The following is a 56,577-nucleotide window of genomic DNA, read 5'->3' as shown; positions in this document are numbered from 1 at the left end:
GATCATTGGCCTTCACGAACATGCGGCCGCGGTCGTCGAGCTTGCCCAGGGCATAGGTGAAAATTTCACCGGCATCCATGGAAATCAGTACGCCGTTCTTGCGGCCACCAATCTCGCCCCGGTGCGGCTCGTAGCAGTCGAAAATGTTGGCGATCAGGCCGGATCCACGTGTCAGATTCAGGAATTCGTTGGTGAAACCAATCAGGCCACGCGCCGGGATGCGGTACTCAAGGCGGACACGGCCACGGCCGTCCGACTCCATGTTGACCAAGTCGCCCTTGCGCTCACCCAAGGCCTGCATCACGCCGCCCTGATGGGTTTCCTCGATGTCGGCGGTGACCAGCTCGATAGGCTCGTGCTTTTCACCGTTCACCTCTTTCATCACCACGCGTGGCTTGGACACCGCCAGCTCGAAGCCCTCGCGGCGCATGTTTTCCAGCAGGATGGTCAGGTGCAACTCGCCCCGGCCCATGACTTCAAAAATGCCTTCTTCGCCGGTTTCCTTCACGCGCAGGGCCACGTTGTGCTGCAGCTCTTTCTGCAGTCGGTCCCAGATCTGGCGGCTGGTGACGAACTTGCCTTCGCGGCCGGCCAGCGGGCTGGTGTTGACGCAGAAGTTCATGGTCAAGGTCGGCTCATCGACCTTGAGCATGGGCAGCGGTGCTGGTGTGACCGGGTCGGTGATGGTCACGCCAATGCCGATGTCGGTGAGGCCGTTGATCAGCACGATCTCGCCGGGGCCGGCTTCGTCCGTCTGCACGCGCTCGAGGCCCTGGAAAGTCAGCACCTGATTGATGCGGCCTTTGACAGCCTTGCCGTCCGGGCCTTCCATGACCACCACATCCATCATGGGCCGGACGGTGCCCTGGCTGATGCGGCCCACGCCGATGCGGCCCACGAAGGTTGAAAAGTCGAGCGCGGAAATCTGCAGTTGCAGCGGTGCTGCCGGATCACCTTCCTGGTGAGGCACATGCTTGAGAATGGTGTTGAACAGGGCCGACATGTCGGGACCCCACTGCTCGTTCGGTGGGCCCTCTTCCAGCGAGGACCAACCGTTGATGCCCGAAGCGTAAACCACCGGGAAGTCGAGCTGTTCGTCGGTCGCGCCGAGTTTGTCAAACAGATCGAAGGCTGCATTGACCACGTAATCAGGGCGCGCACCGGGCTTGTCCACCTTGTTGACCACCAGAATGGGTTTGAGACCCAGGGCCAGCGCCTTCTTGGTCACAAAACGCGTCTGCGGCATCGGGCCTTCCTGCGCGTCGATCAGCAGCACCACGCCGTCGACCATGGACAGGGCGCGCTCCACCTCGCCGCCGGAGTCGGCGTGGCCGGGGGTGTCGACGATGTTGATGTGTGTGCCTTCCCAGGTCACGGCGCAGTTCTTGGCCAGGATGGTGATGCCACGCTCTTTTTCAATGGCGTTGTTGTCCATCACGGTGTCGACGACTTTTTCGTGTTCGGCAAAGGTGCCCGACTGGCGCAGCAACTGGTCGACCATGGTGGTCTTGCCATGATCAACGTGGGCGATGATGGCGATGTTGCGGATTTGCTTGTGACTCATGGTTGGCTTTCTAAAAACTTCAAATCGGTGGGTATCGGGTCAAGCCATCGCGGCGATGGCCGCAGGGCTGGAGGAAAGAGGTGAAACGGATGAACGGGCAGCCAGCATGTCCTGGACTTCAATCGGGCTGAGCAGGCGCCCGGGGATCAATTCGTCGGCCGTGACGTGGGCCGAGCCGAGAAAGGCTGCGGGGTCGGACCCATACACCTGCACCAGCGCGGCATCGGGGCCCCACTGGCCCGGCGAGCCGCGGCGGCGCAAGCCACTCAGGAATCGTCCTGCATCATCGGCGCCCAATGTGACAGCCGGATAGGCAGCCACCAAAGACTGCACCGGCAGCAGGCAAGCTTCGCGTCCCGCTTCGCTCATGGCTTCGAGCGCCGGCAGGCTCACGCACTGGCTGTCGGTGTAGCCGCCGGTTTCCAGCCTGCGCAGCGCGCCGAGGTGGGCACCGCAACCGATGGCCTCGCCGATGTCTTCACCGAGCGTGCGGATGTAGGTTCCCTTGCTGCAGGACACTATGATATTGATAGCTGTTGGCGCCCGTGGATCATGGGCTAGCGCCATATCCAGCTTATAAATCGTGACGTGGCGGGCTTCACGCTCGACTGCTTCGCCCTTGCGTGCGTATTCGTACAGCGCCTTGCCATCCTTCTTGAGTGCCGAGTACATGGGCGGCACCTGGGTCTGCGGGCCGGTGAAGCGGCGCGTCAGCTCGTGCAGCAGTTCTTGCGTGATGACCGGCACGGGGCGGGTTTCAATCACGTCGCCTTCAGCATCGGCGGTACTGGTTTTCTGGCCCAGCAGCAGCACGGCCTCATAAGTCTTGTCGGCGTCGAGCTGGAGCTGGCTGAATTTTGTGGCGGCGCCAAAACACAGGGGTAACACGCCGGTGGCCAGCGGGTCCAGCGTGCCGGTGTGGCCGGCCTTGTCCGCGCGCAGCAACCACTTCGCCTTTTGCAGCGCCTGGTTGCTCGACAGGCCCAGCGGCTTGTCGAGCAGCAGCACGCCGTGGACGGGACGTCGCTGGATCTTTGTGCGGTTGGGAGAAGTTTGCGTCATAAATTCCGACAGGCTCAGCGCACGGGCTGGCCCGAACGCTCCGTTGGCGCCGTTGTCCCTGAACCTGTCATCAAGGGGAACGGCGCGAACTCAGTCGTCTTGGGCGCGGGAAGAAACCGCCTTGGCAATCAAGGCGTTCATGTCGGCCGCACGTTCGGTCGTGCGGTCGAACTGGAAATGCAGCGTGGGAACCGTGTGGATCATCAACTTCTTGAACAGGCCATTGCGCAGGAAACCTGCCGCCTGGTTCAGCGCTGTCTCGCATTCGGTCGGATCGCCGACCAACACGCTGAAAAAAACCTTGGCATGCGCGTAATCAGCTGTCACCTCGACGGCCTGGATGGTCACCATGCCGACCCGCGGGTCTTTGAGCTCGCGCGCGATCAGCTCCGTCAGATCACGCTGGATCTGATCGGCGACGCGAAAACCGCGGTTCGGGGTAGAAGATTTTTTACGCATAACTCAGTGAGCCTGTCGGTCGGCTGGCCACCACGAAGGGCGGCCGGCCTTGCGACGATCAGGCCTCCAGCGTCCTGGCCACTTCCCTGATTTCGAAGAACTCAAGAATGTCGCCAACCTGGATGTCGTTGTAGCCCTTGACGTTCAAGCCGCACTCGAAGCCTTCCTTGACTTCCTTGGCATCGTCCTTGAAACGCTTGAGCGAGTCGAGTTCACCCGTGAAGATGACCACGTTTTCGCGCAGCAGGCGCAGTCGCGCGCCGCGGCGAACCACACCGGCGGTAACCATGCAGCCCGCAATCGAGCCGATCTTGCTGACCTTGAACACCTGGCGTATCTCGGCATTGCCGATGACTTCTTCTTTTTTGTCCGGTGTCAGCATGCCCGACATCGCGGAGCGCAGCTCGTCCACAGCGTCATAAATGATGTTGTAGTAGCGAAGATCCACGCCGTTGTTCTCGGCTTGCTTGCGGGCTTGAGCGTCGGCGCGGGTATTGAAGCCGATCACCACCGCCTTGGAAGCGATCGCCAGATTGACGTCGGACTCGGAAATACCACCCACGCCAGAGTACACCAGCTGCACCTTGACCTCGTCGGTCGAGAGCTTGAGCAGCGATTGCGCCAGCGCTTCCTGCGAACCCTGCACGTCGGCCTTGATGATGATGGGAAGCATCTTGACCTCGCCGGCACTGATGTCGGAGAACATGTTCTCCAGCTTGGACGCCTGCTGCTTGGCCAGCTTGGTGTTGCGGAACTTGCCCGCACGGTAAGTCGCGATTTCGCGGGCACGGCGCTCGTCGAGCATGACCATGAACTCGTCACCGGCCTGCGGGACTTCCGTCAGGCCCTGGATTTCCACCGGGATGGACGGGCCCGCCGTCTTGATTGACTTGCCGTTTTCGTCCAGCATGGCGCGCACGCGGCCAAAGGTCGAACCCGCCAGCACCACGTCGCCAGCCTTGAGCGTGCCGGACTGAATCAGCACCGTGGCCACCGGGCCGCGGCCCTTGTCCAGCCGGGCTTCAATCACCAGGCCTTTGGCCAGGGCGTCAACCGGCGCGCGCAGCTCCAGCACTTCGGCTTGCAGCAATACCTGCTCCAGCAAGGCGTCAATGCCTGCACCGGTATGCGCCGAGACGCCGACAAATGGCACGTCGCCGCCAAACTCTTCGGGAATCACTTCTTCGGTGACCAGCTCGCCCTTGACGCGTTCCATGTTGATGCCGGGCTTGTCGATCTTGTTGATCGCAACCACGATGGGGACGCCGGCCGCTTTCGCATGCTTGATGGCTTCCCGGGTCTGCGGCATGACGCCGTCGTCTGCGGCCACCACCAGGATCACGATGTCGGTTGCCTGGGCGCCGCGGGCGCGCATGGCGGTGAACGCCTCGTGACCCGGCGTGTCCAGGAAGGACACCATGCCGCGCGGGGTTTCCACGTGGTAGGCGCCGATGTGCTGGGTGATGCCGCCAGCCTCGCCAGAGGCCACTTTCGCCGTGCGGATGTAGTCGAGCAGCGAGGTTTTGCCGTGGTCAACGTGGCCCATGACGGTCACGACCGGCGCGCGTGGCAACAACTCGGCCTGCTGGCCCTGCACGTCCTCGTCGGCGAATGCCTCCGGATCGTCCAGGGAAGCGGTGACTGCCTTGTGGCCCATCTCTTCCACGACGATCATCGCGGTGTCCTGGTCCAATGGCTGGTTGATGGTGACCATCTGACCCAGCTTCATCAGGTGCTTGATGACCTCGGACGACTTGACGCTCATCTTGTGGGCGAGTTCGGCCACGGTGATGGTCTCGGGCACATGCACCTCAATGACCTTGAATTCGGTCGGCGCCAAAAAGCTGGACTCGGAACGCGAATCGCGGTCGGGCGTGCGGCGCCCGCGCGGGCCGCCGCGGAAGTTGCCACGGCCGGGCACGACAGGTGCGCCACGGGTCTTGATTTCGCCTTTTTTCTTGGCAGCGTCGTCTTTCCAGGTCGAAGACAGGTTCTCCGACTTGATTTCTTTTTTGCCAGCGACGCCAGCAGCACCGGCTGCGGCCGGCTTGGCAGCTCCGGGCACCACGGCGGGTTTGTGCAAAGTGCCCTTGATGGGGGCTTTGGGGTCGACGTGAGGAACCAGCACCCGCTTGGGCGCATTCATCATGGCGCGAATGCCGGCGGCTTCTGCCTCGGCCTTTTTGCGGCGATCCTGCAGATCCTGCGCCTTGACGGCGTCGGCCTGGAATTCAGCGGTCGCCTTGGCTTTGGCAGCGACCTGTGCCGCGCTGGTTTCTGCAGCTTTGGCTGCGGCTTTTTCAGTGGAGGCGGCATCGTCGGCCGTGGGCGTCTGTGCAGGGGCTGCTTTGGCTGCAGCTGCCTTGCCTGCAGGTTTGGCCGACTTGCTGGCAGCCTCAGGCGCTTTGGCTGCGGCTTGCGTCTGCTCCGCGGCTTCACGCTCCTGCTTCTCGCGCACCTGGTCCTTGGCCTCCTGCTCTTCGCGCAGGCGGCGTTTTTCTGTCAGCTCTTCTTCCTGGCGGCGCAGCAATTCGGCATGGCGGCTGGCTTCTTCCTCGCGGCGTACCAGCTCGGCATCGTCGATCACCGGTGCCTGGGGGGCAACCTCGGCTGGACGTGCATCCTCTGCAGGCTGGTCGGAGCCTTCATCACGCTTGACGAAAGTGCGTTTTTTGCGAACCTCGACCTGGATGGTGCGGGCACGGCCCGTGGCATCGGCCTGCTTGATTTCGCTGGTGGATTTTTTCACCAGCGTGATTTTCTTGCGCTCGGCACTGGCCGTGCCGTGGCTGGCCTGCAAATAGCTCAGCAGTTTCTGTTTGTCGGCCTCTGACAGGCGGTCATCGGCTTGCGCCTTGGCAACGCCGGCACTGGTCAATTGCTCGATCAGGGTGGCGGTGGGTTTATTCAATTCAGCTGCGAATTCAGCGACGGTGGTGGTACTGGACATATATGTTTTTCCTGCTGGCCTCCATGATCATTGCTCTTTGGCCGCTGCGGGTGCAGGGGCTGGGGCGGGGGCCGCGTCATCGGTAAACCAATGCGCGCGCGCCGTCATGATCAGGGCCTTGGCTTCGTCCTCGGACTGGCCGGTGATATCGGTGAGTTCGTCCACGGCCAGGTCGGCCAGGTCGTCGCGGGTGCTGACACCCGCCGCTGTCAATTTGGCGATCAGCTCAGGCGTAAGGCCTTCGACATCCCGCAGGTTCTGCGAGACGCCTTCGGCGTTTTCTTCCTTTGCGATTTCCATGGTAAGCAGGGCATCCTTGGCGCGCGTGCGCAGCTCATTGACGGTGTCTTCGTCGAAGGAGTCGATCTCCAGCATTTCCTGCAGCGGCACATAGGCCACTTCTTCCAGGCTGGTAAAGCCTTCGGAGATCAGGATGTCGGCGATTTCCTCGTCCACGTCGAGCTTTTCCATGAACAGCTTGCGGCTGGTGTCGGTTTCAAGCGACTGCTTTTCAGCGGACTCGTCAGCCGTCATGATGTTGATCTTCCAGCCGGTCAGCTCGGCGGCAAGGCGCACGTTCTGGCCGCCGCGGCCGATGGAGATCGCGAGGTTTTCCTCGTCCACCACCACGTCCATGGCATGGCGCTCTTCATCGACCACGATGGACGAGACGTTGGCCGGCGCAAGCGCGCCAATCACGAACTGGGCAGGGTCTTCGCTCCACAGCACGATGTCCACGCGCTCACCGGCGAGTTCGTTGGTCACGCCGTTGACGCGGGTGCCACGCACGCCGACACAGGTGCCGATCGGATCGACACGTTTGTCGTGCGACAACACGGCAATCTTGGCGCGCGAACCAGGGTCACGGGCGCAGGATTTGATCTCCAGCAGGCCTTGTTCGATCTCGGGGACTTCCTGGCGGAACAGCTCGATCATGTACTCGGGCGAGGTGCGCGACAGGATGATGGGGGCGCCACGCAAGGTGGTGTCGACTTCCATGATCATGGCCCGGATGCGGTCGCCAGAGCGCAGGTTTTCTTTCGGAATCATGTCGCTGCGGCGCAGGCGCCCTTCGACCCGGCCGGACTCGACAATGATGTCGCCCTTGTCCATGCGCTTGACGGTGCCGACAAAAATCTTGTCGCCGCGCGACATGAAGTCGTTGAGCAGCATCTCGCGCTCGGCGTCGCGGATCTTCTGCAGGATGACCTGCTTGGCCGCTTGCGCGCCAATGCGGCCAATCGGCAGGCTCTCGACCGGCTTTTCAATGAAGTCGCCCTCTTCGATGTCGGCGATTTCATCGCGCGCATCGGTGACCAGCTCTTCGGCTTCAGGATTTTGCAGGCCGGCTTCGTCAGCCACCACCAGCCAGCGGCGGAAGGTTTCGTAGTTGCCACTGTCACGGTCCACGACGACACGGATATCCGTGCCTTCGGCGTACACCTTTTTGGTCGCGGACGCGAGCGCAAGCTCGACCGCGCCAAAGACGACGTCCCGTTCAACATTTTTCTCACGCGAGATGGCATCAACCAACATCAACAGTTCGCGATTCATTTCACAAGCCTGCCTTTCTTTATATCTCTGTTGCGGGCGGGCTTTTCGGCCGGCGCCCCTTGAAGTCAACCACAGGCGCAAGCCGCGCTTGTGCAATCTCATTGAGTGTGAAACCCAGCGCCTGCAGCGGCGCCGGAATCTTGTTTTTGCTGACCTTGGCACCGGGCTTGGCCTCGGGCTCGTCGCGCCACACAATCTGCCACCCGGTAGCAGCACGCTCCAGCGTGCCGCGAAATTTCTTGCGGCTGGCAGCCACACCCGATCCGGCCGCAGCGGCCGAGCCGATGGCGGCTTTCAGAGTGATGTCCACCAGCTCGCCGGCAAAACGCTCAAAATCCTTCTCGCTGCGCAGCGGGCGGTCAATGCCCGGCGAGCTCACCTCGAGCCGGGAATACGCCGCGCCTTCGACTTCCAGCACAAACTGCAGCTGGCGCGTGACCTTTTCGCAGTCTTCCGCATTGATGAACTGCTCGGGCGAGCCTTCGACCTGGGGTTGATCGATCGTCACACGCAGTAAACCACCCGTGGTACGTTCAATGTCCACCAGTTCGTACCCCAGTCCCGTGACGGTCTGCTCAATCGTGTCGTGTAAAGCCATTCAGTGCTAAATATCGCTTCGCCAGCTTCTCAAAAATCAGTTTGCAAAAAACAAACGCCCAAAAAAAATGGGCGGTGAAAACCCGCCCAGGTGGTCGTGAAGCGCATATTCTACCCCGATGCGCCTGTATATGCAAGCAGTTTGCGTGCCCGCCATCGCTGATCAGTGGGGGCGACCGCCACTGGCGAAAACCCGGCGCAAAAACTGATTAATTTGTTTTTTGCCGTTCAAATCAAAAAATCCAACAAAACTGATTTTTATCTCAGCCTTGCGCTGCGACCAGGATGCGGGTGTAGGGATGCTCAGGCTGGTCCAGCACCTGCGCCACCGGGCCGGTTTCCAGCACCTCGCCGTCCTTCATCACCATCACCTGGTGCGCCATGGCACGGATCACGTCCACGTCGTGGGTGATCAGCAGGTAACTCAGCCCACGCTCGCGCTGCAGCTTTTGCAGCAACTGCAATACCTGCTTCTGGATGGTCACATCGAGCGCGCTGGTCGGCTCGTCCAGCACCAGCAGTTGGGGCTGAACAATCAGCGCCCTGGCAATCGCAAGACGCTGGCGTTGCCCACCTGAAAACTCATGCGGATAACGCTGCAGCAAGCCGGGGAAATACTGCCCCCGCGCACCCTCACTGCGTGTAGCTTGCTGCCCCCCAGGGGGGTGCATTTTGTCTTGGGGCGGCCCGGCGACGAAATCTTGTTCCTCGACCATGCCAACATCGGCCAGCGCGGCAATGACCTGCTCCCGGCGCTCGGCGGCGGACAGGCCAGGTTCGTGCACACGCAGGCCTTCGCCAACGATTTCCTCCACCGTCATGCGCGGCGACAGCGAGGAAAACGGGTCCTGGAACACCACCTGCACCGCCCGGCGAATGCGCTTGTTGGCGGCCGCGTCGCCACTCCATTGCTGGCCCGCCGCCCATAGCTCTCCCCGGTGCGGATGCAGGCCCAGCGCGGCCAGCGCCAGGGTGGATTTGCCGGAACCGGACTCGCCCACCACCCCCAGGGTCTGACCTGCGGGAATCCGGAAGCTGGCGCCCTTGACCGCCACAAACTCGTCCGACTTGAACCAGCCTGCCACACCGGGAAGCCGCACCGGGTATGACACCCGCATGGCGCTGGCCTGCATCACCGGCACTGCAGCCGGATCGGGCAGGCTCTCGGCGACGTCACGCGCCGGCCGGCTGTCGATCAGCTTGCGGGTGTAGGCATGTTGCGGGCTGGCAAAAACGTCCGCCACCGCGCCCTCCTCCACCAGCAAGCCGTTTTCCATCACCGCAACCCGGTCGGCGAATTTGCGCACCAGGTTCAGGTCGTGCGTGATCAGCAGCACCGCCATGCCAGTCTGACGCTGCAAGTCGGACAGCAAATCGAGTATCTGGCCGCGCAAGGTCACGTCCAGCGCGGTGGTCGGTTCGTCCGCCAGCAGCAGTCGCGGCCGGCAAGCCAGCGCCATGGCGATCATGGCGCGCTGGCGCTGCCCGCCCGACAACTGGTGCGGAAAGGACCGCGCCCGGCGCGCCGGCTCGGGGATGCCAGTGACAGCCAGCGCCTCAATGGCGGCGTCCCAGGCCTGACGTTTGCTCAGGGCCTGTTTGAGCTGCAGCACCTCGGCGATCTGGTCACCCACGGTGAACAGCGGATTGAGCGCAGTCATCGGCTCCTGGAAAATCATGGCGATCTCGCTGCCCCGGATACCGAGCAGCTCACGCTCCTGAATTAATAGCATCTCACGCACAGTGGACGTGGGCTGGGGGCCAAAAAGTCTTGCAGATCCGGACAGTTCGGCGTTTTGCACGAGACGCAGCAAGGCCAGCGCCGTCACAGTCTTGCCCGAACCCGACTCGCCGACCAGCGCCAGCTTTTCACCGGCCGCGATGGAAAAACTCACGCCATGCACCACCTCTTTGCCGCCAAAAGAGACGCGCAGGCCTTTGACATCGAGCAGCGGCGCAGGTCCCGCCGCCGGGCCGTCCCAAGGCGGGGCAACCCCCTCGGGGGGCAGCGAAGCACGCGCAGCGGGGATTGTGGGGCCGTGATTTTCCGCCGGACCGCTCCTAGGAAAATCAGCCCCCTCGGGGGGCAGCGAGGACACGTCAGTGCCGAGCGTGGGGGCCATCACTTGTCCACCTTTCGCGGATCGAGCGCATCACGCAGCGCGTCGCCCATGAAGGTCAGCAGCAGCAAGGTCAGCACCAGCACGGCAAAGGTGGACAGCGAGATCCACCAGGCGTCGATGTTGGCCTTGCCCTGGGACAGCAACTCGCCCAGCGAAGGTGTGCCGGGCGGCACGCCCAGCCCGAGAAAGTCCAGCGAGGTCAGCGCCAGGATGGCCGCGCTCATGCGGAAAGGCAGAAAGGTCACGACTGGCGTCATGCTGTTGGGCAGGATATGGCGCGACATGATCTGCAGGTTGCCGACGCCCAGCGCCCGTGCGGCGCGCACGTAATCCATTTGCCGGTTGCGCAAAAATTCGGCACGCACGTAGTCCGACAAGCCCATCCAGCCGAACAGGCTCAGCAAAATCAGCAGCAGCGCCACGCTGGGCGAGAAAATCGCACTGAAGATGATCAGCAGGTAGAGCTCAGGCATGGACCCCCAGATTTCGATGAAACGCTGAAAGGCCAGATCGGTCTTGCCGCCGAAAAAGCCCTGGATCGCCCCGGTTGTTATGCCCAGTACCACGCCCAGCGCGGTCAGCGCCAGTGCAAACAGAACGCTGACGCGGAAACCGTAAATCAGCTGCGCGAGCAGATCACGCCCGCGGTCATCGGTGCCAAAAAAGTTGTCGCGCGAGGGCGCGGAAGGGTTGGGCAGTTTCGCGAAGTAGTTGAGCGTCTTCGGGCCATAGGGATTGGGGGCGTAGACCGCCCAATTGCCGTTCTGGGTGATGCGCTCGCGAATGAAGGGGTCAAGGTAGTCGGCCGGTGTCTCGAAGTCGCCGCCAAAGGTCTTCTCCGCGTAGTCGCGCAGCACCGGGAAGTAGGTCTGGCCCTCGTAACGCACCACCAGCGGCTTGTCGGTGGACAGCACTTCGGCAAACAGGCTCAGCACCACCAGCACGGTGAAGATCACGAAACTCCAGAAGCCCAGCGGGTTGCGCCGGAACCGCCGCCACGCTCGCCGCGATGGAGAAGCCGACACGGGGCCTTCCTTTTCAGGACCGCCGTGGATAGCGCTTTGCCCGGCCACAGGCAGCGCCCCCTCGCGGGGAGAGCGGCCAACAGCCGCTTCGGGGAGGGGCGATAAATCAGTCAAACTTGACCCTTGGATCAACCCATACATAGCAGAGGTCGCTGACCAGCTTGGTCGCCAGTCCGATCAGCGTGAACAGATACAGCGTGCCCAGCACCACCGGGTAGTCGCGGCGGATCACGCTTTCGTAACTGAGCAGGCCGAGGCCGTCGAGAGAAAACAGGGTTTCGATCAGCAGCGAGCCGGTGAAAAAGGCACCGATAAAGGCGGCAGGAAAGCCAGTGATGATGGGAATCAGCGCATTGCGGAACACATGTTTCCAGAGCACCTGGCGCTCGCTCAGGCCCTTGGCGCGCGCCGTCAAAACGTACTGCTTGCGGATTTCCTCCAGAAAGGAGTTTTTTGTCAGCATGGCGGTCACGGCAAAACTGCCGAGCACCATCGCGGTCACCGGCAGCGCGATATGCCAGAGGTAGTCGGTGACCTTGGCGCCCCAACTCAGCGTCTCCCAGTTGGACGACGTCAGGCCGCGCAGCGGAAACCACTGCAACTGTCCGCCAAAAATCACCAGCAGCGCTACGCCCAGCACAAAGCCGGGAATCGCATAACCGACCAGCACAAACAGCGTGGTGATGAAGTCAAAACGGGAGCCCGCCCGCACCGCCTTGGCCACACCCAGAGGCACCGCGATCAGGTAGCTGATGAAAAAGGTCCACAGGCCCAGGCTGATGGAGACAGGCAGCTTTTCCTTGACCAGTTCCCACACTGCCTTTCGCTGGTAAAAGCTCTGACCGAGATCAAGCTTGGCAAACGATTTGAGCATCATCCAGAAGCGCTCGTGCGCCGGCTTGTCAAAGCCGTAGAGCACCTTGATTTCCTCGATGCGCTGCGGGTCCAGCCCCTGACGGCCGCGGTAGCCTGCGCCGCTGACGGCAGCGCCCTCACCGCCGGAGTCACGGCCCTGCAGCTGCGACACCATCTGTTCGACCGGTCCGCCCGGAACGAACTGGATCACCACAAACGTCAGCAGCAGCACGCCAAACAGCGTCGGCAGCATCAGCAGCAGGCGTTTGAAAATGTATGCAGCCATCGGGTGTGCCTCTACTTGTTGGTGGGGGATGCCCACCAGGTGCTCATGGCCCAGGTGTCGGCCTGGTAATACGGTGGAATGGTGTCAGGCAGCACAAACGGGCCAGGCCGGTAGCCGATCAGGAAAGCGTTGCCGTAATACTGCGGGATCGAATAATGGCCGTGCGACAACACCCGGTCCAACGCGCGCATGGCGGTGGCCAACTCAGGGCGCGTTTTGGCGCTGACCACTTTGCCAACCAGCGCATCCACCGCCGGGTCGGCGATGCCCCAGATGTTGGCTGAACCCGATGTCTCCGCCGCCATTGAACCGAACAGGTCGAACAGTTCGCCGCCTGGCGCCGTGCTGCCCGGCAGGCGCCGCGTGGTCATCTCGAAATCAAAATTATCCATGCGCTGCTGCGACAGCGAAAAATCAACCGTGCGAAAACGCATTTCTATACCCAGCTTCTGCAGAGCGCCCTGGAAAGGCGTGGCCACCCGGATCAGCGAGGGCTGGTCGTTGAGAAACTCGATGGTGAAGGCCTCGTTGGCGGCGTTGCGCAGGGCGCCGTCGCGGTAGGTCCAGCCAGCGTCGGCGAGCAGATCTCTGGCCTTGCGCAGGTTCTCGCGCAGGCTGGACGGCGGCGCGGTGCTTGGCGAGATCAGCGCCGGGCCAAACACCTCAGGGCGCAGCTTCGCGCGCAGCGGCTCCAGCAGTGCCAGCTCGTCGGGTCGGGGCAGGCCTTCGGCATGGAACTCGCTATTCGGAAAGTAGCCCTGGACGCGGGTGTAAATCCCATAAAACAGCTGCCGGTTCAGCCACTCGAAATCCATGGCCAGACCTATCGCCTGGCGCACCCGCACATCCTTGAACTTGTCCTTGCGGGTGTTGAACACATAGCCCTGAAAGTCACCAGGGTTGCGGTTCGCGAAGGCGCGTTTTTTCAGATCGCCGCTGTCGAACTGCTTTCCCGTGTACTGGCGCGCCCAGTTGCGCGAACTGAACTCGCGCATGAAGTCGTACTCACCGGCCTTGAGCCCTTCGAAACGGGAGGTCTCGTCGAGGTAGATCTTGAAGGTGACCCGGTCGAAGTTGAATTGCCCCTTGCGCACCGGCAGCTCCGCGCCCCAGTAAGCCGGGTCGCGCACATAGGTGATGTCGCGGCCCAACCGCTGGCTGGCCGGCTTGTAAGGGCCAGAGGCGATCGGCACTTCGCTGATAACCTGGTCGAAGGCCTTGCCCGCACCCCAGGTGCGGCTGAAAATCGCCATGCCGCCGACGACCAGCGGAAGCTCGGCGTTCGGGTTGGCAAAGTCGAAGCGCACCGTGCGTTCGCCGAGGGCACGCACACCCTTGACCTCGGCGTAAATCGTGCGGAACTGCGGCGCAGCCAGCTTGCTGATCAGCGTGTTGAAGGAATGCAGCACATCGACAGCCAGCACCGGCGAGCCGTCGTTGAAGCGCGCCTTGGGATGCAGCCGGAAGGTGGCGGACAGCTTGTCGGGCGCGACCTCGACATCCTCAGCGAGCAGGCCGTACGCGGTGGTCGGCTCCTCGGAGTTGCCGGTCAGCAGGCTTTCGAACATCAGGCTGCTCAGGCCATAGGGCGCCGTGCCCTTGAGGGTGAAGGGGTTGAACTTGTCGAAATTGGTGGGCCGCGTCGGCGGCACCATGCGGATCTCGCCACCCTTGGGCGCGGCCGGATTCACGTAGCTGAAGTGGGTGAAGCCGGGCGGGTACTTGACGTCGCCGAACTGCGCATAGGCATGGGCGCCCCAGGACGGCGTGGCCCCGAGGGCAAGCCCCAGCAGACACCACGACCACGCGAAAAGCCTCATGCGACAATTCTGCCCTACTTAACCCGGCATCACGCGCATCCCCTGGGGGCATGGCGGGGTTTGCCGGTTCACTCGCACAGACTGGAGCAGAAAATGGGTTTTCTCGACGGCAAAAAACTGTTGATCACGGGCGTGTTGTCCAACCGCTCGATTGCCTACGGCATCGCCAAAGCCTGCCACGCACAGGGCGCGGAGCTGGCTTTCAGCTATGTGGGCGAGCGTTTCAGGGAGCGTATCACCGAGTTCGCGGCCGACTTTGACTCCAAACTCATTTTTGACTGCGACGTGGGCAGCGACGAGCAGATCGACAAGATGTTCGCCGACCTCTCGCGGACCTGGCCGACCTTCGACGGCTTTGTGCACAGCATCGGTTTTGCCCCGCGCGAAGCCATTGCCGGCGACTTTCTCGACGGTCTGAGCCGCGAGAGCTTTCGCATCGCGCACGACATCAGCGCCTACAGCTTCCCGGCCATGGCCAAGGCCGCCCTGCCCTACCTGAACCCCAAGTCGGCGCTGCTGACCCTGAGCTACCTGGGCGCGCTGCGCGTGCTGCCCAACTACAACACCATGGGTCTGGCCAAGGCTTCACTGGAAGCCAGCGTGCGTTACCTGGCCGAGTCGCTCGGTAGCAAGGGATCAGGCATGCGCGTCAACGGGATCAGTGCCGGGCCGATCAAGACGCTGGCCGCCAGCGGCATCAAGGACTTCGGCAAGATGCTCAAGGCCACGGCCGCCGCCCCGATCCGCCGCAATGTGACGATCGAGGATGTCGGCAACGTCGCCGCCTTCCTGCTGAGCGACCTGGCATCGGGTGTTAGCGCCGAAATCACCTATGTGGACGGCGGCTTCAGCCAGGTGGTAGGCGGTATCGGCGAGCCGGCCGACGCGGGCTGAGGGTTCCGACCAGGACCTGCAAACTTACCACCAGGGCTTCACTTGCTATCGAATAAATAGCTGCTGTCGTCCGACTGGCGGGGGCTGGAGACCGAAAAGGCTTGAAAAAAGCAGCCAGGAATGGTGAGACACGTCCCTGTTGGCCCCAAACCAGCATCAAATCGGCCTCCAGCCCTTGTCCCTTGGGCGCGAATAGCTATCAATAACATAGCGCTAAGCGCCTGTCGGGCGACTGACCTCAGGCCCTGCGCCAGTACGCGTACGACCAGATGGTTTCAAACCCTGCACGCCGGTACAGCGATTGCGCGGCGCTGTTGCCTGCTTCCACCTGCAAAAAGCAACGCGCCAGGCCGCGCGCCGTGGCCGCGTCGGCCAGCGCAGCGAGGATGCGCCCGGCCATGCCGCGGCCGCGCCAGGCCGGCGCGGTACGCATGCCGTGCACGCTGGCCCAGCCATGGGCAAAGACCCCCGCGCCGGCCGCGACGGTGTGACCGTCCTCGCGCACGCTGGCGTACAGCGCCCCCGGCGCAAGGCTGAGCGCCGCGACACGGCTCGCGCCATCAACGGTGTCCATCTCGTCGCCAAGGAACAGCGCGGCCCAGGCCGGATCCGGAGCAGTAGCGAGTCCAGCCGGTGGCGACGCGGACACGGCGCGCATGGCAGGCACACCCGCGATCTGGACCAGCGTCGGCCGCTCCGCGCGGTAGCCGCGCCGCGTGAGCTCCTGCCGCACGTCGTCAAAACAGCTCGCGTTCGCCAGCCGGAACAGCGGCGGCAGGCCGTGCGCCGCATAACGCGCTTCGATCCGGCCGACAAGGGCGGCATCGCCTGCGGCATGCCGCAGCGGTGCCGCGCTTTTGGCGCGGTTCACCGTGCCGCTGTCGAAGGCGAGCAACCAGTCATCAAGCCCTCGAGGGCCTGCGGAGATACCGCGGCGACTGTGGCGCGTTCGACGGCGGTGACCTCAAAAGCGATCGGACCGCACCGTTGGCTGCCGCTGGATGTCATCGGTTTTCCTTCCAAACCCGCGTGTGCGGTGTGTCGATGTGCGGTGTGTCGGTGTTTCGCGGCCAGGCATTGCTTGCGTGCCGCCGCAGACCATCATAAACTGTACATATTCACAGTTGCGCATCAAACCGCATCGTCCCTTTTGGCCTTTCGCATGCCCACACACCTGAGTTCAATCCGTCCACGCAATGCGCGCCGCCTGAATTGCAGCGTTGCCTTGTGCCTGCTGTTGAGCCTGGGCAGCCTGTTGGCTACCGGTAGCGGGGTCGCGGCGGCAACAAGCAGCGCACCGCCGCTGATGCTGGCCAACGTCTACCGTCCCAGCGTAGCGCTGCAGGACTACTGGGTCAGTGAAAAACTCGACGGCGTGCGTGGTTACTGGGATGGCGAGAAGCTGCTGACACGCGGCGGCGAGCGCATTGCCACGCCCGCCTGGTTCACGGCAGGCTGGCCCGCAACGCCGCTGGACGGTGAACTGTGGGCCGGCCGTGGCCAGTTCTCCAGGGCGGTTTCCACGGTGCGCCAGCAAAACCCGGATGACGCCGCCTGGCGCGGCTTGCGTTTCATGGTCTTCGACCTGCCCACGCACGCCGGTACCTTCAGCGAAAGGATCCCGGTCCTCAACGGCGTTGTCAGCCGCATTGACCAGCCCTGGGTACAGGCAGTGGCGCAGTCCAGGGTGGGCAGCCACACAGAGCTACAGCGCCTGCTGGCCCAAACCGTCAGACTCGGCGGCGAAGGCCTGATGCTGCATCGCGGCGCCTCGCTCTACAAGGGGCAGCGCAACGATGACCTGCTCAAGGTCAAGACCCACGAGGACGCGGAAGCCAAGGTCGTGGCCCACATCGCCGGAAAAGGCAAATACGAAGGCATGCTGGGCGCACTGCTGGTGGAAATGCCGGGTGACGGCGGCAAGCCCGGTCAGCGGTTCAAACTCGGTACCGGTCTGAATGACCCGCAACGCCGCAATCCGCCGCCTGTTGGCGCCACCGTAACCTACCGCTTCCGGGGCCTGAACAACAGCGGCATCCCGCGCTTTGCCAGTTTCATGCGTGTCCGTGAGGACCTGCCAGCCACACGGCCCTGAACCGCTGACCTTTTCCCGGGACGCTTATTCCTTGACGCAGTCGGCGTAGTAGTGGCGTTTGCCCTCGGCGTCCTGCTCTTCGACCAGCCCGTGGATGTCGGTCTCGAAGCCCGGACATTGGGCATTGAATTCGCGCGAGAACTTCAAGTAGTCGACGATTTTCTTGTTGAAGACCTCGCCGGGAATCAGCAGCGGAATACCAGGCGGGTAAGGCGTCACCAGACCGACCGTGATACGGCCTTCGAGCTTGTCGATCTCTACCCGCTCGGTCTTGTGCAGCGCGATGTGCGCATAGGCGTCGCTGGGCTTCATGGCCGGCGTCAGGTCGCTCAGGTACATGTCGGTGGTCAGGCGCGCAATGTCGTATTTGGCGTAGAGGTTGTGGATGTGCTGGCACAAGTCGGCCAGCCCCATTTTTTCGTAACGCGGAAACTTCTGGCAGAACTCGGGCAGGATGCGCCACATGGGCTGGTTCTTGGCGTAGTCGTCCTTGAACTGCTGCAGCGCGGTCAGCATGCTGTTCCAGCGGCCCTTGGTGATGCCGATGGTGAACATGATAAAAAAGCTGTAGAGCCCGGTTTTCTCCACCACCACGCCGTGCTCGGACAGGAACTTGGTCACGATGCTGGCCGGGATGCCGGTCTTGGAAAATTTGCCGTTGAGGTCCATGCCGGGCGTGACGATGGTGGACTTGATCGGGTCCAGCATGTTGAAGCCGGTCGCCATCTTGCCGAAACCATGCCAGTTGACGCCGGCTTTCGCTTTTTTGCTTTCGCCCTTGATGATCCAGTCTTCCGAACGGCCAATGCCTTCGTCCACCAGCTTGTCCGGGCCCCAGACCTTGAACCACCAGTCGTCGCCATACTCCTCGGCGACCTTGCGCATGGCGCGGCGGAAGTCCAGCGCCTCCAGAATGCTTTCTTCCACCAGTGCGGTGCCGCCTGGCGGCTCCATCATCGCGGCGGCCACATCACAGCTCGCGATGATGCTGTACTGCGGCGAGGTTGAGGTGTGCATCAGGTAGGCCTCGTTGAAGAGGTGCCTGTCGAGCTTGACGGTTTGCGAGTCCTGCACCAGCACCTGGCTGGCCTGGCTGATGCCTGCCAGCAGCTTGTGGATGGACTGTGTCGAGTACACCATGGCCTGCTTGGGCCGCACGCGTTTTTTCCCCATCGCATGGTAGCTGCCATAAAACGGGTGAAAGGCCGCGTGCGGCAGCCAGGCCTCGTCGAAATGCAGGTTCTCGACATACCCGTCGAGCATGCCCTTGATGGTTTCGGTGTTGTAAAGCACGCCGTCGTAGGTGGACTGGGTGATGGTCAACACGCGCGGCTTGACCTTTTTGGCATCCACGCCCTTGAGCAGTGGGTTGGCCTTGATCTTGGCCTGGATGGAAGCCTGCTCGAACTCTTCCTTCGGAATCGGACCAATGATGCCGAAGTGGTTGCGTGTCGGCTTCAAAAAGACCGGTATCGCCCCGGTCATGATGATGGCGTGCAGGATGGACTTGTGGCAGTTGCGGTCTACCACGACCACATCGCCGGGCGCCACCGTGTGGTGCCAGACCATCTTGTTGGAGGTTGATGTGCCGTTGGTCACGAAAAAGCAGTGGTCGGCATTGAAGATGCGCGCCGCGTTGCGCTCAGAGGCGCCGACCGGGCCATCATGGTCCAGCAGCTGGCCCAGCTCTTCAACCGCGTTGCAGACGTCGGCGCGCAGCATGTTCTCGCCAAAAAACTGGTGAAACATCTGCCCCACCGGGCTCTTCAAAAAGGCCACGCCGCCCGAGTGCCCCGGGCAGTGCCAGGAGTAGGAGCCGTCTTCGGCGTAATCCAGCAGCGCCTTGAAAAACGGCGGCTGCACGCCTTCGAGGTAACTCTTGGCTTCGCGGATGATGTGGCGCGCCACAAATTCTGGCGTGTCCTCGAACATGTGAATGAAACCGTGCAACTCGCGCAGGATATCGTTGGGAATGTGGCGCGAGGTCTTGGTCTCGCCATAGACGTAAATCGGCACGTCCAGGTTCTTGCGCCGCACTTCCTCGATGAAATGCCGCAGGTTCAGCACTGCCGGGTCAAGGTCCGGTCCGGGGGTAAATTCTTCGTCGTCGATGGACAGGATGAAAGCGCTGGCGCGGCTTTGTTGCTGCGCGAACTGGGACAGGTCGCCATAACTGGTCACGCCCAGCACTTCAAAGCCTTCGGTTTCAATTGCCTGGGCCAGCGCACGGATGCCCAGGCCCGAGGTGTTTTCGGAGCGGAAGTCTTCGTCGATGATGACGATGGGGAAGCGGAATTTCATGGAATTTTCAGCAGTTCATGGGCGCCCAGAACCTGTCGGAGGGCATGGAAACACGCGATGGGCATAGACAGGTTGAGCCCGAACGGTTGGAAGCAATAAGGCAAAGTGTAAGGACATATGACTGCCCGCGTTATGTCAAAAAGACTATTTGCAGCAAAATGTAGTCCATCACCGACACAAGGAGATCACATGACCGAATCAACCATCTGGTGGTTGCTTGCAGGTGGGGCAGTTATTGCAGAGTTGCTCACCGGTACTTTTTTCCTGCTGATGATCAGCCTGGGAATGGCGGCAGCGGCACTCGCCGCGCATTCCGGTGCCGGCTCGACAACGCAGATGCTGGCCGCTGCAATCATAGGAGGCGGTGCAGTGGTCGTGTGCTACTTCGTCAAGAAAAAACGTCCGCATGATCCATCTGCACGCGCCGATCGCAGTGTCAATCTTGACATTGGCGAAAAGGTGCTGATCGAGGAATGGAGTGCGGATGGAACGGCTGCGGTGAAATACCGTGGCGCGATCTGGACGGCGATTCATCGAACGGGCAGCACACCCTCCGCCGGACTTCACCAGATAGCCGAACTGGTCGGCAGCAGATTGCTGGTCGACAAACTCTAACCTTCTCAAAAAGAAAGATCCCCCATGGAAATTGCCATCATCATTGTCGTCATTGCAGTGATTTTCATCACTCGGTCCATCAAGGTGGTACCGCAGCAAAACTCATGGGTCGTCGAGCGCCTGGGGAAATACCATGCCAGCCTGACGCCAGGACTGAATTTTCTGGTTCCCTTCATTGACAGCGTAGCCTACAAACACTCCCTCAAGGAGATCCCGCTGGACATCCCGAGCCAAGTCTGTATCACGCGCGACAACACGCAATTGCAGGTCGATGGCATTTTGTACTTCCAGGTCACGGATCCGATGCGCGCCAGCTACGGGTCGTCCAATTATATTGTGGCGATCTCTCAGCTGGCACAAACCTCGCTGCGCAGCGTGATCGGCAAGCTTGAACTCGACAAGACTTTTGAAGAGCGCGCCATCATCAATGCCCAGGTGGTCGCCGCCATTGACGAGGCCGCGATGAACTGGGGCGTGAAAGTCCTGCGTTATGAAATCAAGGACTTGACGCCACCCAAAGAAATCCTGCTTGCCATGCAGTCGCAGATCACCGCTGAACGGGAAAAACGCGCATTGATTGCAGCATCCGAAGGCCGCAAGCAAGAGCAGATCAACATTGCCAACGGTGAACGCGAAGCTTTTATTGCACGCTCCGAGGGTGAAAAACAGGCCGCCATCAACAATGCACAAGGTGAAGCATCTGCCATCCTGGCAGTCGCTGAAGCCAACGCAAGAGCCATCGAGGTCGTTGCATTGGCGATTCGTCAGCCCGGCGGTGAACAGGCCGTGCAGCTCAAGGTGGCGGAAAAAGCGGTCGAAGCCTATGCCAGCGTTGCCGCAGATGCCAAGACCACACTGATTGTGCCCAGCAACATGACTGAAGTTTCCGCCTTGATTTCCTCGGCGATGAAAATGGTGCAATCCAGCCAGGCCAGTTGACCCGATCTGGCAAAAGCATAAAAAAAATGACCCTCATGAACGTGCTCGGCACCGAGCTGGTCCCCTGCTCCTACGACCCGCTGACCGGGTATTTTCGTGACGGTTGCTGCAACACCGATGAGTCTGACCTGGGCTCTCACCTGGTATGCGTCAGGGTAACGGCGGACTTTCTGGCCTTTACAGCAGAGCGCGGCAACGACCTGTCCACGCCCCGGCCAGAATACCGCTTTGCCGGCCTGAGACCAGGTGACCGCTGGTGCCTCTGTGCCAACCGCTGGCGCGAGGCGCTGGAAGCCGGCTTCGCGCCGCCGGTCGTGCTGGAGTCCACACACATCCGGGCCCTGGAGTTTGTGACCCGGACCCAGCTGGAAAAACACCGCTTCCACAGCGCCTTGCATTGAATGCAGACCAAGAGGTGGCTTGAGGTAGCACCCGGCCTGCTACAATCTGAGGCTTCGCGGAAGGGTGGATGAGCGGTTTAAGTCACACGCCTGGAAAGCGTGCGTGGGGTTATACCCACCGCGGGTTCGAATCCCGCCTCTTCCGCCAGTTAGTACAGTTGCCGTGAGTTCCGACACGGTGGTGAAACTCCTGAAAGCCCAGCCTGTCTGGGTTTTTTTGTGCCTGCAACTCGCCGGGCCACGCACCGCAACCCGTCTGTGCCTCCTGCGCATAACGATCGGAATCGGAATCCCCAGATCACTGTGAGGACTCGATGAAAATTCACAAGCCTTGCAGGCTGGCGGCACGGCATACGAGCTCCTGGGTGTCGCGTTGAAGCAAAAAAAAGCCACCTTGCGGTGGCTTTTTTGCTGAGGACCGAAAACTTATTCCAGAGCCGTTTTCTTGCCGTCCTTGTAGGTGTACAAGGTGATGGACGGATTCTTCAGTTCACCGTTAGGCAAGAACTCGATGGTAGTGGTCACGCCTTTGTAGCTGGTCTTGATCAGCTCGGGGATGTAGACAGCCGGATCGATCGAATTGGCACGTTTCATTGCATCAACCAGAACGAAGGTGGCGTCGTAGGTGTACGGGCTGTAGACCTGGAACTGGTTCGGATACTTCTCGTCGTAGCGTTTTTTCCACTCGGTTCCGCCTGGCATTTTGGCCAGCGATGCGCCACCTTCGGCGCAGATCACGTTGTCGAGGGTTTTGGCGCCGCCAGCGAGCTTGGCAATCTCGGAGGTGCAGATGCCGTCACCGCCGAAATACTTGACCTTGCTCATGCCGAGCTGCTCCATCTGGCGCAGCATGGGGCCGGCTTGGGGGTCCATGCCGCCGTAGAACACGGCATCAGGGGCTTTGGCCTTGATGGCGGTCAGGATGGCCATAAAGTCGGTGGCCTTGTCGGTGGTGAACTGCTCATCCACCACGGTCATGCCTTTTTCCTTGGCGGTCTTCTTGAAGATGTCGGCAACGCCCTGGCCGTAGGCAGAACGGTCGTCGATGACAGCCACTTTTTTGAGCTTCAGGGTGTCGGCGGCATAAAACGCCAGGCCGGAGCCCAATGCCAGGTCATTGGCAATGATGCGGTAGGTGGTCTTGTAGCCAGGCTTGGTCAGGTCCGGATTGGTCGCGGCGCCGGTCACGTGCGGAATGCCGCAGTCGTTGTAGACCTTGGAGGCTGGAATGGTCGTGCCTGAATTGAGGTGACCGACCACGCCGGCAACTTTGGAGTCGCACAGTTTTTGTGCAGCAGCGGTGCCCTGTTTTGGATCAGCGGCATCGTCTTCGGCGACGATTTCAAAAGTGGCCTTTTTGCCACCGATCATGACGCCTTGTTTATTCAGGTCTTCAATGGCCATACGCACGCCATTTTCATTGTCCTTGCCGTAGTGGGCTTGAGCGCCTGAAATGGGGGCAACGTGACCAATCTTGACAACAATCGTATCGCCGGCGGGGGCAGGAGCCGCAGCGACCGGAGCAGCAGGTGCAGTGGCAGCAGGTGCGGCTTCTTCTTTTTTCCCGCAGGCGACTACCAATGTGGCGGCCAAAGCGACCGCAGTCCATTTCATTTGCATAAATACACTCCAATTAGGAAATTACCGTTAAAGGTTGAGAACAGTTTTTTTGCTCAACGGCACAGAACATACCGCAATTTTCGCGCCCACACCATAGCAAGGAGCCCTAGGGTGTTGCTGCCGCCACGACGAAAGAACGGAAAGTGTTCAGGTATTAGCGGTTCTAATAAGGCTTGGAGCCGGACACTGCGTATTGTCAGGGCCGGTCCTGCCACTGGCTGGCCAGTTCCTGCTCAAACGCCTGATTGACCGACTGGCGCACGACAATTTCGATTTCATCGCGGAGGCTGGGCGCCAGCGCCTGGGTGTGCTCCAGCACCAGCCGGCCCACCGTCTCACGGAGTAGCCGGTCCAGCGTCAGGTCCACGCGCTGCATCACGCGATGCACCATCTGTTCCTGAAGGTGCCCCTTGCCGGGCGCATCGGCACCCTCGGTACTGGCAGCCGGGGTGTTGGCAGCGGCAGGCTCAGGGGCGACCGGCTGGACAACTTCCGTCAAGGTGGGCACAAAACGCGGTGGCGGGGTCGTGCGACTCATTGGACAAGTCTCGCCGGGCAGGATGTGGTGCCAAGACCCTCCGCAATGGCCGCCCAGCTCATGCCCCGCCCCCCTGCGCAAGGTCATGCCGCCTCATGGCATAACCGCGATCGGTGTAATGCTTCCATCGGCTGCGCGCTGCAGCCCGGTCCTCATCGGCAAGGGTCACCAGCTCGATAAAACGCTCGAAGCGCTCAAAGCCATCCGGTACCTGCTGACCAAGGTTCACCAACACGTCATGGTGCGGGCAGGCTTCGAGCGAGCGCGCCAGCAGCACCGGCGTGGCGGCCACGGTGGCCGCTGAGGCGTCCAACTGGCAATGCGGCACAAACTCCAGCGGCGAAAACGTCCACAACATCTGGTCCAGCCGGCCCAGCGCGTCAGGCTCACCCGTTACCACCACGCGCGCGCCGTTGCCCCAGGCTTTGCGCAGCAGGCGGCAGCTGTACGCCAGCTTGTCCGGCACATTAAAATGGAACGCGACTTCGGTCATGCGCGGGACACGCTCCGCTTTTTAGAGGAGGGCCTGGCAGCTTTGGCAGCTTTGGCAACTTTGGAGGTCTGGACCTGGCTGAGCAGAAAATCGACCAGCAGCGGCACCGGCCGCCCGGTCGATCCTTTGGCTGCCCCGCTTTTCCAGGCCGTACCCGCGATATCCAGATGGGCCCAGGGAAATTTTCCAGCGAACCGCTGCAGAAACTTGGCCGCCGTGATGGCGCCGCCGGCACGCCCGGCCACATTGGCCACATCGGCAAAATGGGTCTTGAGGCCATCCGCATACTCATCGTCCAGCGGCATGCGCCAGCACAGGTCCATCGAGCTGTCGCCGGCTTGGGCCAGCGCGTGGGCCAGCGCATCGTCGCTGGAAAACATGCCGCTTCGCACGCCGCCCAGCGCAATCACGCAGGCGCCCGTGAGGGTGGCTATGTCCACTACAGCGCGCGGCTTGAAACGCTCTGCGTAGGTCAGGGCGTCGCACAGCACCAGCCGGCCTTCCGCGTCAGTGTTGAGAATTTCGATGGTCTGCCCGCTCATGCTGGTAACCACATCGCCGGGTTTGACAGCGCGGCCGTCCGGCATGTTCTCGCAGGCGGGGATCAGACCCACCACATTGAGCGCCGGCTGAAGCTCGGCCAGCGCCCGGAAGGTCCCGAGCACGCTGGCGGCACCGCCCATGTCGTACTTCATTTCGTCCATTTCAGCGGCGGGCTTGATGGAGATGCCGCCAGTGTCAAAGGTGATGCCCTTGCCGATCAGCAGCACTGGTGCTTCGGTTTTGGAGCCCCCCTCATAACGCAGCACAATAAAACGCAGCGGCTCGTCGGAGCCTCGGGCGACCGCCATGAACGAGCCCATGCCGAGTTTCGCCACTTCCTTCGGACCGAGAACCTCGACCTTGATGCGGGGCAGCTTGCCGAGCTCTTTGGCGGCCTGAGCCAGCAGCGTTGGGGTGGCATGGTTGGCCGGGCGGTTGGCCCACTCCCGTGTCAGCGCCAGGCCCATGGACAGGCCGACGCCCTTGTCAAATCCGGCCTGGTTGGCCGCCAGTGAGGACACGGCAAGCACCACACGCTGCAGCTTTTGCCCAGGCGGCTTTGATTTTGTGGTGGCGTAGGCATAACTGGCGTCTGCACAGGCCAGCACCGCCGCGCGGGCGGCGTCATGACCCGCCTTGGGCAAGCCCACCAGGCTCAGCACCACGCGCTGGACATTGGTGGTTTTCAGGCCCACCATCGCCGCGCTTACGGCGGTCCTGATGTTTTTTGCGCTGCCATCGCCAGCGCCTGCGAACAGCACCCGCGTTGCGCTGATGCCCTGGGGCCGGTAGGCACTGAGCAGTTTGCCGGGCTTACTCTCAAAATCTCCTGACTTGATGGCCAGCGCCGCCATTTTGGAGACGGCGTCGGAACCGGACGCGGCATCGCCACCGACCAGCACAATCAAGGCATCACATTTCTCGGCGCAAAGGCGGGCAGCGGTCAGGGTTTTGAGTTCAAAGTCCATAATTGGGAGTTGGGTGCCGTAACCGTTGGGTCCGGCGTTGGTAGTTAAGCAGGGAAGGCACAGTTTCAGGCAATGTTATTCCAATCTTCGATCCGCAAGGAGTTGGCGCGCAGTTTCGGGGCGACGCTTGTGGTTTTGTTGACCATTGTGATCACCATCATCCTGATCCGTACGCTGGGCCAGGCCTCTCGCGGCAGCGTCAACCCGCAGGACGTGATGATGGTCATGGGCTACTCGGCGCTCGGACGCCTGCCCATCATCCTGACGCTGTCCCTGTTTGTCGCCATGGTCAGCACCCTGTCGCGCATGTACCGCGACAGCGAGATGGTGGTGTGGTTTGTCAGCGGCCGTGGCCTGGCCATTTTTCTGGTCCCGCTGTTCCGCTTTGCCTGGCCCGTGTTGCTGGTGATCACGCTGATGTCGGTGTTTGTCTGGCCCTGGTCGAACCAGCAGGCGCAAGACATGAAAGACCGCTACGAGCAGCGCGGCGACCTGGAGCGCGTCTCGCCCGGTCAGTTCCAGGAGTCGTCCAACGGCAACCGGGTGTTTTTTATAGACCGCGACACCAGCCAGGGCAAGGTCAGCAACAACGTGTTTATTTCATCGACGGAAAAGGGGAAAAACGCAGTGACCACGGCCAGCTCGGGCCGGATTGCCACTGTCGGCAACTCGCAACTGCTGCTGCTCAACAACGGCCAGCGGCTTGAGAATGAGATCGGCAAGTCGGCCCTGAAAATCACCGAGTTCGAGGAATACGGCAGCAAGGCCGGCGACAGCCCCCTGATCAATGGCAACACGCCCGAGAAATCCAAGTCCACCCGGGACCTGTTGCGCACGCCCACCCGCCCCAACCAGGGTGAGCTGGCCTGGCGCCTTGGCATGGCGCTGGCCGCCATCAACTTTGTTGTCATCGCGCTGGCGCTGGCCAGCGTCAATCCGCGAGCGGGACGTAGCGGCAACCTCATCTTTGTGCTGTTTACCTTTGTGGTCTATCACAACCTGCTGAACCTGGGCCAGAGCTGGATCACGGTCGGCGTTGCCAGTTTCGGCCCGTTTTTGCTGGCCCTGCACGGCGGCGCGCTGTTGCTGGCCCTGACCTGGCTGTCCAAGCGCCACCTGAACTGGACCTTCAAAGGCGCCGCCAGCCGGCAGCGCAAGCGGCAGGCCGTGAAGGAGGCTGCATGAAAACCATACGCCGCCTGATTTATGGCGAGGTGCTGGGCTCCATCGCTTTTGTGGCGGCCGGCTTTCTCGCGCTATTTTTCTTTTTTGATCTGGTGGACGAGCTGCAGTACCTGGGTAAAAACGCCGCCGGTGCACTCAGCTCCGACGAGAACACCTACCAGATCCGGCACGCACTGCTGTATGTCGCGCTGCTTATTCCCAGCCACCTGTATGAGCTGGTGCCGATCTCGGTGCTCATCGGCGCCATCTTCGTGATGGCACGGCTGGCCCAGAGCTCGGAGTACACCATTTTGCGCACCAGCGGCCTGGAGCCCTGGCGGGCCCTGCGTTTGCTGCTGGCGCTTGGTGCGTTTTTTACCCTTCTGTGTTTTGCGATTGGCGATTACCTCGCCCCGGCCGCTGACCGCAGTGCCCAGTTGCTCAAGGCCCGGTATCAGGGCCGCATCACCATCGGCCAGACCGGCACCTGGCTCAAGGAAAAACAGGCCTACAACAGCTATGTTGTGAATGTGGGAGCGCTCTCGTCCACCAACGAAATGCAGGGTGTGCGCGTGTTCGAGTTCAACAACCGGGGCCTGCTGGTGTCCATCACGCAGTCTCCGCTCGCCAGGTTTGCGGCCGACGACTCGTGGCAACTCGAAGGCGGAACCCGGACCGATTTCACCGTCAAAGCCGGGCAGGTCACCGCCACAGAAGCCGGCCGCGACTCCGCCAAAATCACCATCAACAAGATTGAACGGTTTCGCTGGCCCACCGAAATCAGCGCAGAGATGGTGTCGGTGGCAGTGCTCAAGCCCGAGCGCATGAGCACCATCGACCTGTTTGCCTATATCCGCCACCTGAACGCCAACGGCCAGACCGCCCAGCGCTACGAGATCGAGTTCTGGAAAAAAGTTTTCTACCCGCTGAGCTGCCTGGTCATGGTGGTGCTGGCCCTTCCCTTTGCCTACTTGCACTTTCGCAGCGGCGGCATCGCGGGGTATGTGTTCGGCGGCGTCATGATTGGCATCAGCTTCTTTTTGCTCAACAACGTGTTCGGCTATATCGGCAACCTGCAGAGCTGGCGGCCCTGGCTGGCGGCGGCGGCCCCGGGCCTGCTCTACATGGCGATTTCGCTGGGCGCCTTCGGCTGGCTGGTGCTGAGGCGCTGATGGACAAGCGCGGCATCATCCTGTTTGCGCACGGCTCGCGCGACCCCTTGTGGCGCCTGCCCATAGAAGCCGTGGCCGAGGCCATACGCGCACGCGATCCTCATGCGCTGGTTTGCTGCGCCTACCTGGAGCTGTCCGAACCGGACCTGGCGCAAGCCGCCATGGATCTGATCGCTGCCGGCGCCCGGCAGCTCAGGGTCTTTCCGCTGTTTCTAGGAGTGGGCAAACACGCCCGGGAAGACCTTCCCAGCCTGATCGCACAACTCAAGGCCCGGCACCCGGGTGTGCCGGTGGAATTAATGCCGACGGCCGGCGAGTACCCGCAACTGACGGCGCTGATGGCGGACATCGCCCTGTCCTGAACGCGCTGGCCTGGTTTTTTTTGGCCTGCGCCTGATTTACTTAGGTTCAAACGGCATAATAAAATAAACAATTAGCCGAAATAGCATATGAACCTCCATCAATTCCGGTTTGTCCAGGAAGCCGTCCGGCGCAACCTCAACCTCACGGAAACCGCTCGCTCCCTGCACACCTCCCAGCCCGGCGTGTCCAAGGCCATCATTGAGCTGGAAGAAGAGCTGGGTGTGGAAATTTTCGCGCGCCACGGCAAACGCCTCAAACGCGTCACCGAACCCGGTGACCACGTCCTCAAAAGCATAGACATCATCATGCGCGAGGTCGGCAACCTGCGGCGCATCGGCGAGCAGTATTCGGCGCAGGACAGCGGCACCCTCTCGATTGCCACCACCCACACCCAGGCGCGGTACGTGTTGCCGGTGCCGGTGGCGAAACTGCGCGAAGCCTTTCCCAAAGTCAATGTCAGCCTGCACCAGGGCTCGCCCGACCAGGTGGCCCGCATGCTGATCGATGAAGTTGCCGAAATCGGCATCGCCACCGAGTCGCTGGCGCAGTACGACGAACTCGTCACCCTGCCCTGCTACGAATGGCAGCACATGCTGGTGATGCCGCTGGACCATCCGCTGGCGAAACAGGAAGAGATCACGCTGGAAGACCTGGCCGGGCAGCCGCTGATCACCTACCACCCGTCCTTCACCGGCCGCACCAAGGTGGACCAGGCCTTTGCCGCCAAACACCTGCACCCGCGCATTGCGCTGGAAGCCATTGACTCCGATGTGATCAAGACCTATGTGCGCCTGGGCCTGGGCATCGGCATCGTGGCCGAGATGGCGCTCAAGGACGACGGCACCAACAGCGACTTGCTGGCACGGCCGGCCGGCCCCCTGTTTGGCGCGAATGTGGCGCGCGTCGCTTTCAAGCGCAGCGCTTACCTCCGCAACTTCGTCTACAAGTTTGCCGAGCTGATCAATGACCGACTCGACCGAACCCAGATCACCCGGGCCATGGGCAGCCGCCATGGCGATTTCGAACTCTGAACCACCCGCAACCGCCGACAACCATGACGCCTGTTCAAGAATACACGCCGACCCTGCAGACCAAACTGCCTGCCGTGGGCACCACCATCTTCACGGTGATGTCGACCCTGGCCTCGGAAAAAGGCGCGGTCAACCTCGGCCAGGGTTTCCCGGATTTTGAATGTGACCCGCAGCTCGTCGGGGCCGTCACCGACGCCATGACACGCGGCCTGAACCAGTACCCGCCCATGACCGGCGTGCCGGTGCTGCGCGAGGCTATTGCCGCCAAGCTGCAGCAGCTGCATGGCCGGGCCTACAACCCGAACACCGAAATCACCGTGACGGCCGGCGCCACGCAGGCCATCATCACCGTCGTCCTGGCCGTGGTTCATCCCGGCGATGAAGTCATCGTGCTGGAACCCTGTTATGACAGCTACGTGCCCAACATCGAGCTGGCCGGCGGCGTGGCCGTGCGCGTGCCGCTGGTCCCCGGCAGCTTCCGGCCCGACTTCGACAAAATTTCCAACGCACTCAGCGCCAGGACCCGCGCCATCATCATCAACTCGCCGCACAACCCCAGCGCCACGGTCTGGACGCGCGAGGACATGCTGCGCCTGCAGGAGATCCTGGCACCCACCGACGTACTGCTGATCAGCGACGAGGTGTATGAACACATGGTCTTCGACGCGGCGCAGGGCCGCGTTCACCAGAGCGCCGCGCGTTTTCCCGGTCTGGCCGCGCGCGCGTTCATTGTCAGCAGCTTCGGCAAGACCTACCATGTGACTGGCTGGAAGGTCGGTTATGTGGCGGCGCCGGCGGCGCTGACGGAGGAGTTCCGCAAGGTGCACCAGTTCAACGTCTTCACCGTCAACACGCCGGTGCAGCACGGCCTGGCTGCGTACATGCTTGATGCCCGGCCTTACCTGGACCTGCCGGCGTTCTACCAGCGCAAGCGCGACCTGTTCCGTGCCGGGCTGGCTGGCACCCGCTTCAAACTGCTGCCCAGCGAAGGCAGCTACTTCCAGTGCGTGGACATCTCGGCGGTGAGCGACTTGGGCGAAGCGGACTTCTGCAAGTGGCTCACGACCGAGATCGGCGTCGCCGCCATTCCGCTGTCCGCGTTTTACGGCGACGGCTTCGACCAACGCGTGGTGCGCTTTTGTTTTGCAAAGAAGGATGAAACGCTGAACATGGCTCTGGGACGCCTGGCCAAACTTTAGTAGCTATCGATTTGATAGCTACCTACGACAGATGCATAAGGGCGCAAGGCTGATTTCTTCATAAAATTCTGCAGCGAAACTCTGGGCGAAATGCTGGCGAGAGCCCGTTGCTGTCGCGAACTGTAGGAACTCCCTGACGGTCTCGCAGCGTGCCTTCCTGCCGGTTTCAGCCCGACGGCAGACAACAATCGACACACACAAAACAAGGAGTTCTCCATGTCGATTTCACTCATTCTGCTCATCGTCCTTATCCTGATCCTGGTAGGTGCGCTGCCGACCTGGGGCCACAGCCGCAGTTGGGGTTACGGTCCCAGCGGTGGCCTGGGGCTCGTCGTGGTTGTTCTCCTCGTCCTGCTGCTGATGGGCAAGATTTAAAAATTACGCGTCCACAAAGAAGGGGCTCGACTTCCAAGGTCGAGCCCCTTCTTTTTTCCGAATGGCTGGAAAGTTTTCATGAGTTCGGCGCGGAGCGTGCCGGCGAATGTCCAAGCAGAGTCTATAAGTCCGCAGCGGTGCTGCCATGGTTGCATGTCAGTTGACCAGTTGGAGCCAGGCTTTGTCCAGCCGCTTGATGCTGACAGGTTGCGGTGTGCGCAGCTCCTGCGCAAAAAAGCTCACGCGCAGTTCTTCGATCAGCCAGCGCAACTCCTGCAGCCGCGCATCGGTCGCGCCCTTGCGCTCTGCCACCAGCCGCCAGTAGCGCTGCTCCTGAGGCCGAAGCTCAGCCAGGCGTGCTGCATCGCGCGCCGGGTCGGAGCGCCATTTTTCCAGCCGCAAGGTGATGGCCTTGAGGTAGCGCGGAAAATGCTGCAATTGGGCATAAGGCGTGCTGGTTAAAAACCGTTTGGGCACCAGGCGCTGCAACTGTTGGGCCGCATCGGCAGACGCTTCAGCAGCGTTTTTTGTGTCCTTGATCTTGCGCTGCGCAGCCGCAAACTCGGCAAGGATGGCAGCCGCCAGGCGCGCTACCTCATTGGCGATCAGGGTCAGCCGCCCTCGCCCGTCGTCGATGCGTTTTCTGAAGTCGACCTCGTTGGTCGGCAGCGCTTCCAGCAGAAACGCACGGTCCAACGCGACTTCGATGATCTGCTCGCGCAATTCCTCCAGCGTGCCGCCGCCCGAGTTGTCGGCGGCGCGGCCGACCAGCATGTAGGCCGTGGCCATTTTCTGCAGGTCGGGCAGATTCTTCTCCAGGTATTTCAGCGCATCCTTGATCTGCAGTGAAAACAGGCGCCGCAGCCCGGCTCGGTGTTTGGTCGCCGCCACATCGGGCTCGTCAAACACTTCGATGGTCACGGCGTCGCCGAGGTCAATCAGCGCCGGGAACCCGATCAGCGTCTGTTTGCCCTTGCTGATCTCCATCAGCTCGGGCAGCTCGCCAAAACTCCAGCCGGTGTAGCGCTCGGGGGTGCGAGCTGTCGTCTTCTGGATTGCTATGTTTTCAGGAGCAGCTTGCGACCGTCCAGAAAGGGCTGGAGGCCTATTTGAATCCAAACCATCAGCTGCTCCGGCGTTTTCGGCTGCCGGCCGGGTTTTCAGGCCGGCCAGTGCCTGGAAGGCCCCGCGGGCCTGCGAGCCGAGTTCGCCCTTGAGCGCACCGATGTTACGCCCCGTGCCCAGTTGACGGCCATGTTCATCCACTACGCGAAAGTTCATGAACAGGTGCGGCGGCAGAATCTCCAGCTTCATGTCGTTGCGCTTGATGTCCAGCGAGGTTGCGTCGCGCACCAGCTTGAGAACCGCATCCGTCAGCGACCCGGCGCCGAACTTCTCCGGCAACAGCAACTCTGTCGCCATGCGCGTCGCGGTCTCGGGCAGCGGCACCAGGCGCGATCGCGGTCGCTGGTGCAGGGTCTTGATCAGCGCCTGGATCTTGTCTTTCAGCATGCCGGGCACCAGCCACTCGCAGCGCTCTTCATTCACCTGGTTCAACGCAAACAGCGGCACGTCCACCGTGACGCCATCCTTGGCGTCGCCCGGTTCGTGCAGATAGGTTGCCAGGCAGTCCACGCCCCCCAGCCGCAATGTTTTGGGAAAGGACTGCGTGGTGATACCGGCTGCTTCGTGGCGCATCAGCTCTTCGCGGCTTAGCAGCAATAGCTTGGGCTGCTTTTTGACCTCGTCTTTGTACCAGTGCTCGCAGCCGGCCCCGGTGCAGATGTCAGCTGGCAACTGCTGGTCATAAAAAGCGTAAATCAGCTCTTCATCGACCAGCACGTCCTGGCGCCGCGCCTTGTGCTCCAGGTCCTGCACCTGCTCAATCAGTTTCAGGTTGGCCGCGAGGAACGGCAGCTTGGTGTCCCAGTTGCCAGCGACCAGCGCCTCACGAATGAAAATCTCCCGCGCCGTGACCGGATCAACGCGGCCAAAATTGACGCGCCGGCCGTTGTAGATGACCAGGCCATAGAGCGTTGCGCGCTCCAGCGCGGTCACCTGCGCGGCCTTTTTCTCCCAATGCGGGTCCAGCAGCTGTTTTTTCAGCAAATGGCCGGCCACCTGCTCGACCCACTGCGGTTCGATGTTGGCGATGCCGCGCCCGAACAGCCGTGTGGTTTCAACCAGTTCGGCCGCCACGATCCAGCGTCCCGGTTTTTTGCTGAGTTTGGCGCCCGGATGCCGGTAAAACTTGATGCCGCGCGCGCCCAGGTACCAGTCCTCCTCCTCATTTTTGATGCCGAGGTTGCCAAGCAAACCGCAGAGCATCGACAGGTGCAGTTGCTCGTAACTGGCGGGCTTGTTGTTGAGCACCCATTTCTGCTCGCCCACCACGCTGTGCAGCTGCGAGTGGATATCGCGCCATTCGCGCACGCGGCGGATGTTGACGTAACTTTCACGCAGCAGGTTCTCGTATTGGCGATTGCTGAGTTTGTGATCCGTCCCATGGCCGCCGCGCACATCGCCCAGCCATTTCCACAGCTTCAGGTAGCCGCTGAACTCGCTTTTTTCGTCGTCAAACTTCGCATGCGCCTGGTCGGCCTGCGCCTGCTTGTCCATGGGCCGGTCGCGCACGTCCTGCACACTGAGTGCACTGGCAATCACCAGCACTTCATCCAGCGCCTGCCTGTCGCGTGCCTCCAGGATCATGCGGCCTACGCGCGGGTCCAGAGGCAACCTGGCCAGGTTGCGGCCCACCAGCGTCAATTCGTTGTCATCGTCCACCGCGCCCAGTTCGGCCAACAACTGGTAGCCATCGGCAATGGCCCGGCCCTGCGGCGGCTCAATGAAGGCAAAACTCTCGATGGTGCCCAGGTGCAGCGCCTTCATGCGCAAAATGACCGCGGCAAGAGAGCTGCGCAAAATTTCAGGATCGGTAAAACGTTGCCGGCCCAAGAAGTCCTGCTCGTCGTACAGGCGGATGCAAATGCCGTCCGCGACACGGCCACAGCGCCCGGCGCGCTGGTTGGCGGCCGCCTGCGACACCGGCTCGACCATGAGTTGTTCGACCTTGTTGCGAAAGCTGTAACGCTTGACGCGGGCCGTGCCGGCATCAATCACGTAACGGATGCCCGGCACCGTCAGCGAGGTCTCGGCCACGTTGGTGGCCAGCACGATGCGCCTGCCGGTGTGGCCGTCAAAAATGCGGTCTTGCTCGGCTTGGCTCAGACGTGCAAACAGCGGCAACACCTCGGCGTTGCGAAACAGCGGCTGGTGCGCCAGGTGTTTGCGCAGGTGGTCCGCAGCTTCGCGGATTTCGCGCTCGCCCGGCAAAAACACCAGGATATCGCCAGCGCTGTGCGGATTGCGCCAGAGCTCGTCCACACCGTCGGCAATCGCGTCATTGAGGTCGTAGTCGCGCGACTCCTCAAACGGCCGGTAGCGTTGCTCCACCGGAAACATGCGGCCCGACACCAGAATCACCGGAGCCGGCCCCTTGCTGGAGGAAAAGTAATCCGCAAAACGCTGCGCGTCAATCGTTGCTGAGGTAATCACGACTTTCAGGTCAGGCCGGCGCGGCAGCAGTTGGCGCAGGTAGCCGAGCAGAAAATCAATGTTCAGGCTGCGCTCGTGCGCCTCGTCAATGATGATGGTGTCGTAGGCCAGCAGTTGCGGATCGGTCTGCGTCTCGGCCAGCAGGATGCCGTCGGTCATCAGCTTGACGGACGCATCACGGCTCAGCCGGTCCTGGAAACGCACCTTGTAGCCCACCACCTCGCCCAAGGGTGTTTTCAGCTCCTCGGCAATGCGTTTGGCGACGCTGGACGCAGCGATGCGTCGCGGCTGGGTATGGCCGATGAGTTTTCCGCGCTCACCGGCGGGGTAGTTGAGCTTGCCGCGCCCCATGGCCAGCGCGATTTTGGGCAGTTGCGTGGTTTTGCCCGAGCCGGTTTCGCCGCAGACGATAAGCACCTGGTGCGCCTGCATGGCGGCCATGATGTCCTCGCGTTTGCCTGAAACGGGCAACGACTCTGGAAACTCGATGTGCAAGGAGGCGTGCAAGACGGAAGATGGCAAAGGGTGGTTCAAACCTTGAATTATCGGTGTTGGCGAGCCCGCCAGAAAAGCCGCGCTGCTTTAGGGCTTGTTCACACCACTGACGCAAGTGCAAACACGCCCTACCCGAGTTCAGGCGCCGGAAGTTCAACGGCTTCCCCACTGGCCCGGTCAAACCAGGCCACCCTGCTGGCAAAGCTCATCGCAGCGCGGGACATGGCGCGCGCCGTGGCCAGCGTGCCGGACACCGTCACCACCGGATCAGCCACCATCAGCACACCGATGCCGATGCCGGCTCGCCACCGTGTTTGCTGGCTTTCGCGGCGGCTGGGCTCCATGATGGTGTTGAGCACCACGGATTTGCCGACACGCGCAGCCACACGGTGTGCCAGTTTGATCAGATAGCCGCTGTCCCGGCATTCGGGGACCAGCAACAGGAAACCATCCTCGCCGAAACGCCCCAACTCGGCTTTTCCGGGTGTGACCTGCCGCAAGCGGCCGGCGCAGACAAACAGGGCATGGTTGACTGCGGCCTTGCCATGCAGTTTTTCCAGTGCGTACAGATTGCCGATGCTCAGCACCAGGATGCCCGGCCTTGACGCCGGGTCGCGCTGCTGTTGAAAAGCATGGCCAAGCATCTGGCCAGTTTCAGTGTGGGAGCGCATGCGTGTCACCGGGTCATAACTCGGGCCATGCGCCATGATCTGGTTCAGCTCAACCAGGTAGGAGTAGCGTACCCACAAGGCCGATGCCATCATGGTCAGGTAGGCCGTGCCTGCGAGGGCGCTTGCGGCATGCACCTGCCAGGGTACCTGCCCGCGCGTCAGTGCAATCCAGCTTAGACCGGCAATGGCAATCAGCATGAAGCAAACTCCCAGAACCGCCCGCCAGGCCAGCCGGTCGCCGCGCAAGGCGCTGCGCAGCGCAACGCCCAGGGCCACTACCCCCAGAAAAGCGGCTACACCGACGCCAAGCTGTAACGCTTGCTGCGCCGGCAATAGCCAGCCCGGCGCCGCGCCGCCCAGCGCCAGAACCGCCAGGGACCACTGCGTGCGACGCCGCACCTTACCGTTGGCCAGTACGCCCACAATCGAAAACAGCAGGTAAGCCAGGACACTGGCCACTACCAGCGCCACATGCGCCAGAAAACGCGACAAGGTGTCAGGGTCCGAAATCGGCAAGCCGCCAAGAAAAGCGATCACAAAAAAACTGGACGCGGTCGCCGACAAGGCGGCGTTGAGCGATATGCGGTGCAGCGAGCGTGTAAACCCCATGGCTGCGCCGACCAGCATCAGGGCCGTCGTGCCGAAATAACACCCCCAAAAACCGTAGGCCAGTTTATCCATAGCCCGGTCATTATCAGGCGAAGCCGGTCCTGGCGCGCATGGCCGCGCGCCTATGAAAACCCGCATCCTCCCTTACACTCACCGCCATCTCCCCTGCAACCGGAAAGCGCGCCCATGTCCGCCGTCTTCAATTTCACCTTCGTCCCCTGGTTTCGTTCGGTGGCGCCCTACATCCACCTGCACCGCGGCAAAACCTTTGTGGTCGGCATCGCTGGCGAGGCCATCGCGGCCGGCAAGCTGCAGCACCTCGCGCAGGACCTGGCCTTGATCCAGAGCATGGGCGTGAAAATCGTGCTGGTGCACGGCTTCCGTCCACAGGTCAACGAACAGCTGGCCGCCAAGGGCCACGAGGCAAAGTACTCCCATGGCATGCGCATCACCGACTCGGTCGCGCTCGATTGCGCGCAGGAAGCGGCAGGCCAGCTGCGTTACGAGATCGAAGCCGCCTTCAGCCAGGGCCTGCCCAACACCCCCATGGCCGGCTCCACGGTGCGCGTCATCTCGGGCAACTTCATCACCGCCAGACCGGTGGGCATTGTGGACGGCGTGGACTTCAAACACTCGGGGCTGGTGCGCAAGGTCGACACCAAAGGCATCATGCGCACGCTGGAATTCGGCGCCATGGTGCTGCTCTCGCCTTTTGGGTTTTCACCGACCGGCGAGGCCTTCAACCTGACCATGGAGGAAGTTGCCACCAGTGTGGCGATCGAATTACAGGCCGACAAGCTGATCTTCCTGACAGAAATTCCAGGCGTGCGCATCCACCCCGGTGAACCCGACAGTGAGGACAACCCGATTGATACGGAACTGCCGCTGGCCGCAGCCGAGAAACTGCTGGCCCAGCTGCCCAACCCGTCGCAGCCGACCGACACCGCGTTTTACCTTCAGCACTGTGTCAAGGCCTGCAAGTCGGGCGTTGAACGCAGCCACATCCTGCCGTTTGCGGTAGACGGCGCGCTGCTGCTGGAGATTTATGTGCATGACGGGATAGGCACCATGGTGATCGACGAAAAGCTCGAAAGCCTGCGCGAGGCCACGGCCGATGACGTGGGCGGCATCCTGCAATTGATCGAGCCGTTTGAACAGGACGGCACCCTGGTCAAGCGCGACCGGACCGAGATCGAGCGTGATGCCGACCATTACACCGTGATCGAACACGACGGCGTGATCTTCGGCTGCGCCGCGCTCTACCCCTACCCGGAGGCCAAAACCGCAGAGATGGCGGCGTTGACCGTTTCGCCGCACAGCCAGAGCCAGGGCGACGGCGAACGCATCCTCAAACGCATCGAGCAGCGCGCCAGAGCCATGGGTGTGAAAAGCATTTTTGTGTTGACCACACGCACCATGCACTGGTTCATCAAGCGCGGGTTTGTGCCGGTGGACCCGGAATGGCTGCCCGAGGCCCGCAAACGCAAGTACAACATCAACCGCAAGAGCCAGGTGCTGGTGAAAAACCTGTAAGGGCGGCTGTAGGAAAACACCAGCGCGTGCTGGCGGTGATGTCTCACGCAGCCCCGGCCCGATTGAAACGACATTGGAGAGATAGTCAGGCACGCCGTGCTGGCCTGCTCTTCACCGTTTCAACAAGGACACACCATGACCGAAAAAACCGCCAGCGTTCACTGGGAAGGCCAGGGCAAAAAAGGCCAGGGCCAGATCAGCACCGAGACCCCGGCACTCAAGGCCTATCCGTATGGCTTCGGCAGCCGCTTTGAAGATGACCGCAAAGGCACCAACCCTGAAGAGCTGCTGGGTGCGGCGCATGCGGCCTGTTTCACCATGGCTTTTTCGTTTGCCTGCGACAAGGCGGGTTTTGCCACCGAGCAGGTGGACACGACGGCCAAGGTCAGCCTGGTAGCTGACGGCGAGGGCTTCCTGATCGACCGCATCGCGCTGACCCTGGAAGCCAAGGTGCCGGGTATCAACGCGGGCCAGTTCCAGCAGATTGCCGAAGAGGCCAAGCGCGGCTGCCCGCTGTCCAAGGCGCTGGCAAGCGTGGGCGTGATTACGCTGACGGCAACGCTGAAGACCTGATCGGCGTTTAGCCGGCCGCAGCGATCTGCCGCAAGGCCTGCTCGAACACTTCGGCGGGCTGGCCGCCCGAGATCAGGTGTTTGTCGTTGATGATGATGGCCGGCACCGAGTGGATGCCCTGTTGCAGGTAAAACTGCTCGCGCTCGCGCACCGCGTCGGCATACTCGTCCGAGGCAAGAATGGCTTTTGCGCGAGCCACGTCCAGCCCAACCTCCCCGGCTACACGCGCCAGTACATCGTGGGAACCGGGGCTGTCGCCATCGGTGAAGTACGCCTTGAACAAAGCATCTTTCAACGCGAGCTGGCGCCCTTCCCCCGCCTCTTCGGCCCAATGCAGCAGCCGGTGTGCATCAAAGGTGTTGTAGATGCGGCCGCGCTTGTCCATGCTGAAGGTAAAACCCACATCCTGCCCGCGCGCGCGGATCATCTCGCGGTTGCGCTGCGACTGCTCGGGCGTGGAGCCGTATTTTTCGGCCAGGTGCTCGGCAATGTCCTGCCCTTCGTCGGGCATGTTCGGGTTCAGCTCAAAGGGCTGGAAATGTATGTCGGCCTGCACCTCGCCGCCGACCCGGCCTAAGGCATCTTCCAGCGCCTTGAGCCCGATCACGCACCAGGGGCAGGATACGTCCGAGACAAAATCGATTTTCATTTTTTGGGGAACAGATGTCGTCATGGTTAACGCCTTGCAGTTTTTGGGTCAGGGCCATGCCAGCACGGCCAGTAACCAGTAACCAGTAACCAGTAATATGGTGAATGCTAGGGGATATTCAAGAACCGTGTGTCGCGCGGCCATGGATCAGCAGCGTCGCAGACGGTCACCTTGGCTTCATCCGTTTGTTTGTTTGTTTGCAACCAGGACATCACATGCTCCAACTGCGCCCCAACTGTGAATGCTGCAACCGGGATTTGCCCAACGAGTCCCCGGACGCGCGCATCTGTACCTTTGAATGCACCTTTTGCAGCGACTGCGCCACGCAGCGACTTCAGGGCAATTGCCCGAACTGCGGCGGTGAGTTGCTGGCGCGACCACGCCGCCCCGCGAACAAGCTGGCCGCCTACCCCGCCTCCACCGAACGCATCTTCAAGCCTGCCGGCTGTGGTGCCCTCGCATAAACACCACCAGCACCTGAGCACCTGAGCACCTGAGCACCTGAGCACGGGCGCAAACCAGGTCTTAATGGCAATCGCGGCTGGACGTGCCTAACCGTCCCAGCAGCGGGGTCAAGTCTTCGAGCCGCTGCGCCACCAGGTTACGCACTGCGCCATAACCGGGTGCCGTGCCGCTTTCCTCGCTGCGCTGCCACACGCCGTACACCGCCAACAGGCGGGCGTGCAGCACTTCAGCGCGCTGGGTTTCGCGCAATGACTTCCAGACAATCACGTTGACCGGGCCGGTCTCGTCTTCCAGCGTAACAAAAATGGTGCCTTTGGCGGTTTGCGGCTGCTGGCGCACCGTGACGATGCCGCAGGCCGCCACGTCCCGGCCGTCTGGCAGGGCATTCAGCTCGTTGGCGCTGAGAAGCCCACGCCGCGCCAGCCGCGGCCGCAGCAAGGCCAGCGGGTGGCGGCGCAGCGTGAGGCCCGTCGCCTGGTAGTCGAACAGGATGTTTTCACCTTCAGGCGTGTCGGGCAGCTTCAGTGCAGGCTCCATCGTGGGAACAGACTTGAGCAGCAGGGGCGCCGGTTTGATGGCCGAAGCTTCCCAGACCTGCTGGCGTCGGTGCCCGGCCAGGGCAAGCAAGGCATCAGCGGCTGCCAGCGCGTTGGCCTCCAGCATGCCCAAACGGGCGCGCGACACCAGGTCTTCGGTGGAGGTAAAAGGGGCTTGGGCGCGGGCCTGCACCAGCCGGTCCACGGCATCTGCCCGCAGGCCGGACACCAGGCGTAAACCCAGGCGCACGGCGGGCTGGTTGTCATGGATCCCGGGATAACGCGTGCGCATGGCGTCCTGGCCTGCCGGCTCCAGCGTGCAATCCCACTGGCTGTGCATGACATCGATGGCGCGCACTTCGACGCCGTGCCTGCGCGCGTCCTGCACCAGTTGCGAGGGCGCATAAAAACCCATGGGTTGTGAATTGATCATGGCCGCCAGGAAACAGGCCGGTTCGTGGCACTTGAGCCAGCAGCTCACATACACCAGCTTGGCAAAGCTGGCGGCGTGGCTTTCGGGGAAGCCGTAGTCGCCAAAGCCCAGAATCTGCTTGAAGATACGTTCTGAAAATTCGGCGCTGTAGCCATTTTTGACCATGGCGTTAACCAGCCGGCCATGAAAGCGCTCCACCCCGCCCTTGCGCTTCCAGGCCGCCATGGAGCGGCGCAAGTCGTCGGCCTCGCCCGGCGTGAAGTCGGCGGCGATGATGGCGATCTGCATCACCTGCTCCTGAAAAATGGGAATACCCAGCGTGCGCTCCAGCGCCGGATTGAGTGCCGGGTATTCGGGTTTGATCTCTCCGCCCTGCCGGATGATTTCGCGGTTTTTCAGATACGGGTGCACCATGCCGCCCTGAATCGGCCCGGGCCGCACGATGGCGACTTGTACCACCAGGTCGTAGTAATTGCGCGGCTGCAGCCGCGGCAGCATGGACATTTGCGCCCGGCTCTCGATCTGGAACACACCCACGGTGTCGGCCTCGCAGATCATGTCGTAGGTCTGCGTATCGGCCAGGGGCAGCGTGTGCATCTCCAGGCGGCTGCCCCGGGTCTCGTTCACCAGGTCCAGGCAGCGCTTGATGGCGGACAACATGCCCAGCGCCAGCACGTCCACCTTGAGCAGGCCCATGGCTTGCAGGTCGTCCTTTTCCCACTGGATGATGCGGCGCGCTTCCATGGAGGCGGGCTGCACCGGCACCAGCCGCGTCAGCTTGCCCTGCGTCAGCACAAAGCCGCCCACGTGCTGGCTCAGGTGACGCGGAAAACCGATCAGTTGCACGGCCAGGTCCAGCCACTGAACGATGGCGTCTGCCTCGCCTTGCAGGCCGGCCTCTTCCAGTTTTTGTTTCAGGGCCTGGCTTCCGTCGAACCAGAAATGTTCTTTGGCAAACCGTTCGATCAGTTCTGGCGCGATGTCCAGCGCCTTGCCAACATCACGAATCGCGCTGCGCGGCCGGTAGCTGATCACGGTGGCAGCGATGGCCGCCCGGTCATGGCCGTATTTTTTGTAGATGTGCTGGATGACCTCTTCACGCCGCTGGTGCTCGAAGTCCACATCAATGTCTGGCGGCTCGCAGCGCTCGCGGCTGATAAAGCGCTCAAACAGCAAATTGCTTTCCGCCGGATTGACGGCGGTGATTGCCAGACAAAAGCAGACCGCCGAATTGGCGGCCGAGCCACGCCCCTGACAAAGGATTTTCTGCTCTCTGGCAAACCGGACAATGTCATGCACGGTGATAAAAAACATCTCGTACTGAAGCTCTTCGATCAGGGCCAGTTCAAAGGCCAGTTGGGTCCTGATTTTCTCAGGAACACCCGCCGGGTAACGCTCTTTGGCCCCCTCGCTGGTCAAGCGACCAAGACACTGAGTTGGCGTCTCGGCGCTGGGCACGATGTCTTCCATGGGATAGCGGTACAGATCGCGGATCTCGTCCAGGCTGAAGTTGCAGCGCGCCGCCACCTCCAGCGTGGCGCGCAGCAGCCCGGCCGGGTAAATGTCGGCCAGACGCATACGCGGCCGCAAGTGGGCCTCGGCATTGGCTTGCAGCGCAAAGCCGCAATCATGCACGGCTTTGCCCAGCTTGATGGCCGTCATCACGTCGTGCAGCGGTTTGCGTGAGCGTTTGTGCATCAGCACGTTGCCGGCGGCCACCAGGCGCAGGCCGGTGCGCTGCGCCACCTCTTGCAGTTGCTGCAGGCGCAGCGCGTCGTCCAGGCCTTGCAGCAATTCCACGGCCAGCCAGGCATTCAAGCCAAACAGGCCTCTGGCCCATACGGCATGGGTGCAGAGCGCTTCTGTATCGATAGCATCCGGCAAGGACGACAGCAAAATCTCACAATGGGCCAGCAGCGCAAAGTCACTCTCGCCCACGGCGACCCGGTAGCTGCCTTTGTCGATCACGTCCCCGGCTTGTTTGGCAACGGTGATGAACTCGCACAAGTTTCCCCAGCCTGCGGCGTTATGCGGCAGCACCACCAGACGAATGGGACAAGCCGCCTGCACCAGAAACTCGGCGCCCGGCAGCAGCTTGAGCCCAGACTCTTTGGCGGCCAGATGCGCCCGCACCACGCCGGCGACCGAACATTCGTCGGTGATGGCCAGGGCGGTGTAGCCCCGTTCGGCCGCGGTCTCGACCAGCTCCTGCGCGTGCGAGGCGCCGCGCTGGAAACTGAAGTTGCTGAGTGCATGCAGCTCGGCGTAATCGGGAAGTGGATGGGCTGGCATGGGCTCAGCACTCAGGCAAAAAAGCCATGCAAATACCAGGCGCGTTGCTGCAAGGCTTCAGGTGCGGGCACCAGGCGTTCGCTGTAAATCCACAGCAGGCTGCCCAGCTGGCTGCGGTAAACAAAGTAGTCACGCAGCGCAAGCGGCTTGCCCTGCCCCACCGCACCATGGGCCGCGTCGCTGCCGGCCAGCAGCCAGCCTGCGGCTTCCAGCCGCTGTGGCCCGGCCAGTCGAAACAGCTTGCCCTGGTACACCGGGCTGTTGCCAACAGTGGCCAGCTTGAGCGGTTCAGGCAGCAGCCAGGCGGGGTAAAGCGCTTCGGTTCGGGTCTCGCTTCTGGCCTCACTTTCAGGTGAATTTTTGATATCTTTTCGGCCTCTGGCCCTTATGGATCGGGCGCTACCAGCTATGGATTTGATAGTAGTCTGCGCCGGCACCCAACGCTGCATCAGCTCCGGCCGGTGGTCGGCCTGCGCCTGCCAGACCTGCACCTGTGCCGGCCCCAGGCGCGCGCTCAGGCGCTCGATCAGCTCGACCGCGCTGTCACCCTGCTTGCGCTCTGTCATCAGCAGGCTGCCAGTGGCGGCGCCCGCATCGGCCAGCGGCTCGGTCACCAGCGACTGCAGGCTCAGCGAATGCACGGGCGCCGGCAACTTGTGCTGCGCCAGGTGTTCGGCCACCAGACGCGCCACATGACGCAGGTCTTGGGCGGGCTGGGCGGTGCGCACGTCCAGCTCGCCGGTGGGCGGAACGTCGCGGCGCTTGTCGAGGTGCCAGGTGAGCCGGAGCGCGCTGAGTCCGCTTTGCCGGCCTAGCAGCCAGGCCTGCAGACTGGCCAACAGGCGTTCTGCCCCGGCCATCAGCGCCGGTGCGTGTATGACCAGCGCATTGAGCTCGATTTTTTCGTCAAAGTGTTCGGGCAGCACCTGCCAGTCGTATTCATCGGCCACTGTGCCGCAGGCCCGGTCCAGCGCCTGCAGCAGCTCCGCGCCAAAACGCCGGGCCACGCCGTCGCGCGGCAGGCGCAGCAGGTCGTCCCAGGTGCGGCAACCAATGCGCGCCAGCACGCCCAGGTGCGGGCGTGCCGCGCTCAGGGTGTGCATGGGCAGTTCGGCCACGCGCTTTTTCACTGCCCCTGTTCCGGCGGTTTGTTGGGCCTGCCAGCGCAGCCGCCCAATCGCTATCAAAGAAGTAGCACCCTGCGCCCGTTCTACATGGGCCAGCAGCTGATTTGACTCAAAAAATGCAAGTAAACGCGCTTGCAGCAACTGCATCAGGCACGCCAGCCCGCCGAACAGGCGCAAGCTGGCCGTCGCGTCTACCAGCACAGCCTCGTCGAGCAGCGCCACGCGCGGCGAAAAGCCCAGCGCAATGCTGGCCACAGCGCGCTGCACCCCGGCCTCGTCCAGCAGCCCGGCACCCGGTTCAGTGGTGATCGAGGTGTGCAATGCGATCCAGCAACGCATGGAGGGGACTGTGCGGTGAAGTGACAGGAAGCGCGACCTGAGAAGGCAGCCGCGCGGGCGCACCTTCTTCGCGCTGGCGGCGCAAGCGCTCGCGGCTGGCAGCCAGCAGAGCCGCAAGCCGTGGCGGCCAGGTGTTCAGCAACAAGGGCGCGCCCAGCGGCGGGCCGCGGCGCTTGAGCACATGCACAAGCAGGTTGCCTTCGTCGCGCACCACACCTTCGAGCAGCAGGCGCAGCGGCGCCGGCGAGGACTCCGCCTGCGCCCGCAGGGGGCGAAACACCAGCAGCAGCTTGTTGTGCGCATGGGCGGCAATCTGCAGGCGGCGCAGATGCGCACTGCGTGCATCAGGCAGCCAGGCCAGCACGGCAGCCACGTCGGCGCATTGCAGCGCCTCGCGCGTGGCCCACAGCAGTGCAGGCCCCTTGCTATGCACACACACCATGCGCTGCATGTTGAGCTGACGCGCCCCCAGCGCCGGGCCAAACGGCAGGCAAGGCGCGCCCACCAGCACCATGAGCTGGCGGGGCTGCGCAGATTGCACCGCAGCCAGCGCAGGCGCCAGCAGGCCCCATTCGTACAGGCCCGCCTGCGGCTGCAGCACTTCCACCAGCGCGCCTTGCGGCCAGCCGCCGCCGGGCAGGACCGCATTCAGGGCGGCGTAAGCCGTGTCCACGGTCTGCGCGACGGCGTGGTCCACGGCATCAGCACGCCAGACATGGGCAAAAATGGGGAAAGAGGCAGACATGGGAAAGGCAGCAAAGGAAAGGCAGCAAGGACTGTTAATATATACAGTATTACTGCTTTTGCAAGCCAAGAAAAAAATCAAGGTTTGGGAACCTCGGACATGAACCCTTTCATTCAGCGGACAGTCTGTGTGCTGGCCCTTGTGCTTGCTGCGGCCTGCTCCGAAACATCGGACACCGCAGACAAACTGACTCCGGCAGCGCAGCTGCCTGCCAGCAAGCCGGGTTTTGTCAACAAGGTCTGGGAAGTCGGCCTGTCGAGCGGCGTATCGCCGGGCATGCTGTATGTGTTTTTGTCCGACGGCACTCTGGCGATGACCTCGCCCAACAGCAAGGCAACCTTTGGCGCCTGGACCTTGAAGGACGGGGCGTTCACAATGATCGAAGACTCGCTGGCGTACCGGGTCGACATCCTGAGCCTGAGCGATGACGCGTTCAGGATCCGCAGCCACAACCCGGGCGGCAGCGTCGAGATCTCGATGGTGCCGGCCAAAAGCGCCCCGCTGGCGCCTTGAATTGCGGATTCAGCGCGCTGGCTTGCGTCCGCGGAGCACCAGCAGCGCCAGCATCACCAGGCCAATTGCCACAAAACACAGGAACGACCAGTTGGCAATCGACAGACCCAGAAAAGTCCAGTCAATCTTGGTGCAGTCACCGCTGCCCCTGAAAATCATCGGGATCACGCGTTTGAGCGGAAAGGTCTCGATCATTCCGTAAAAGTCACGTCCGCAAGCGGAAATCTCTGGCGGATACCACTGCAAAAAGCTCTGGCGCGCAGCGACAAAAGCGCCGAAACCGGCCAGCAGCAGTGTCAGCAGCGAGCCCGTCATCAACAGGCCTTTCCTGTCCGTCAAAGCCGTGATGCCCGTGACCAGCGCCACCAGCACCAGCGCATAACGCTGCACGATACACATGGGGCAAGGCTCCAGCCCGGCGACATGCTGCAGATACAGGCCAAACGCCAGCATGGCGACACAGCCCACGGATACCAGTGCCAGCACGCGGCGCGGCGCGGCTTCGAAATACGTCAACAACATCAGGGGCCCTTAATCAATTGAAGTAATTGTCCGGTGGTTCGTGCGTTTAGGCGGTGTTAAGTTCCCTCCATGCAAGGCCCACTCTTGGCCCCTGCCAGTTTTCATGGGTGACCAAGAATCCGTGCAGCATAGGGCACCAGCGTGCAGACGGCGATTCTCCCGCCACGCGTAATTTTGCTAGATCAATGTTTCACCCTGCATATGCTCCCCAAGAAAGTCCAGAAAGCTGCGTAACGCTGGTACCTGGCCGCGCCGTGACGGAAACACGGCATGGGCCACACCCGGTTTGGGGGCCCAGCCCGGCAACACGGGCATCAGCAACTGGGCCTGGCGCTCGGCGACGCTGACGGATTCCGGCAAAAAACTGATGCCGGTGCCGGCCAGCACCGCCAGCTTGAGCGTCTGCAAATCGTCGGCCACATAACGCGGCTGATGATGCAGCACAAACTCCTGACCTTGAGGACCAATCAGCGCCCAGGAAGCGCGCCCGTCTGCCCATGACATGGCCACTGTGTCCAGCTTCTCCAGGTCTTCGGGTTTTTCAGGCCAGCCCTGGCGCGCCAACAACGCCGGGTTGGCCAGCAGATGACCGCCAGACAAACCCAGATTCTTGACCACCAGGCTGCCGCTGTCGTCCAGCGTGGGGCGCACCCGCAGCGCAATGTCGATGCCCTCCTCGACCAGGTCCACCACCCGGTTGGTCACACGCATGTCGACCCTGACCTGCGGGTACAGCGCCATGAACTGCGGCACCAGGTAACCCAGGGTGCTTTGCGCCAGCGTCACCGGGCAGGTGATGCGCAGCGTGCCGCGCGGCTCGACCTGCAGTTGCGCCACGGCTTCATCGGCGGCCAGCGCCTCGTCGCGCATGGCGCTGCAGTGACGCAGGTAAATCTCGCCGACTGCGGTCAATGACAGCTTGCGGGTGGTGCGCTGCAGCAGCCGTGCGCCCAGCCGGGCCTCCAGCTCGGCCACGCGGCGCGACAGCCGGGATTTGGGCAGTCCCAGCGCGCGGCCGGCAGCCGAAAAACTGCCCCGCTCCACCACTTCCGCGAAATAAAACATGTCATTCAGATCTTGCATGGTGCGCATCTATTGTCCTATTGATGGAACAATGTATCTCTATTTTGCCGACTTATCAATCAATCGACTCGCCTGCACAATCTATCCATGGCTGAGATTCAGGTGCACCGGCCAGTAACCCGAACCCACTTTCAAGGAATCCATTTCATGAGCAAGCTTCTTCACATCGACGCCAGCATCCTGGGCGGCAATTCAGTATCGCGCCAGCTGACCGCCCAAATCGTCGCCTCCTGGCGCGCGGGCCACCCGGCTACCGAGGTCAGCTACCTGGACCTGGCCGCAGACGCCCCCAGCCATCTGTCGGCGGAGTCGCTGGGCTTTCGCCTGCCCGCAGGTAGCGCGCAGAGCGAAGTGCAACAACGCGAAAACGCCGTGTCCGAAGCGCTGGTGTCGCAGTTCATGGCGGCCGATGTGATCGTGGTCGGCGCGCCGCTGTACAACTTCAGCATCCCGACGCAACTCAAGGCCTGGATTGACCGCATTGCCCAGGTCGGCCGCACCTTCAAATACACCGACAAGGGCCCCGTGGGCCTGGCCGGCGGCAAGACCGTGATCGTGGCGTCGTCGCGCGGCGGCGTGTACTCCACCAGCGACGCCGGCAATGCCATGGAGCACCAGGAAAGTTACCTGAAGACCGTATTCGGCTTTTTCGGCATCACCGACGTGCGTTTTGTGCGCGCCGAAGGCCTGGCCATGGGGGACGCAGCCAAGGCGGCAGCCCTGACCGCCGCCGATCTGGAGGTCAAGGCCGTCGCTGCGCCGGCCGCCAACCAGCCGGAAGCCACGCTGGCTGCGTGAGGACTTCGCCCATAAAAAAGCCGGCTCGAAGCCGGCTTTTTTCATTAGCAGTACTCACGCGTTCGTTTTGACGAAGGCCACATACGAATCCACCCAGCCCTGCAGGAATTTTTTGCTGGCCTCGCCGATGTTGCCGGCCTCGTCGTACAGCCCTTCCTTGTTGTGGATAAACGCCTCCGGCTGGCCCAGCGTGGGCATGTTCAGGTAGGCCAGGATGTTGCGCAGGTGATGCTGCGCCAGTGCCGTGCCAATGGGGCCGACGGATGCGCCCAGCACACCGGCAGGCTTGCCGTTCCAGGCGCTTTTGCCGTAGGGCCTGGAGGCGTGGTCAATCGCGTTTTTCAGCACGCCGGGCACAGACCGGTTGTACTCGGGCGTGAAAAACAGCACCCCCTGCGCCGCAGTGATCTCGCCCTTTAGCCGGGTGACCTGCGCAGACGGGCTGCCGTCGTCGTCCTGGTTGTAAAGCGGCAGGTCGTCGATGCGCACCTGCGTGAAGCTGAAGTCCGCCGGAAACAGCTTTTCAAGCGCCTGGGCCAGTTTGCGGTTAAAGGAATCCTTGCGGAGGCTGCCGACGACGACGGCAATGTTGTAGGGGGCCATGAGGTTCTCCTGAAAATAATGAAAATAAAACGGTGGGCAAAGCCATGGCAGAAAGCCCAAAACTCATTATGCAAAGCAGTCACCCCACAAACCGGCAAAAGAGAACTTGTCCTACATGGCAGCCTGTGCCGCGACTCCCCACTCTGCGTGGCCTGGGCAGTGCGACCTGTGTCAGGCTGGCGATGTCCCTTAGTGGTTTCTCCCAGTCTGTACCTGACACAGGCAGTCCGCTGTTCTTGAAATTTTCAGGAGGGATACATGGAACCGTCTACAAACGTCGAGGATCAAGGCGACTGGCTCATCTTCAGGATGCCACACGCCGGCAGAATCGTCCCGGTGAAGATTTCCCGGGCAGCGATGGAAGAACACTTTGACGCCGACCATGGGCCGGGTGCGCTGAAAAACGCCTACGCACTCGACGCTGAAATGATTCACGCCCGCGCTGCTGATCAGATCGTCGCCGGCGTGAGTTACAGCCCGGAGCAACCACTGGTTCTGGGAACCGAACACTTCTAGTCGCCCTTTCTTCAAGCCAGGTCTTGCAGCCACAGGCGGTGTTGGCTGGCATACGCAGGCTTGCTGGCGGCCTATAAGCAAGGTATGCCCCGTTCCCCGCGTCCGCACGCCACACCCAACACCCCGCCTTCTGCCAACCGGCGCCCCCGCTGGGGCCGCTGGTTCTTCGCCCTGCTGTGCGGCGCGCTGCTGGCCGGCGGCTACGCGGTCTACAGCGGCGCAGTCGCCATCCCCGAGCATTTCAACCCCTGGGCGCCGCTGGACGTCGCGGCGCCGCCCAACCTCCTGACGCCGACCAAGCTCGTACGGGCGCGCGGTGAGCCGCAACGCTGCCTGGCGGCGCTGACCCAGACCGGCATGGCGTACAGCGTATTGCCGGACCGTGTCACCGGGTCGGGCTGCGGCTTCGACAACGCGGTGCTGCTGCGTTCGTCGGCTGTGCGGCTGGGCGCGCCAGTGTCCTTGAGTTGCCCGATGGCATTGTCGTTTGCGATGTGGGAGCGCCACGCGCTACAGCCGGCGGCCGAGTTGCATATGGGCCAGCGCGTGACAGCCATCAACCACCTCGGCAGTTATGCCTGCCGCAACGTCAACCGCGGCGAAGTGGCCATGCCAGATACACCGTCCGGCAACCGCAGCCGGCATGCCACCGCCGACGCGCTGGACATTGCCGGCTTCACGCTGTCCAGTGGCAAGCGCGTGACCGTGCTGCGCCAGTGGCAGGCTGACGATGCCGGTACAGTGGCCGGCCCGGACGCGTTGTTTCTGCGGGAGGTCCATCGCGGCGCCTGCCGCTACTTCAAGGGTGTGCTGGGGCCAGACTACAACGCGGCGCACCGTGACCATTTCCACCTGGAGACCGACGGCTATCGAATGTGTCGATGAGACCAAGACCGCTACGTTTTTGATAGCTGCCTGCGCCCGCTGCACAAGGGATGAAGGCCAATTTTTCTTGTAAAAGTCAGCCCACCCGCCGAAACGGCAGCTTGATCCGGCACCGGCGCAACAACTTGTGCTCACGTCGGCAGCATCGCAGAACCGCGCGGGCCTACACTGGCCGCAGCCCACCCTGCCAGCCGTCAAGGACCGCCATGAAAAAGCCTGAAGACATCGCCCGCCACCAGCTGGGCGTACCCTACGAATCGCTGGACGAACCCACCCGCAAAGTGGCGCGCCACGTCGCCGCGCGAAAGTACATTTCCCGAAACACCGCAGCCGACCTGGAAACCCGGGCCAGTGCAGGTCAGCGTGCCGCAGACACGGTGGCTGCCTTTGGCGGTTCCTGGACTTTCATCACCCTCTTCGGCGTCATCCTGGTGACCTGGGTCGCCCTGAACTCGGTGATCCTGGCGGGCCACGGCAAAAGCTTTGACCCCTACCCCTACATCCTGCTGAACCTGTTTCTCTCCATGCTGGCCGCAGCGCAGGCGCCCATCATCCTGATGTCGCAGAACCGTCAGGCAGAAAAGGACCGGCTGGCCGCCGCGCACGACTACGAGGTCAACCTGAAGGCCGAGCTTGAAATCATGCTGCTGCACGAGAAGCTGGACCTGCTTCGCGAAGGCCAGTGGAGCGAGCTGCTGACCATGCAGCGCGAGCAGATCGGCCTGATGACGCAATTGCTCAAGCAGTCACCTGCACCGACTTGAAGGTCCATTGAAGGCTACCCTGTACCAGCGGCAAGCTGTCCACTCACGCGAACAGCGAACCCACCGAGTTCCACCGAGTGTCCAACCTGCAGATCGAGCCCGTGCACGGACGCGATGCGCCGCACGATGGACCACCCCAGGCCGCTGCCGCTCTCGTCGCTGCCGGTAACCCGGAAAAACCGTTCACCGAGCCGCTGGCAGTCGGCTTCGGCCATGCCCGGGCCGCTGTCTTCGACACTGAAGGCCACGCGGCCTGCCTGACACTGCACGGACACCTTCACGCGTGCCGAAGGCGGGCTGTAACGCACCGCGTTGTCCACCAGATTGCGCACCAACACAGCCAGCAGGGTCTCGTTGCCGGCCAGGCTGCAGGGCTGTGTCGCCTCCAACGCCAGCGTCTGGTTTTTACCGATCGCCCTGGGGGCCAGTTCAGCCACCACACGCCGGCTCAGCGCACTGAGGTCGACTGGCGCCGCCGTGGGCATCGCGGCGGCTTCCAGTCGGGACAAGGTCAGCAGTTGCTCGACCAGTCGGGTGGCGCGGTCACAGCCTTCGAGCGTGTTGTGAAGGGCCTGCCGGCGCAACGCATCGTCGGCTTCACCCAGCGCGACCTGGGCCTGTGCGCGGATGGCAGCAATCGGCGTGCGCAACTCATGGGCTGCGTCGGCGGTGAAGCGCCGCTCGGACTCCAGCAATGTTGCGATCCGTTCGAACAGCCCGTTCAGCGCAGCAATCATGGGCGCCATCTCCAAAGGCGCATCGTCAACGGTCACTGTGTGCAGTGCCTGCGGCCGGCGTTCGGCCAGGGCGCGGCCGAGCTTGCGCATGGGCGCCACGCCGCGGTACACCGCCCACCAGAGCGCCGCCGCCAGCAGAGGCAGAGCCAGCGCCATCGGCCATAACGTACTGCGGAGCACAGCCCACAGAATATCGTTACGGGAATTGATCTGCTCACCCACGTACACCTGCACGTCGCGCTCGGCTCCGTGCGTGGCGAAAACGCGCCATGCCGTGCCGCCTATCTGCACGGTCTTGAAACCGGCCCTGAAACGCTTCTGGAGTTCAACCATCGGGGCCGTGGGTGCATTGGCAGAGCGAAGTGTCAGGCGATTCTCATGAAAAACCTGGAACGCCACCTTGGGCGCATAACGGTGCAAAGTGGGCGCGTCAACGCTGCGGTCGTCGTCTTCGATCTCCTGCGTCTGCTGCACCACCAGAAGAGAAGCGGCCTGGGCGAGATGGCTGTCCAGCAGCTCGTCCAGTTCATGGCGCACATCCATCCAAGTCAATACGGCCGTCGCCAGCCACACCACCACCACCACACACAACACCAGGGCCATCAAGCGGCCCTGCAGGGAGCGCGGCGTTTTGATCATGTTTTCTTCGGGGAGTCGCGCAGCAGCATGTAACCCACGCCGCGCACAGTGTGGATCAATGCCGGACCCAGCTTGCGGCGCAGGTTGTGGACATGCACTTCCACGGCGTTGCTCTCCACCTCCTTGCCCCAGCTGTAGAGCTGTTGCTCAAGCTGCTCGCGCGAAAGTACGCGGTCAGCGCCCAGCATGAAGGCCTGCAGCAGGTCAAACTCACGGGTCGAGAGCGTGACGGGCCCGCCCGCCTGACGCACCGTGCGCGCAGCCGGGTCAAGAACCACATCCTGTGCACTCAGGCACTCCTGCGGCTGACCGTGCGCGCGGCGAACCAGTGCCCGCAGGCGTGCCGCCAGTTCGTGCAGGTCCACCGGCTTGACCACATAGTCGTCTGCCCCCACGTTCAGCCCGCGAATGCGGTCCGGGACGGCGTCCCTGGCGGTCAGCACCAGCACCGGTGTGGTGATGCCCGAGCGGCGCAGGGCGGCCAAGACTTCCAGACCGTCCTTGTGCGGCAGCCCGAGGTCAAGCACGGCGGCATCGTAGGGCTGTGCCCGCAGCTCGCGCTCGGCGGCCTCCCCGTCTCGCACCCAGTCGACCAGAAACCCGAGCTGGCAGAGCCCGGCGCGCAGGCCATCACCGAGCAGGGCGTCGTCTTCGGCAAGCAGTATGCGCATCGGCAGGGGCTCTCTCAGTCGTGCTCTTTGTTTCGTTGATTATCAGCCGTTACAGCGTCGCGGGCCACCACGCTTTGCGGCGCCCCTGTCCATTGCCAGGTCCAGAACGCCAAAACACAGGCCAGCAACACCACAGCCAGAAGGCCGTGGTTGCGTTTGGCAAGGTCGGGGCCGGGGCCGCCCGTGCGGCCGGTAAGCATGGGCAGGGCCTGGTTCTTGCGGCGAAGCACACTGAGCAGGGCAATCAGGCCAACGTGGGCCAACACCACGATCAGCAGGGCCGTGCCGAAAAATTCATGCACCTCCTCCAGCCACTCTCCGCCCCACTCATCCCAGACAGCGTAACCGCTGAGCGTCAGCGGAATGACCAACCCCAGGATCAGCACCACAACCAGCGCCATCACCAGGTTTTGGCCTTGACGCCAGACGGGTTGCAGCGTCGCTGTCGAGCGCATGCTGGTCAGCGACTTCAGCCAGGCCGGAAAGCCCTGTACTTTTCGCAGCATCACCGCCGGTCGGGCCTGACGCGGACCAAACAGGCCCCACAGCAGTCGGGCGACAAACAGCCCTGCCAGCGTGTAGCCCAGCGTGACATGCACCAGTCGCCAGCGCTCGCCATCGGCCGTGATATAGGCGGCGGTGAAACTCAGTGCCATGAGCCAGTGCAACATGCGCGTGGTGGCGTCCGTCACCCGGCGGCTTGCGGGCCGGCTCGCCTGGGGAGATGCGGCGGCTGGCGAGCTGGCTGACCCGGATGCGTCGGAAGGAGAAAGTGCAGGGATGTTCATGGTGGCCTCACTTGGGAATGCGAAGATTTCGTTCACTGAAATTGCCCATGTCGGCTGTGGTGTGACAGGCTGCGCAGTTGGAGGCACTCCTGACCGCCGGCAGCTTCCAGGTGACGGCAGAGACTTCATCGTGTTTGCGGACAAACCACGCTGAGCGCGTGATGCGGACTTGCGGCGGATCTTCACGCACCCGCTTGTAAGTGCCTGCGTTGGTGTTCAGCCAGGTGCCGATCTCCTTGACCGTCGCCTCATCGAGCGAGGCATCCGTGCCGTAATGTTTGGGCAGGTTGGCCATCACCCGCTGCCACGACGCCGCTGGCAGCATACCCGGCGGGTAGGCCACATGGCAGGCCGCGCACTCCTGCTGGTATTTGGGCAGCAGGGGCAGCATGCGTTTGTCGCCATCGGCCAGGGCCGCGTGGGCGACACCGAGGGCAAGCAACAGGCCGGACAGAACCCGGATGGCGCTGGAGAAAGATGAATATGACATGGCTTGTGGTCCTGGTTGCAAAAATGACGGGCAATTCATAAGGGTTTGAGCGTCATCAGCCAGCTCAGCACATCGGCCTTTTCGACGGCCGTGCATTCGCGGCCAGCGACATCGTTGCAGTTGCGGCGAAACCATTTCTCGGCCTTGGCCGCGTCGGTGAAGCGCTCGGCGTTGAAGGCTGGGGCCAAAGGGCCTATTGGCTTGCCGGTGGCAGCATGTTTTCCAGTTGTCATGGGAAGCGCGGCGTGACAGGAGGCGCAGCTCCATTCGCGGCCCTGGCGCGTGTTGAACAGCTGCTGGCCACGCGCGGGCACGGCGGACACACCAGCCTGGGCGGTGTAGCCAGCCAGCATGTCAGCCGGCGTGGTCGCCTGGGCAGCTGGCGCAAGCGCGGCAAAGACCAACCCTGCGGCGGCGAGCAGAAGGCGAAGCGGAGTTATCTCATGCGGCGATGAATTCATGGTGACACCTTGTGTTGAGGTGCTTTCATGATGCTGCGGGGTTCTTAGGGTTTTCTTAAGTGGATTCAGGCTGAATCTCGCTCCTGTTTTGATAGCTGCTTGCGCCCGTGGATAAAAGGCCAGAGGCCGATTTTCCTTGTAAAAGTCAGCCCGCGCGGCGAAACGTCAGATTGATGCGGCGCTGGCCCAGCAGGCTGTGCTCGCCGTCGGCCAGCGGCGCCACACCGTGAAACGCCAGCCGCGACGCGCCGCCCCAGACCACCACATCGCCATGCTGCAGGCAATAACGCTGCGGCCGGTCGGTGCGGCGTTCGCTGCCGAACAAGAACACGGCGGGCAGGCCCAGCGACACCGACACGATCGGCGCCGAGAAATCGTGTTCGTCCCGGTCCTGATGCAGCGAGAGTTTGCTGCCGGGCAGGTACTGGTTGATGAGGCAGGCGTCGGGCTCAAAGCCCTCAAAACCCGCCTGCGCGGCAGCGCGCGCGGCCAGCGCCTTCCAGCGCTCCGGCATCGCCGGCCAGGGCTGGCCCGAGAGCGGGTCCAGCGCGTCATAACGGTAGCCGCGGCGGTCCGACACCCAGCCCAGCGGGCCGCAGTTGCTCATGGCCACCGACATGGTGTAGCCGCCCGGTGTGACCAGATGGCGCAGCGGCGCTTGGGCCAGCACGCCGTTAACTGCTTCAAGAATTTCGCCTGCCACCTCACACGCAAAGCCACGCAGCAGCACGGCGCCGGGCGCCAGCGGCTCCCGCGCCGGCTCTGGCGCGTCGATGTCTTCAAAAAGATTGGCAGTCACACGCGTATTTTCCCCGGCCCGCGTTTTTACTGCGCGTCATGAAAAATAATGCCCAGGGTGTGGCGGTGGCCGGACCTGACGGTGCTCACGCCGTGGCGCATGTTGACGCGGTAAAACCCCCGGCTGCCCGCCACCGGCCGGTGGTGCAAGGCAAACACCACCGCATCACCCTGCTGCAGCGGCACCACGGCAGCGCGTGACTGCATGCGCGGCCTCTGCTCCGTCAGCACAAACTCACCGCCGCTAAAGTCCGCCCCCGGTTGCGACAGCAACACCGCCACCTGCAACGGAAACACATGTTCACCGTACAAGTCCTGGTGCAGGCAGTTGTAGTCGCCCTCGCCATACTGCAGCAGCAAAGGCGTCGGTCGCAGCTGTCCGGCGGCATGACAGCGCGCCAGAAATTCCGCGTGGTCCACCGGGTCACGCACATCGATGCCCATGGCCTCGTTCCAGCGATTCGCCACGCTCACCAGTTGCGGGTAGCGCCGGCTGCGCAGGCTTTGCACAAGGTCGGGCAGCGGGTAACTGAAGTACTGGTACTCACCCCGGCCAAAGCCGTAGCGCGCCATCACGACACGGCTGCGAAAGCGGGTTGAATCCGGATAAAGACCAACGACTGCGGCGCATTCGGCGGGGCTGAGTAGTTGCGGTGCCACCGTATGGCTGCGGCTATACCAGTCGTCTTCTAAAGCTGTGGCGTGGTCTCGTGCGCCTGATGTGGGAGCGGGCATGGCTTGTTGGTGCTGCGTGAAGCGGAGACTTCGAGCATGAGGCCCTGTTCGCATCAAGGCTGGCGCAAACGGACACGCGGTCATTTTGCGCAAGGCACCTGGCGTTCGAGATGAGCGACGGTTGGCGACGGGCGGAGCACGCAGTAAGGCATCCGCTTGATGGATGGTTTAGGCATTGGGGTCGCCGGAATGGCGAAGCTGACGAAGTGCCGATTCACGAGTGCAGCCTGCGGGAGACGGTCCCGGATGCTGCGACACGGGAGCTCACCACAGAGCACGCACTCAAATTCGCACGAAGTATGGAACGGCAACGAGACAAACGCCGGCGAGGACAAGGAGTGGTGTGTTCGAGATGAAGTACGGGACGACCATGAGCGCCAGACCGCAGACGAAGGGCACAACGGCTCCCCCCCGTGCCAGAATGACTTGCATCACCTCCCTCTCACAATTTAGTGAGGAAAGAGGTCATCATGCAAAAGCGTCAACCATCTTCCAAAGCCACAGTGCAAGCCCTTCATTGTCTTGATCAGACCCTGGACACAACGG

51 protein-coding genes and 1 tRNA gene (1 of these 52 only partly in view) are annotated in these 56,577 nt (G+C 62.4%); 20 read left to right on the top strand and 32 right to left on the bottom strand.

Features of this window, described 5'->3' with window-relative positions:
* The 10 genes from typA to ACESMT_RS19505 form a co-directional block, all read right to left on the bottom strand.
* Nucleotides 1-1,564, bottom strand: partial view of a translational GTPase TypA gene (gene typA / locus ACESMT_RS19550; RefSeq protein ID WP_372828260.1) — the 5' portion only. Its footprint begins 260 nt before the window's first position; only the first 1,564 of its 1,824 coding nucleotides appear in the window; the start codon lies at nt 1,562-1,564; its stop codon lies beyond the left edge, outside the window.
* A gap of 39 nt (nt 1,565-1,603) precedes the next feature.
* Nucleotides 1,604-2,626: a tRNA pseudouridine(55) synthase TruB gene (gene truB, locus ACESMT_RS19545; RefSeq protein WP_372828259.1), complete on the bottom strand. Its 1,023-nt coding sequence runs from the start codon at nt 2,624-2,626 to the stop codon at nt 1,604-1,606.
* Nucleotides 2,627-2,716: 90 nt separating this feature from the next.
* Nucleotides 2,717-3,085 carry a 30S ribosome-binding factor RbfA gene (rbfA, locus tag ACESMT_RS19540; protein WP_372828258.1) on the bottom strand — a complete coding sequence of 123 codons (369 nt, stop codon included), beginning with the start codon at nt 3,083-3,085 and terminating at the stop codon, nt 2,717-2,719.
* Between the two features lie 58 nt (nt 3,086-3,143).
* Nucleotides 3,144-6,035, bottom strand: a complete 2,892-nt coding sequence (gene infB, locus ACESMT_RS19535; RefSeq protein WP_372828257.1) for a translation initiation factor IF-2 — start codon at nt 6,033-6,035, stop codon at nt 3,144-3,146.
* Between the two features lie 27 nt (nt 6,036-6,062).
* The gene (nusA, locus tag ACESMT_RS19530; protein ID WP_372828256.1) at nt 6,063-7,589 is read right to left on the bottom strand and encodes a transcription termination factor NusA; all 1,527 of its coding nucleotides are present in this window, start codon (nt 7,587-7,589) and stop codon (nt 6,063-6,065) included.
* Nucleotides 7,590-7,608: 19 nt separating this feature from the next.
* Nucleotides 7,609-8,187 carry a ribosome maturation factor RimP gene (rimP, locus tag ACESMT_RS19525; protein WP_372828255.1) on the bottom strand — a complete coding sequence of 193 codons (579 nt, stop codon included), beginning with the start codon at nt 8,185-8,187 and terminating at the stop codon, nt 7,609-7,611.
* Between the two features lie 262 nt (nt 8,188-8,449).
* Nucleotides 8,450-10,309 carry an ABC transporter ATP-binding protein gene (locus tag ACESMT_RS19520; protein ID WP_372828254.1) on the bottom strand — a complete coding sequence of 620 codons (1,860 nt, stop codon included), beginning with the start codon at nt 10,307-10,309 and terminating at the stop codon, nt 8,450-8,452.
* Nucleotides 10,309-11,334, bottom strand: a complete 1,026-nt coding sequence (locus tag ACESMT_RS19515) for an ABC transporter permease (RefSeq protein ID WP_372828253.1) — start codon at nt 11,332-11,334, stop codon at nt 10,309-10,311. Before ACESMT_RS19515 ends, ACESMT_RS19520 begins: the two co-directional genes overlap by 1 nt.
* 106 nt (nt 11,335-11,440) lie before the next feature.
* Nucleotides 11,441-12,475, bottom strand: coding sequence for a microcin C ABC transporter permease YejB (locus tag ACESMT_RS19510; protein WP_372828252.1), 1,035 nt, complete (start codon nt 12,473-12,475; stop codon nt 11,441-11,443).
* Nucleotides 12,476-12,486: 11 nt separating this feature from the next.
* Nucleotides 12,487-14,295: an extracellular solute-binding protein gene (locus ACESMT_RS19505; RefSeq protein ID WP_372828251.1), complete on the bottom strand. Its 1,809-nt coding sequence runs from the start codon at nt 14,293-14,295 to the stop codon at nt 12,487-12,489.
* Nucleotides 14,296-14,388: 93 nt separating this feature from the next.
* On the opposite strand from ACESMT_RS19505, the gene fabI reads away from it, so the two are divergent.
* Complete coding sequence (fabI, locus tag ACESMT_RS19500) at nt 14,389-15,189, top strand: enoyl-ACP reductase FabI (RefSeq protein ID WP_372828250.1); 801 nt, start codon at nt 14,389-14,391, stop codon at nt 15,187-15,189.
* A gap of 238 nt (nt 15,190-15,427) precedes the next feature.
* Here fabI and ACESMT_RS19495 read toward each other — a convergent pair whose 3' ends face one another.
* On the bottom strand, nt 15,428-16,084 hold the full coding sequence (locus ACESMT_RS19495) for a GNAT family N-acetyltransferase (RefSeq protein ID WP_372828249.1): 657 nt from the start codon (nt 16,082-16,084) through the stop codon (nt 15,428-15,430).
* Nucleotides 16,085-16,351: 267 nt separating this feature from the next.
* Here ACESMT_RS19495 and ACESMT_RS19490 point away from each other — a divergent pair, with 267 nt between their 5' ends.
* A complete protein-coding gene (locus tag ACESMT_RS19490) occupies nt 16,352-17,284 on the top strand; it encodes a DNA ligase (RefSeq protein WP_372828248.1) in 933 nt (310 codons plus the stop codon).
* 24 nt (nt 17,285-17,308) lie between these two features.
* Here the strand turns inward: ACESMT_RS19490 and ACESMT_RS19485 are convergent, their stop codons facing one another.
* Complete coding sequence (locus ACESMT_RS19485) at nt 17,309-19,585, bottom strand: Orn/Lys/Arg decarboxylase N-terminal domain-containing protein (RefSeq protein WP_372828247.1); 2,277 nt, start codon at nt 19,583-19,585, stop codon at nt 17,309-17,311.
* Between the two features lie 189 nt (nt 19,586-19,774).
* Between ACESMT_RS19485 and ACESMT_RS19480 the strand changes: the two genes are divergently transcribed.
* The 4 genes from ACESMT_RS19480 (at nt 19,775) to ACESMT_RS19465 (ending at nt 21,688) form a co-directional block, all read left to right on the top strand.
* Nucleotides 19,775-20,200 (top strand): NfeD family protein, encoded by a 426-nt coding sequence (locus tag ACESMT_RS19480; RefSeq protein WP_372828246.1) that lies wholly within the window; start codon nt 19,775-19,777, stop codon nt 20,198-20,200.
* 24 nt (nt 20,201-20,224) lie between these two features.
* Entirely contained in the window at nt 20,225-21,139 is a 915-nt protein-coding gene (locus ACESMT_RS19475; RefSeq protein WP_372828245.1) for an SPFH domain-containing protein, read from the top strand.
* Between the two features lie 26 nt (nt 21,140-21,165).
* Complete coding sequence (locus ACESMT_RS19470) at nt 21,166-21,540, top strand: DUF2237 family protein (RefSeq protein ID WP_372828244.1); 375 nt, start codon at nt 21,166-21,168, stop codon at nt 21,538-21,540.
* A 58-nt stretch (nt 21,541-21,598) separates the two neighbouring features.
* Nucleotides 21,599-21,688, top strand: a tRNA-Ser gene (locus tag ACESMT_RS19465).
* Nucleotides 21,689-21,966: 278 nt separating this feature from the next.
* Here ACESMT_RS19465 and ACESMT_RS19460 read toward each other — a convergent pair.
* The 4 genes from ACESMT_RS19460 to ACESMT_RS19445 form a co-directional block, all read right to left on the bottom strand.
* Nucleotides 21,967-23,160: a branched-chain amino acid ABC transporter substrate-binding protein gene (locus ACESMT_RS19460; RefSeq protein ID WP_372828243.1), complete on the bottom strand. Its 1,194-nt coding sequence runs from the start codon at nt 23,158-23,160 to the stop codon at nt 21,967-21,969.
* Nucleotides 23,161-23,356: 196 nt separating this feature from the next.
* Nucleotides 23,357-23,698 (bottom strand): hypothetical protein, encoded by a 342-nt coding sequence (locus ACESMT_RS19455; RefSeq protein ID WP_372828242.1) that lies wholly within the window; start codon nt 23,696-23,698, stop codon nt 23,357-23,359.
* Between the two features lie 58 nt (nt 23,699-23,756).
* Nucleotides 23,757-24,191 carry a DNA polymerase III subunit chi gene (locus ACESMT_RS19450; protein WP_372828241.1) on the bottom strand — a complete coding sequence of 145 codons (435 nt, stop codon included), beginning with the start codon at nt 24,189-24,191 and terminating at the stop codon, nt 23,757-23,759.
* Entirely contained in the window at nt 24,188-25,702 is a 1,515-nt protein-coding gene (locus tag ACESMT_RS19445) for a leucyl aminopeptidase (RefSeq protein WP_372828240.1), read from the bottom strand. The genes ACESMT_RS19450 and ACESMT_RS19445 overlap by 4 nt, the downstream gene beginning before the upstream one ends.
* 72 nt (nt 25,703-25,774) lie before the next feature.
* On the opposite strand from ACESMT_RS19445, the gene lptF reads away from it, so the two are divergent.
* From lptF to ACESMT_RS19415, 6 genes are all read left to right on the top strand, one after another.
* Complete coding sequence (lptF, locus tag ACESMT_RS19440; RefSeq protein WP_372828239.1) at nt 25,775-26,887, top strand: LPS export ABC transporter permease LptF; 1,113 nt, start codon at nt 25,775-25,777, stop codon at nt 26,885-26,887.
* Nucleotides 26,884-28,038, top strand: coding sequence for an LPS export ABC transporter permease LptG (lptG, locus tag ACESMT_RS19435; RefSeq protein ID WP_372828238.1), 1,155 nt, complete (start codon nt 26,884-26,886; stop codon nt 28,036-28,038). The genes lptF and lptG overlap by 4 nt, the downstream gene beginning before the upstream one ends.
* Nucleotides 28,038-28,400 (top strand): sirohydrochlorin chelatase, encoded by a 363-nt coding sequence (locus tag ACESMT_RS19430; protein ID WP_372828237.1) that lies wholly within the window; start codon nt 28,038-28,040, stop codon nt 28,398-28,400. Before lptG ends, ACESMT_RS19430 begins: the two co-directional genes overlap by 1 nt.
* Nucleotides 28,401-28,487: 87 nt before the next feature.
* Nucleotides 28,488-29,432: a CysB family HTH-type transcriptional regulator gene (locus ACESMT_RS19425; protein ID WP_372828236.1), complete on the top strand. Its 945-nt coding sequence runs from the start codon at nt 28,488-28,490 to the stop codon at nt 29,430-29,432.
* 23 nt (nt 29,433-29,455) lie between these two features.
* A complete protein-coding gene (locus tag ACESMT_RS19420) occupies nt 29,456-30,631 on the top strand; it encodes a pyridoxal phosphate-dependent aminotransferase (protein WP_372828235.1) in 1,176 nt (391 codons plus the stop codon).
* Between the two features lie 216 nt (nt 30,632-30,847).
* Nucleotides 30,848-31,006: a DUF3309 family protein gene (locus ACESMT_RS19415; protein ID WP_372828234.1), complete on the top strand. Its 159-nt coding sequence runs from the start codon at nt 30,848-30,850 to the stop codon at nt 31,004-31,006.
* A 156-nt stretch (nt 31,007-31,162) separates the two neighbouring features.
* Here the strand turns inward: ACESMT_RS19415 and hrpA are convergent, their stop codons facing one another.
* Together hrpA and ACESMT_RS19405 are read right to left on the bottom strand one after the other, a co-directional pair.
* Nucleotides 31,163-35,002 carry an ATP-dependent RNA helicase HrpA gene (gene hrpA, locus ACESMT_RS19410; RefSeq protein ID WP_372828262.1) on the bottom strand — a complete coding sequence of 1,280 codons (3,840 nt, stop codon included), beginning with the start codon at nt 35,000-35,002 and terminating at the stop codon, nt 31,163-31,165.
* Between the two features lie 182 nt (nt 35,003-35,184).
* Nucleotides 35,185-36,408 carry a diguanylate cyclase domain-containing protein gene (locus tag ACESMT_RS19405; protein WP_372828233.1) on the bottom strand — a complete coding sequence of 408 codons (1,224 nt, stop codon included), beginning with the start codon at nt 36,406-36,408 and terminating at the stop codon, nt 35,185-35,187.
* Between the two features lie 114 nt (nt 36,409-36,522).
* Here ACESMT_RS19405 and argA point away from each other — a divergent pair, with 114 nt between their 5' ends.
* On the top strand, nt 36,523-37,869 hold the full coding sequence (gene argA, locus ACESMT_RS19400; RefSeq protein WP_372828232.1) for an amino-acid N-acetyltransferase: 1,347 nt from the start codon (nt 36,523-36,525) through the stop codon (nt 37,867-37,869).
* Between the two features lie 135 nt (nt 37,870-38,004).
* Nucleotides 38,005-38,442, top strand: a complete 438-nt coding sequence (locus tag ACESMT_RS19395; protein ID WP_372828231.1) for an OsmC family protein — start codon at nt 38,005-38,007, stop codon at nt 38,440-38,442.
* 7 nt (nt 38,443-38,449) lie between these two features.
* On the opposite strand, the gene ACESMT_RS19390 is transcribed toward ACESMT_RS19395, so the two are convergent.
* Entirely contained in the window at nt 38,450-39,115 is a 666-nt protein-coding gene (locus ACESMT_RS19390; protein ID WP_372828230.1) for a DsbA family oxidoreductase, read from the bottom strand.
* Nucleotides 39,116-39,306: 191 nt separating this feature from the next.
* Between ACESMT_RS19390 and ACESMT_RS19385 the strand changes: the two genes are divergently transcribed.
* Nucleotides 39,307-39,555, top strand: a complete 249-nt coding sequence (locus ACESMT_RS19385) for a DUF1272 domain-containing protein (RefSeq protein ID WP_372828229.1) — start codon at nt 39,307-39,309, stop codon at nt 39,553-39,555.
* A gap of 61 nt (nt 39,556-39,616) precedes the next feature.
* Here ACESMT_RS19385 and ACESMT_RS19380 read toward each other — a convergent pair whose 3' ends face one another.
* The 3 genes from ACESMT_RS19380 to imuA are packed head-to-tail and all read right to left on the bottom strand — an operon-like array spanning nt 39,617 to nt 45,028.
* Nucleotides 39,617-42,817 (bottom strand): error-prone DNA polymerase, encoded by a 3,201-nt coding sequence (locus ACESMT_RS19380; protein WP_372828228.1) that lies wholly within the window; start codon nt 42,815-42,817, stop codon nt 39,617-39,619.
* Between the two features lie 11 nt (nt 42,818-42,828).
* Nucleotides 42,829-44,283, bottom strand: coding sequence for a DNA polymerase Y family protein (locus ACESMT_RS19375; RefSeq protein ID WP_372828227.1), 1,455 nt, complete (start codon nt 44,281-44,283; stop codon nt 42,829-42,831).
* Nucleotides 44,243-45,028 carry a translesion DNA synthesis-associated protein ImuA gene (gene imuA / locus ACESMT_RS19370; protein ID WP_372828226.1) on the bottom strand — a complete coding sequence of 262 codons (786 nt, stop codon included), beginning with the start codon at nt 45,026-45,028 and terminating at the stop codon, nt 44,243-44,245. Before imuA ends, ACESMT_RS19375 begins: the two co-directional genes overlap by 41 nt.
* Before the next feature lie 99 nt (nt 45,029-45,127).
* Here imuA and ACESMT_RS19365 point away from each other — a divergent pair, with 99 nt between their 5' ends.
* The gene (locus ACESMT_RS19365; RefSeq protein ID WP_372828225.1) at nt 45,128-45,541 is read left to right on the top strand and encodes a hypothetical protein; all 414 of its coding nucleotides are present in this window, start codon (nt 45,128-45,130) and stop codon (nt 45,539-45,541) included.
* Between the two features lie 9 nt (nt 45,542-45,550).
* On the opposite strand, the gene ACESMT_RS19360 is transcribed toward ACESMT_RS19365, so the two are convergent.
* Both ACESMT_RS19360 and ACESMT_RS19355 read right to left on the bottom strand, forming a co-directional pair.
* Nucleotides 45,551-46,063, bottom strand: coding sequence for a disulfide bond formation protein B (locus tag ACESMT_RS19360; protein ID WP_372828224.1), 513 nt, complete (start codon nt 46,061-46,063; stop codon nt 45,551-45,553).
* A gap of 177 nt (nt 46,064-46,240) precedes the next feature.
* Entirely contained in the window at nt 46,241-47,146 is a 906-nt protein-coding gene (locus tag ACESMT_RS19355; RefSeq protein ID WP_372828261.1) for a LysR substrate-binding domain-containing protein, read from the bottom strand.
* 147 nt (nt 47,147-47,293) lie between these two features.
* Between ACESMT_RS19355 and ACESMT_RS19350 the strand changes: the two genes are divergently transcribed.
* On the top strand, nt 47,294-47,944 hold the full coding sequence (locus ACESMT_RS19350; RefSeq protein ID WP_372828223.1) for an FMN-dependent NADH-azoreductase: 651 nt from the start codon (nt 47,294-47,296) through the stop codon (nt 47,942-47,944).
* Nucleotides 47,945-47,998: 54 nt separating this feature from the next.
* On the opposite strand, the gene ACESMT_RS19345 is transcribed toward ACESMT_RS19350, so the two are convergent.
* Nucleotides 47,999-48,547 (bottom strand): NADPH-dependent FMN reductase, encoded by a 549-nt coding sequence (locus ACESMT_RS19345; protein ID WP_372828222.1) that lies wholly within the window; start codon nt 48,545-48,547, stop codon nt 47,999-48,001.
* Nucleotides 48,548-48,805: 258 nt separating this feature from the next.
* Between ACESMT_RS19345 and ACESMT_RS19340 the strand changes: the two genes are divergently transcribed.
* From ACESMT_RS19340 to ACESMT_RS19330, 3 genes are all read left to right on the top strand, one after another.
* Entirely contained in the window at nt 48,806-49,063 is a 258-nt protein-coding gene (locus ACESMT_RS19340; RefSeq protein WP_372828221.1) for a hypothetical protein, read from the top strand.
* An 84-nt stretch (nt 49,064-49,147) separates the two neighbouring features.
* Entirely contained in the window at nt 49,148-49,948 is an 801-nt protein-coding gene (locus ACESMT_RS19335) for an extensin family protein (RefSeq protein ID WP_372828220.1), read from the top strand.
* Between the two features lie 206 nt (nt 49,949-50,154).
* The gene (locus ACESMT_RS19330) at nt 50,155-50,712 is read left to right on the top strand and encodes a DUF1003 domain-containing protein (protein WP_372828219.1); all 558 of its coding nucleotides are present in this window, start codon (nt 50,155-50,157) and stop codon (nt 50,710-50,712) included.
* Nucleotides 50,713-50,726: 14 nt separating this feature from the next.
* On the opposite strand, the gene ACESMT_RS19325 is transcribed toward ACESMT_RS19330, so the two are convergent.
* The 7 genes from ACESMT_RS19325 to ACESMT_RS19295 all read right to left on the bottom strand — a co-directional run bounded on the left by ACESMT_RS19325 (nt 50,727) and on the right by ACESMT_RS19295 (nt 56,031).
* Nucleotides 50,727-52,088, bottom strand: coding sequence for an ATP-binding protein (locus ACESMT_RS19325; RefSeq protein WP_372828218.1), 1,362 nt, complete (start codon nt 52,086-52,088; stop codon nt 50,727-50,729).
* The gene (locus tag ACESMT_RS19320) at nt 52,085-52,759 is read right to left on the bottom strand and encodes a response regulator (protein ID WP_372828217.1); all 675 of its coding nucleotides are present in this window, start codon (nt 52,757-52,759) and stop codon (nt 52,085-52,087) included. The genes ACESMT_RS19325 and ACESMT_RS19320 overlap by 4 nt, the downstream gene beginning before the upstream one ends.
* Before the next feature lie 14 nt (nt 52,760-52,773).
* Nucleotides 52,774-53,547, bottom strand: a complete 774-nt coding sequence (locus ACESMT_RS19315) for a cytochrome b/b6 domain-containing protein (RefSeq protein ID WP_372828216.1) — start codon at nt 53,545-53,547, stop codon at nt 52,774-52,776.
* A 7-nt stretch (nt 53,548-53,554) separates the two neighbouring features.
* On the bottom strand, nt 53,555-54,037 hold the full coding sequence (locus ACESMT_RS19310) for a diheme cytochrome c (RefSeq protein WP_372828215.1): 483 nt from the start codon (nt 54,035-54,037) through the stop codon (nt 53,555-53,557).
* A gap of 35 nt (nt 54,038-54,072) precedes the next feature.
* Entirely contained in the window at nt 54,073-54,498 is a 426-nt protein-coding gene (locus ACESMT_RS19305) for a DUF1924 domain-containing protein (protein WP_372828214.1), read from the bottom strand.
* Between the two features lie 145 nt (nt 54,499-54,643).
* Nucleotides 54,644-55,297 (bottom strand): DNA oxidative demethylase AlkB, encoded by a 654-nt coding sequence (gene alkB, locus ACESMT_RS19300; protein ID WP_372828213.1) that lies wholly within the window; start codon nt 55,295-55,297, stop codon nt 54,644-54,646.
* A 26-nt stretch (nt 55,298-55,323) separates the two neighbouring features.
* Nucleotides 55,324-56,031: a 2OG-Fe(II) oxygenase gene (locus ACESMT_RS19295; protein WP_372828212.1), complete on the bottom strand. Its 708-nt coding sequence runs from the start codon at nt 56,029-56,031 to the stop codon at nt 55,324-55,326.
* Nucleotides 56,032-56,577: the final 546 nt, after the last annotated feature.

It is taken from the genome of Polaromonas sp., assembly GCF_041689105.1.
GTDB lineage: Bacteria > Pseudomonadota > Gammaproteobacteria > Burkholderiales > Burkholderiaceae_C > Polaromonas.
This window is presented reverse-complemented; position numbering and strand designations above follow the sequence as displayed.

Bases quoted from the DNA above. Each gene is read 5' to 3' on its own strand.
- imuA (WP_372828226.1), bottom strand. From the start codon at position 45,028: ATGTCTGCCTCTTTCCCCATTTTTGCCCATGTCTGGCGTGCTGATGCC.
- rbfA (WP_372828258.1), bottom strand. From the start codon at position 3,085: ATGCGTAAAAAATCTTCTACCCCGAACCGCGGTTTTCGCGTCGCCGAT.
- ACESMT_RS19385 (WP_372828229.1), top strand. From the start codon at position 39,307: ATGCTCCAACTGCGCCCCAACTGTGAATGCTGCAACCGGGATTTGCCC.
- ACESMT_RS19395 (WP_372828231.1), top strand. From the start codon at position 38,005: ATGACCGAAAAAACCGCCAGCGTTCACTGGGAAGGCCAGGGCAAAAAA.
- ACESMT_RS19295 (WP_372828212.1), bottom strand. From the start codon at position 56,031: ATGCCCGCTCCCACATCAGGCGCACGAGACCACGCCACAGCTTTAGAA.
- ACESMT_RS19315 (WP_372828216.1), bottom strand. From the start codon at position 53,547: ATGAACATCCCTGCACTTTCTCCTTCCGACGCATCCGGGTCAGCCAGC.
- ACESMT_RS19430 (WP_372828237.1), top strand. From the start codon at position 28,038: ATGGACAAGCGCGGCATCATCCTGTTTGCGCACGGCTCGCGCGACCCC.
- ACESMT_RS19490 (WP_372828248.1), top strand. From the start codon at position 16,352: ATGCCCACACACCTGAGTTCAATCCGTCCACGCAATGCGCGCCGCCTG.
- ACESMT_RS19355 (WP_372828261.1), bottom strand. From the start codon at position 47,146: ATGCAAGATCTGAATGACATGTTTTATTTCGCGGAAGTGGTGGAGCGG.
- ACESMT_RS19485 (WP_372828247.1), bottom strand. From the start codon at position 19,585: ATGAAATTCCGCTTCCCCATCGTCATCATCGACGAAGACTTCCGCTCC.
- ACESMT_RS19365 (WP_372828225.1), top strand. From the start codon at position 45,128: ATGAACCCTTTCATTCAGCGGACAGTCTGTGTGCTGGCCCTTGTGCTT.
- argA (WP_372828232.1), top strand. From the start codon at position 36,523: ATGTCCGCCGTCTTCAATTTCACCTTCGTCCCCTGGTTTCGTTCGGTG.
- ACESMT_RS19360 (WP_372828224.1), bottom strand. From the start codon at position 46,063: ATGTTGTTGACGTATTTCGAAGCCGCGCCGCGCCGCGTGCTGGCACTG.
- ACESMT_RS19505 (WP_372828251.1), bottom strand. From the start codon at position 14,295: ATGAGGCTTTTCGCGTGGTCGTGGTGTCTGCTGGGGCTTGCCCTCGGG.
- ACESMT_RS19350 (WP_372828223.1), top strand. From the start codon at position 47,294: ATGAGCAAGCTTCTTCACATCGACGCCAGCATCCTGGGCGGCAATTCA.
- nusA (WP_372828256.1), bottom strand. From the start codon at position 7,589: ATGAATCGCGAACTGTTGATGTTGGTTGATGCCATCTCGCGTGAGAAA.
- ACESMT_RS19415 (WP_372828234.1), top strand. From the start codon at position 30,848: ATGTCGATTTCACTCATTCTGCTCATCGTCCTTATCCTGATCCTGGTA.
- ACESMT_RS19335 (WP_372828220.1), top strand. From the start codon at position 49,148: ATGCCCCGTTCCCCGCGTCCGCACGCCACACCCAACACCCCGCCTTCT.
- truB (WP_372828259.1), bottom strand. From the start codon at position 2,626: ATGACGCAAACTTCTCCCAACCGCACAAAGATCCAGCGACGTCCCGTC.
- ACESMT_RS19405 (WP_372828233.1), bottom strand. From the start codon at position 36,408: ATGGATAAACTGGCCTACGGTTTTTGGGGGTGTTATTTCGGCACGACG.
- ACESMT_RS19470 (WP_372828244.1), top strand. From the start codon at position 21,166: ATGACCCTCATGAACGTGCTCGGCACCGAGCTGGTCCCCTGCTCCTAC.
- ACESMT_RS19510 (WP_372828252.1), bottom strand. From the start codon at position 12,475: ATGGCTGCATACATTTTCAAACGCCTGCTGCTGATGCTGCCGACGCTG.
- ACESMT_RS19480 (WP_372828246.1), top strand. From the start codon at position 19,775: ATGACCGAATCAACCATCTGGTGGTTGCTTGCAGGTGGGGCAGTTATT.
- ACESMT_RS19425 (WP_372828236.1), top strand. From the start codon at position 28,488: ATGAACCTCCATCAATTCCGGTTTGTCCAGGAAGCCGTCCGGCGCAAC.
- ACESMT_RS19380 (WP_372828228.1), bottom strand. From the start codon at position 42,817: ATGCCAGCCCATCCACTTCCCGATTACGCCGAGCTGCATGCACTCAGC.
- ACESMT_RS19420 (WP_372828235.1), top strand. From the start codon at position 29,456: ATGACGCCTGTTCAAGAATACACGCCGACCCTGCAGACCAAACTGCCT.
- hrpA (WP_372828262.1), bottom strand. From the start codon at position 35,002: ATGGCCGCCATGCAGGCGCACCAGGTGCTTATCGTCTGCGGCGAAACC.
- ACESMT_RS19325 (WP_372828218.1), bottom strand. From the start codon at position 52,088: ATGATCAAAACGCCGCGCTCCCTGCAGGGCCGCTTGATGGCCCTGGTG.
- ACESMT_RS19330 (WP_372828219.1), top strand. From the start codon at position 50,155: ATGAAAAAGCCTGAAGACATCGCCCGCCACCAGCTGGGCGTACCCTAC.
- ACESMT_RS19345 (WP_372828222.1), bottom strand. From the start codon at position 48,547: ATGGCCCCCTACAACATTGCCGTCGTCGTCGGCAGCCTCCGCAAGGAT.
- ACESMT_RS19320 (WP_372828217.1), bottom strand. From the start codon at position 52,759: ATGCGCATACTGCTTGCCGAAGACGACGCCCTGCTCGGTGATGGCCTG.
- ACESMT_RS19375 (WP_372828227.1), bottom strand. From the start codon at position 44,283: ATGCGTTGCTGGATCGCATTGCACACCTCGATCACCACTGAACCGGGT.
- ACESMT_RS19455 (WP_372828242.1), bottom strand. From the start codon at position 23,698: ATGAGTCGCACGACCCCGCCACCGCGTTTTGTGCCCACCTTGACGGAA.
- ACESMT_RS19475 (WP_372828245.1), top strand. From the start codon at position 20,225: ATGGAAATTGCCATCATCATTGTCGTCATTGCAGTGATTTTCATCACT.
- lptG (WP_372828238.1), top strand. From the start codon at position 26,884: ATGAAAACCATACGCCGCCTGATTTATGGCGAGGTGCTGGGCTCCATC.
- infB (WP_372828257.1), bottom strand. From the start codon at position 6,035: ATGTCCAGTACCACCACCGTCGCTGAATTCGCAGCTGAATTGAATAAA.
- fabI (WP_372828250.1), top strand. From the start codon at position 14,389: ATGGGTTTTCTCGACGGCAAAAAACTGTTGATCACGGGCGTGTTGTCC.
- ACESMT_RS19310 (WP_372828215.1), bottom strand. From the start codon at position 54,037: ATGTCATATTCATCTTTCTCCAGCGCCATCCGGGTTCTGTCCGGCCTG.
- ACESMT_RS19340 (WP_372828221.1), top strand. From the start codon at position 48,806: ATGGAACCGTCTACAAACGTCGAGGATCAAGGCGACTGGCTCATCTTC.
- ACESMT_RS19520 (WP_372828254.1), bottom strand. From the start codon at position 10,309: ATGGCCCCCACGCTCGGCACTGACGTGTCCTCGCTGCCCCCCGAGGGG.
- ACESMT_RS19445 (WP_372828240.1), bottom strand. From the start codon at position 25,702: ATGGACTTTGAACTCAAAACCCTGACCGCTGCCCGCCTTTGCGCCGAG.
- ACESMT_RS19305 (WP_372828214.1), bottom strand. From the start codon at position 54,498: ATGAATTCATCGCCGCATGAGATAACTCCGCTTCGCCTTCTGCTCGCC.
- lptF (WP_372828239.1), top strand. From the start codon at position 25,775: ATGTTATTCCAATCTTCGATCCGCAAGGAGTTGGCGCGCAGTTTCGGG.
- ACESMT_RS19390 (WP_372828230.1), bottom strand. From the start codon at position 39,115: ATGACGACATCTGTTCCCCAAAAAATGAAAATCGATTTTGTCTCGGAC.
- ACESMT_RS19460 (WP_372828243.1), bottom strand. From the start codon at position 23,160: ATGCAAATGAAATGGACTGCGGTCGCTTTGGCCGCCACATTGGTAGTC.
- rimP (WP_372828255.1), bottom strand. From the start codon at position 8,187: ATGGCTTTACACGACACGATTGAGCAGACCGTCACGGGACTGGGGTAC.
- ACESMT_RS19450 (WP_372828241.1), bottom strand. From the start codon at position 24,191: ATGACCGAAGTCGCGTTCCATTTTAATGTGCCGGACAAGCTGGCGTAC.